52 protein-coding genes and 1 pseudogene are annotated in these 56115 nt (G+C 51.4%); 19 read left to right on the top strand and 34 right to left on the bottom strand.

The annotated features are described in order from the left end of the window. The 7 genes from BLV87_RS07310 to BLV87_RS07280 all read left to right on the top strand — a co-directional run. On the top strand, positions 1-644 hold a 644-nt coding region (locus tag BLV87_RS07310; protein ID WP_217629954.1), incomplete at its 5' end, for a hypothetical protein. A 102-nt stretch (positions 645-746) separates the two neighbouring features. Beyond that, entirely contained in the window at positions 747-1694 is a 948-nt protein-coding gene (locus tag BLV87_RS07305; protein ID WP_139282135.1) for a hypothetical protein, read from the top strand. Position 1695: 1 nt separating this feature from the next. Then, entirely contained in the window at positions 1696-2871 is a 1176-nt protein-coding gene (locus BLV87_RS07300) for a nuclease-related domain-containing protein (RefSeq protein ID WP_093066940.1), read from the top strand. A gap of 13 nt (positions 2872-2884) precedes the next feature. Continuing rightward, positions 2885-3229: a hypothetical protein gene (locus BLV87_RS07295; protein WP_093066938.1), complete on the top strand. Its 345-nt coding sequence runs from the start codon at positions 2885-2887 to the stop codon at positions 3227-3229. Between the two features lie 66 nt (positions 3230-3295). Next, a complete protein-coding gene (locus BLV87_RS07290; protein ID WP_093066936.1) occupies positions 3296-4453 on the top strand; it encodes a YbfB/YjiJ family MFS transporter in 1158 nt (385 codons plus the stop codon). Then, positions 4450-5340 carry an ABC transporter ATP-binding protein gene (locus tag BLV87_RS07285; protein ID WP_175517872.1) on the top strand — a complete coding sequence of 297 codons (891 nt, stop codon included), beginning with the start codon at positions 4450-4452 and terminating at the stop codon, positions 5338-5340. The genes BLV87_RS07290 and BLV87_RS07285 overlap by 4 nt, the downstream gene beginning before the upstream one ends. Beyond that, on the top strand, positions 5337-6347 hold the full coding sequence (locus BLV87_RS07280; RefSeq protein ID WP_093066934.1) for an ABC transporter permease: 1011 nt from the start codon (positions 5337-5339) through the stop codon (positions 6345-6347). Before BLV87_RS07285 ends, BLV87_RS07280 begins: the two co-directional genes overlap by 4 nt. 29 nt (positions 6348-6376) lie before the next feature. Here the strand turns inward: BLV87_RS07280 and BLV87_RS07275 are convergent, their stop codons facing one another. The 6 genes from BLV87_RS07275 to BLV87_RS07250 all read right to left on the bottom strand — a co-directional run bounded on the left by BLV87_RS07275 (position 6377) and on the right by BLV87_RS07250 (position 11387). Next, a complete protein-coding gene (locus BLV87_RS07275) occupies positions 6377-6823 on the bottom strand; it encodes a hypothetical protein (protein ID WP_093066932.1) in 447 nt (148 codons plus the stop codon). Between the two features lie 130 nt (positions 6824-6953). After that, positions 6954-8078: an aspartate-semialdehyde dehydrogenase gene (gene asd / locus BLV87_RS07270; RefSeq protein ID WP_093066930.1), complete on the bottom strand. Its 1125-nt coding sequence runs from the start codon at positions 8076-8078 to the stop codon at positions 6954-6956. Between the two features lie 181 nt (positions 8079-8259). After that, the gene (locus BLV87_RS07265; RefSeq protein ID WP_093066928.1) at positions 8260-8796 is read right to left on the bottom strand and encodes a M23 family metallopeptidase; all 537 of its coding nucleotides are present in this window, start codon (positions 8794-8796) and stop codon (positions 8260-8262) included. Between the two features lie 133 nt (positions 8797-8929). After that, complete coding sequence (locus BLV87_RS07260; protein ID WP_093066926.1) at positions 8930-9763, bottom strand: hypothetical protein; 834 nt, start codon at positions 9761-9763, stop codon at positions 8930-8932. 295 nt (positions 9764-10058) lie between these two features. After that, positions 10059-10676: a MalM family protein gene (locus tag BLV87_RS07255; RefSeq protein ID WP_093066924.1), complete on the bottom strand. Its 618-nt coding sequence runs from the start codon at positions 10674-10676 to the stop codon at positions 10059-10061. Between the two features lie 12 nt (positions 10677-10688). Beyond that, a complete protein-coding gene (locus tag BLV87_RS07250; RefSeq protein ID WP_093066922.1) occupies positions 10689-11387 on the bottom strand; it encodes a hypothetical protein in 699 nt (232 codons plus the stop codon). 273 nt (positions 11388-11660) lie between these two features. On the opposite strand from BLV87_RS07250, the pseudogene BLV87_RS20025 reads away from it, so the two are divergent. The 4 genes and pseudogenes from BLV87_RS20025 to BLV87_RS07235 form a co-directional block, all read left to right on the top strand. After that, positions 11661-11996: pseudogene (locus BLV87_RS20025) on the top strand (leucine-rich repeat domain-containing protein); the annotation flags it as partial. A 276-nt stretch (positions 11997-12272) separates the two neighbouring features. Beyond that, positions 12273-14210, top strand: coding sequence for a COR domain-containing protein (locus tag BLV87_RS07245; RefSeq protein ID WP_245706954.1), 1938 nt, complete (start codon positions 12273-12275; stop codon positions 14208-14210). Next, on the top strand, positions 14207-14728 hold the full coding sequence (locus BLV87_RS07240; RefSeq protein ID WP_093066918.1) for a hypothetical protein: 522 nt from the start codon (positions 14207-14209) through the stop codon (positions 14726-14728). The genes BLV87_RS07245 and BLV87_RS07240 overlap by 4 nt, the downstream gene beginning before the upstream one ends. Before the next feature lie 72 nt (positions 14729-14800). Continuing rightward, positions 14801-14989 carry a hypothetical protein gene (locus BLV87_RS07235; protein WP_093066916.1) on the top strand — a complete coding sequence of 63 codons (189 nt, stop codon included), beginning with the start codon at positions 14801-14803 and terminating at the stop codon, positions 14987-14989. A 22-nt stretch (positions 14990-15011) separates the two neighbouring features. Here BLV87_RS07235 and trxA read toward each other — a convergent pair whose 3' ends face one another. Further along, the gene (gene trxA, locus BLV87_RS07230; RefSeq protein WP_175517871.1) at positions 15012-15470 is read right to left on the bottom strand and encodes a thioredoxin; all 459 of its coding nucleotides are present in this window, start codon (positions 15468-15470) and stop codon (positions 15012-15014) included. 111 nt (positions 15471-15581) lie between these two features. On the opposite strand from trxA, the gene ybaK reads away from it, so the two are divergent. Then, positions 15582-16058: a Cys-tRNA(Pro) deacylase gene (gene ybaK / locus BLV87_RS07225; protein ID WP_093066912.1), complete on the top strand. Its 477-nt coding sequence runs from the start codon at positions 15582-15584 to the stop codon at positions 16056-16058. 114 nt (positions 16059-16172) lie between these two features. On the opposite strand, the gene BLV87_RS07220 is transcribed toward ybaK, so the two are convergent. Next, positions 16173-16580 (bottom strand): DUF4424 family protein, encoded by a 408-nt coding sequence (locus BLV87_RS07220; RefSeq protein ID WP_093066910.1) that lies wholly within the window; start codon positions 16578-16580, stop codon positions 16173-16175. Between the two features lie 11 nt (positions 16581-16591). Continuing rightward, positions 16592-16963 (bottom strand): DUF4424 family protein, encoded by a 372-nt coding sequence (locus tag BLV87_RS07215; protein WP_175517870.1) that lies wholly within the window; start codon positions 16961-16963, stop codon positions 16592-16594. 171 nt (positions 16964-17134) lie between these two features. On the opposite strand from BLV87_RS07215, the gene BLV87_RS19945 reads away from it, so the two are divergent. Beyond that, a complete protein-coding gene (locus tag BLV87_RS19945) occupies positions 17135-17260 on the top strand; it encodes a hypothetical protein (protein WP_281241308.1) in 126 nt (41 codons plus the stop codon). Positions 17261-17420: 160 nt separating this feature from the next. On the opposite strand, the gene BLV87_RS07210 is transcribed toward BLV87_RS19945, so the two are convergent. Next, positions 17421-19049, bottom strand: coding sequence for a sensor histidine kinase (locus tag BLV87_RS07210; RefSeq protein ID WP_093066906.1), 1629 nt, complete (start codon positions 19047-19049; stop codon positions 17421-17423). After that, positions 19040-19741: a response regulator transcription factor gene (locus BLV87_RS07205; protein WP_093066904.1), complete on the bottom strand. Its 702-nt coding sequence runs from the start codon at positions 19739-19741 to the stop codon at positions 19040-19042. Before BLV87_RS07205 ends, BLV87_RS07210 begins: the two co-directional genes overlap by 10 nt. 400 nt (positions 19742-20141) lie before the next feature. Here BLV87_RS07205 and fusA point away from each other — a divergent pair, with 400 nt between their 5' ends. The 4 genes from fusA (at position 20142) to BLV87_RS07185 (ending at position 26470) form a co-directional block, all read left to right on the top strand. Continuing rightward, on the top strand, positions 20142-22238 hold the full coding sequence (gene fusA / locus BLV87_RS07200; protein ID WP_093066902.1) for an elongation factor G: 2097 nt from the start codon (positions 20142-20144) through the stop codon (positions 22236-22238). 259 nt (positions 22239-22497) lie between these two features. Next, entirely contained in the window at positions 22498-23283 is a 786-nt protein-coding gene (locus BLV87_RS07195; RefSeq protein ID WP_093066900.1) for a helix-turn-helix domain-containing protein, read from the top strand. Positions 23284-23708: 425 nt separating this feature from the next. After that, a complete protein-coding gene (locus BLV87_RS07190) occupies positions 23709-24644 on the top strand; it encodes an SUMF1/EgtB/PvdO family nonheme iron enzyme (protein WP_217629953.1) in 936 nt (311 codons plus the stop codon). Between the two features lie 50 nt (positions 24645-24694). Continuing rightward, on the top strand, positions 24695-26470 hold the full coding sequence (locus BLV87_RS07185) for a hypothetical protein (protein WP_093066898.1): 1776 nt from the start codon (positions 24695-24697) through the stop codon (positions 26468-26470). 11 nt (positions 26471-26481) lie between these two features. Here the strand turns inward: BLV87_RS07185 and BLV87_RS07180 are convergent, their stop codons facing one another. After that, complete coding sequence (locus tag BLV87_RS07180) at positions 26482-27366, bottom strand: FecR family protein (protein WP_093066896.1); 885 nt, start codon at positions 27364-27366, stop codon at positions 26482-26484. Positions 27367-27606: 240 nt separating this feature from the next. Between BLV87_RS07180 and BLV87_RS07175 the strand changes: the two genes are divergently transcribed. After that, on the top strand, positions 27607-28524 hold the full coding sequence (locus BLV87_RS07175) for a hypothetical protein (RefSeq protein ID WP_093066894.1): 918 nt from the start codon (positions 27607-27609) through the stop codon (positions 28522-28524). Between the two features lie 433 nt (positions 28525-28957). Here BLV87_RS07175 and BLV87_RS07170 read toward each other — a convergent pair whose 3' ends face one another. From BLV87_RS07170 to BLV87_RS07065, 22 genes are all read right to left on the bottom strand, one after another. Beyond that, positions 28958-29761 (bottom strand): hypothetical protein, encoded by an 804-nt coding sequence (locus BLV87_RS07170; RefSeq protein ID WP_093066892.1) that lies wholly within the window; start codon positions 29759-29761, stop codon positions 28958-28960. Next, positions 29758-31908, bottom strand: a complete 2151-nt coding sequence (locus BLV87_RS07165) for an nSTAND1 domain-containing NTPase (RefSeq protein ID WP_139282134.1) — start codon at positions 31906-31908, stop codon at positions 29758-29760. The genes BLV87_RS07170 and BLV87_RS07165 overlap by 4 nt, the downstream gene beginning before the upstream one ends. 96 nt (positions 31909-32004) lie before the next feature. After that, positions 32005-33237 carry an RNA-guided endonuclease InsQ/TnpB family protein gene (locus BLV87_RS07160; RefSeq protein WP_093066888.1) on the bottom strand — a complete coding sequence of 411 codons (1233 nt, stop codon included), beginning with the start codon at positions 33235-33237 and terminating at the stop codon, positions 32005-32007. Between the two features lie 275 nt (positions 33238-33512). Then, positions 33513-33725 (bottom strand): hypothetical protein, encoded by a 213-nt coding sequence (locus tag BLV87_RS07155; RefSeq protein ID WP_093066886.1) that lies wholly within the window; start codon positions 33723-33725, stop codon positions 33513-33515. Between the two features lie 28 nt (positions 33726-33753). Further along, positions 33754-37377: a hypothetical protein gene (locus BLV87_RS07150; protein ID WP_093066884.1), complete on the bottom strand. Its 3624-nt coding sequence runs from the start codon at positions 37375-37377 to the stop codon at positions 33754-33756. Positions 37378-37385: 8 nt separating this feature from the next. Further along, positions 37386-38900, bottom strand: a complete 1515-nt coding sequence (locus BLV87_RS07145; RefSeq protein ID WP_139282133.1) for a collagen-like domain-containing protein — start codon at positions 38898-38900, stop codon at positions 37386-37388. Positions 38901-38956: 56 nt separating this feature from the next. Next, on the bottom strand, positions 38957-40558 hold the full coding sequence (locus tag BLV87_RS07140) for a hypothetical protein (RefSeq protein WP_093066882.1): 1602 nt from the start codon (positions 40556-40558) through the stop codon (positions 38957-38959). A 33-nt stretch (positions 40559-40591) separates the two neighbouring features. Then, entirely contained in the window at positions 40592-41152 is a 561-nt protein-coding gene (locus tag BLV87_RS07135; protein ID WP_093066880.1) for a hypothetical protein, read from the bottom strand. A gap of 3 nt (positions 41153-41155) precedes the next feature. Continuing rightward, complete coding sequence (locus BLV87_RS07130) at positions 41156-41917, bottom strand: carboxypeptidase-like regulatory domain-containing protein (protein WP_093066878.1); 762 nt, start codon at positions 41915-41917, stop codon at positions 41156-41158. A 45-nt stretch (positions 41918-41962) separates the two neighbouring features. After that, on the bottom strand, positions 41963-43717 hold the full coding sequence (locus BLV87_RS07125; RefSeq protein ID WP_093066876.1) for a hypothetical protein: 1755 nt from the start codon (positions 43715-43717) through the stop codon (positions 41963-41965). Further along, positions 43714-45567 (bottom strand): baseplate J/gp47 family protein, encoded by a 1854-nt coding sequence (locus BLV87_RS07120; protein ID WP_093066874.1) that lies wholly within the window; start codon positions 45565-45567, stop codon positions 43714-43716. Before BLV87_RS07120 ends, BLV87_RS07125 begins: the two co-directional genes overlap by 4 nt. Positions 45568-45631: 64 nt before the next feature. Then, positions 45632-46111, bottom strand: a complete 480-nt coding sequence (locus BLV87_RS07115) for a GPW/gp25 family protein (protein ID WP_093066872.1) — start codon at positions 46109-46111, stop codon at positions 45632-45634. 61 nt (positions 46112-46172) lie between these two features. After that, positions 46173-46508 carry a hypothetical protein gene (locus BLV87_RS07110; RefSeq protein WP_093066870.1) on the bottom strand — a complete coding sequence of 112 codons (336 nt, stop codon included), beginning with the start codon at positions 46506-46508 and terminating at the stop codon, positions 46173-46175. A 10-nt stretch (positions 46509-46518) separates the two neighbouring features. Then, positions 46519-47181: a phage baseplate assembly protein V gene (locus tag BLV87_RS07105; RefSeq protein WP_093066868.1), complete on the bottom strand. Its 663-nt coding sequence runs from the start codon at positions 47179-47181 to the stop codon at positions 46519-46521. Beyond that, on the bottom strand, positions 47178-48203 hold the full coding sequence (locus BLV87_RS07100; RefSeq protein ID WP_093066866.1) for a hypothetical protein: 1026 nt from the start codon (positions 48201-48203) through the stop codon (positions 47178-47180). Before BLV87_RS07100 ends, BLV87_RS07105 begins: the two co-directional genes overlap by 4 nt. Beyond that, the gene (locus BLV87_RS07095; RefSeq protein WP_093066864.1) at positions 48200-49402 is read right to left on the bottom strand and encodes a hypothetical protein; all 1203 of its coding nucleotides are present in this window, start codon (positions 49400-49402) and stop codon (positions 48200-48202) included. The genes BLV87_RS07100 and BLV87_RS07095 overlap by 4 nt, the downstream gene beginning before the upstream one ends. Further along, positions 49399-49890: a hypothetical protein gene (locus BLV87_RS07090; RefSeq protein WP_093066862.1), complete on the bottom strand. Its 492-nt coding sequence runs from the start codon at positions 49888-49890 to the stop codon at positions 49399-49401. The genes BLV87_RS07095 and BLV87_RS07090 overlap by 4 nt, the downstream gene beginning before the upstream one ends. A 6-nt stretch (positions 49891-49896) precedes the next feature. Further along, on the bottom strand, positions 49897-50394 hold the full coding sequence (locus tag BLV87_RS07085) for a hypothetical protein (RefSeq protein WP_093066860.1): 498 nt from the start codon (positions 50392-50394) through the stop codon (positions 49897-49899). A gap of 10 nt (positions 50395-50404) precedes the next feature. After that, positions 50405-51841: a phage tail sheath subtilisin-like domain-containing protein gene (locus BLV87_RS07080; protein WP_093066858.1), complete on the bottom strand. Its 1437-nt coding sequence runs from the start codon at positions 51839-51841 to the stop codon at positions 50405-50407. Between the two features lie 96 nt (positions 51842-51937). Next, positions 51938-52768, bottom strand: a complete 831-nt coding sequence (locus BLV87_RS07075; protein ID WP_093066856.1) for a hypothetical protein — start codon at positions 52766-52768, stop codon at positions 51938-51940. Between the two features lie 13 nt (positions 52769-52781). Next, the gene (locus BLV87_RS07070) at positions 52782-55538 is read right to left on the bottom strand and encodes a zinc dependent phospholipase C family protein (protein ID WP_093066854.1); all 2757 of its coding nucleotides are present in this window, start codon (positions 55536-55538) and stop codon (positions 52782-52784) included. A 10-nt stretch (positions 55539-55548) separates the two neighbouring features. Beyond that, complete coding sequence (locus BLV87_RS07065; RefSeq protein ID WP_093066852.1) at positions 55549-55809, bottom strand: hypothetical protein; 261 nt, start codon at positions 55807-55809, stop codon at positions 55549-55551. Positions 55810-55901: 92 nt separating this feature from the next. On the opposite strand from BLV87_RS07065, the gene BLV87_RS19285 reads away from it, so the two are divergent. Continuing rightward, positions 55902-56060: a hypothetical protein gene (locus BLV87_RS19285; RefSeq protein ID WP_175517813.1), complete on the top strand. Its 159-nt coding sequence runs from the start codon at positions 55902-55904 to the stop codon at positions 56058-56060. Positions 56061-56115 lie beyond the last annotated feature (55 nt).

The following is a 56115-nucleotide window of genomic DNA, read 5'->3' as shown; positions in this document are numbered from 1 at the left end:
AGTCCAGTCCAGTCCAGTCCAGTCCAGTCCAGTCCAGTCCAGAGGACAATATTGATTTAACTAACTTTGATGAAGAATATTTTCCAGATGAGCCAAATGAACCAGAAGATTTAGGTGTCATTATTGATGATAGCGCTCTCAAGGAAAAAGAAGACTGGTTTCAATCTGAGATCAGAAACGTCGAAAACCTTAAAGCTGAATGCCACGCCCTTTACAAAGCTTGTCATCAAAAAAAGCAAGAAATAAAAGCAATAAAAAATAATATTGCTTTTAGTCATGACTGTAAAAATGATATAGAAACCATTTACACCAATATTGAAACCGATACTTGTGAGAATATTAAGGCTCATGCTGCTGACATCGGAAAAAATATTCGCACCAACAAAAACATTGCTGAAATGTACCTGCGAAACCTCAAACGCGATGCTGATTTATTATCTTTACAATTTGATTATACCAATATCATTGAAAAATTCTCCATCACCTGTTCCGAATGGAATAAACGCCAAAAAGTTGCAGAAGACGTTAGAGTTAGAATTTCAGGCTTTGAGGAGATTAGAGAAAGAATGCGTCAACGTGCACTTAGTGAACAAGAAGATCGCAGAAGAATCATGGAAATTGAAGAAATTATCAATCAGCGATAATTTTCTGTCTTGTTGAAAATACAATCTGCCATCGTTAAGCAGATCATATTGTTAACTTCAACCTAAGGTCATATTCCCCAGTATGGCTTTAGGTTTATAAAAATGAGTGTCACCCCAATGATCTATTATAAGCATAATGGTTTTATCCATTCTATTCATAAGCTTTACCAAAAAGATGGCGATTACCGTCGTGCTGCAATGGTTGCCTTAGCCATTATGGCAAAATCACAAGAAAGTGATGTTTTTAATGATGCACTTATTATTGATAAGTTAAACACCGTCACTATTCAAGGCATCTCAGGAAAATTATACAATGTGTATGATTTACCAAAGTCATGCCGTCTTGTGGTCGCCATCCAAGACCAAGAGAAAATACTCTTATTTGTCGGCAATCATGACACATTCCAAACTTGGAAAGCCGATACGCTGAAGGCTAAATTTGCTTTTAGCGAACTTAAAAAGAACTCGAAACAGTTATCTAAAATAGCGCAAGAAGAAACTTCAAACGAAGAAACACTAAGTGAAGAAGCAGTAGAGTTCAACTTCGATGATTTCATTAAACAAAACCCGGACAGCGTTGAAGCAAAAATAAAACAAGCCATTGATACACTGATTAGCCAATCATCTGAAAATAAAGTATCCAGAAAAAACCTAAGAAACGCAATAAAGCAATACCGTCAAGACATCAAGGAATATTACAGCCTTTTAGAGCATCAAAATCCAACCAGTTATGATAATGATATACCTGATGAAATGACTGTTAATGCTGAAGTAGATAAGGTTATCACGACCATTGATACCAAACATCATGCTATTGTGACTCATAAAGTTGAAGATGCATTTTCACTGATAAAAGCTCATCAGTTAGAAAATGGGCTTGTCGCTACTAAAACATTGAAAGACGAAGTTGATTTCATTGAAATAAAAGTTAAATATGCAATAGCACTTGAGAGCCTTGTTGAAAATATAAAGGCAGGCATTTCTCTTGAAGAAAAAACCAAACTCATCAATGACGTTATCAATGAAAACCTAATCGACAAGGAGGTTTAATATGCCAGTTTTTATACCAGAATCCCCTTGCTTTAACGGAAATTACGGGGAAGAGAAAATCTTTAACTTACTTAAAAAACTACCTGATGATTGTATTGTATGCCATGAACTTGATGTTCAAGACAGACGACCAGATTTCATTGTTTTTTCGCCAAGGCTGGGAATATTGATTATCGAGGTCAAATCTTGGAATATCTCCACTATTATCAATGGAGATCAGAATATTCTCAATATAAAAAACAGGCATGAACACTTAGGTGAATCAAAACCAGTAACGCATCCAATTAAGCAAAGTAATAACTACCTTTATCGGTTACGAGATAAGCTGCTTAATGATTTAAACGTTAGAGAACTGGTTAATCCTGACAATAGTCCATATCGAGGAAGACTTGTTTTTCCTCTAGCGGGAGCTATTGCACTTACAAACATTACTAAGCAGCAGTTGCATGAGCATAGCATTCAGAAAAGCAATGGATATATTTCCGAGCTGCACACTTTATTTAAAGATGAGTTAGACCTACTTAATGATGTTAATGATATGGATCTTGAGAGCAAACTAAAACGTTTTTTTAAACCTTCATGGCAATTTTCACTCTCTGACCGACAACAAGCCTTAGTCAGAGCTATGCTAAGCCGTGAACCTGTCGCTGTAACTGAACTTGTTGTAGTAGCTGAACCTGTCGCTGTAACTGAACTTGTTGCAGTAGCTGAACCTATCGCTGTAACTGAACTTGTTGCAGTAGCTGAACCTTTCGCTGTAACTGAACTTGTTGCAGTAGCTGAACCTGATGAAGCTAAAATTAAAAATGTAGTCGATTCCATTTTGCAGCATTATTTTTCGCTTGAGACTGAAAAATGTAAAAAATCACAGGACGTGAGTTCTTTACAAAATGAAATCAGCTTGATTAATGAGCAAATCTCCCCAGAAATTGATAATAATGATTTTATTAATCAACATCGTGAAGTGATTAGCCGCCTAGTATCAAACTTAGGTCAAGGCATTAATAACAATACTGCACATGATGCAGACGAACTCTATAGTCGCTCTAAAGCCATAAAGCTAAAGGCAGAAGAAGAAATGCTCAGAAGCTCTCTTCACAATATCGAAAGAAATCAGCAAGTATTGAAATCAAAACTGGCAAGACTTGCTTCTATTCTTGAGGTAGAAATAGCATAAAGGAAGCAATAAAATGAGTGCTTTTTTTCAATGGCTTTATAGATTGATTTTTTCTCGAAAAAAATCAATCCAGCGTGGGTCAGATGTAATTGTTCAGATTCCTCCTCAAGAAGCAGAAACAGGAACTGAACAATTACCGTCAGATAATGTTCCTGAAAAACCACCTGTTATCTCTATCGACAATTCTTCTCAAGAAATTGAATTAATCTGCCATCAGATAGAGCAAGCTATTGAAAAGATCCGTGCAAATATCCGCGCCAATAAAGGTCAGGCTGCACGACAAACCTTGCAATGCCAGCGCCTTATCACAAAACTCGATCACTTGATGGCCTGCCCTCAACATTTGGACAGCAAATAATAGCGCACTGCAACAATATTTTGTGCCATTATCCGCGCTGGCCAATCACAATGATCAGGTGCGGGTATGCTGCGTTCGACAGACACAAGAAAAGTATTACTGGCAGGCATTTGCAGCCTGATCCTCACCGTGGGATTAGCGCGGTTTGCCTACACCCCATTGCTACCGGTAATGCGGGCAGAAACCTGGCTCACCGAAGTCGCAGGCGGCTGGCTTGCCACCTTCAATTACATGGGCTATATGAGTGGCGCATTACTCGCCGCCTCCATCAGCAGCTTGCACACCAAATACCAGTTATACCGCGCAGGCTTGGTCATTGGCGTATTGAGCATTGCAGGCATGGCGCTGACGCAAGACATGGTGCTGTGGTCGATTTTGCGCTACATCGCGGGTTTGAGCAGTGCCGCAGGCTTGCTGATCGGTTCGGGCTTAATGCTGAACTGGTTAATGCGTAACGGACATCGCCCCGAACTTGGCATCCATTTCGGCGGCTTGGGCGGTGGTATTCTGGTGTCCGGGTTAGTGGCGGTTGCCATGAGTGCCTTGGCGCTGGATTGGGCGCAGCAATGGTGGACGCTCAGTCTGCTGGCGGCTCTGCTGTTTATTCCCGCTTGGTTATGGTTGCCCGAACCGCTTCCAACAACGGCGCAAGCCACCCACACCCAAACGCCGCCTTCACGCCGCTGGTTACTGCTGATGGTGGCGATGTATTTTTGCGCAGGTGTGGGCTTTGTGGTCAGTGCCACCTTCACCGTGGCAATGGTGGAAAAAATTCCGGCATTAACGGGCTGGGGAAACTGGACATGGGTATTGGTGGGGCTTGCCGCCACGCCTGCCTGTTTTGTGTGGGATCGGGTGGCGCGGCGGGTGGGTGACATGCGAGCTTTGCAATTGGCCTTTGCGGGGCAAATCGTGTCGATTTTATTGCCCGCATTATCCCAGCATCCGTTACTAGCGGTATTGAGTGCCGCGCTGTATGGTGCAACCTTTATCGGCATTGTCAGCCTAACCTTGACGGTCATCGGGCGTTATTACCCCGCCAACCCTGCCAAAGCGATGGCACGGCTGACCTTGAGTTACGGCGTGGCGCAAATCGTCGCCCCCGCGATTACCGGCTACATTGCCGAAGCGACCGGCAGTTACCAAGGCGGTTTGTTAATGGCAGCCGCCTTTATGGTGGTCGGCATGGGCTTGTTGTGGAAAATGGAGTTATCAAGCAAATGACGCAAGCGATTCTGGAAGTGCGCGATCTGCACAAACACTACCCCGGCGTAAATGCCGTGAATGGCATCGACTTCGCGGTGCGCCCCGGCATTTGCTTTGGCTTGCTAGGGCCAAACGGCGCGGGTAAAACCACCACTATCGAAATGCTCGAAGGCATTACCAAACCCACTGCGGGCGAAATTCGTTACAAAGGCGAGATACAAGGCGCACGCTTTCGCCAAGAAGCAGGGATTCAGTTTCAGTCCACCGCCTTGCAAGACTTCCTCACGGTACGTGAAAACCTCAAATTTTTTAGCAGCTTATACCCGCACAGTTTACCGCTGGACGAATTGGTGGCGATTTGCCGCTTGGAAGATTACCTCGACCGTGATGCCAGCAAACTTTCTGGCGGGCAACGCCAACGCATGTTGCTGGCCTTAGCGCTGGTGAATGACCCCGATGTGGTATTCCTCGACGAACCCACCACCGGACTCGACCCGCAAGCCCGCCTCAACTTCTGGGAGCTGGTCAACAAGATTAAAGCCCGTCACAAAACGGTGTTGCTGACCACGCATTACATGGAAGAGGCGTACAACCTGTGTGACGAAATCGTGATCATGGATCACGGCAAAATCATTGCCCACGGTTCGCCCGATACCTTGCTGGCAACGCATTTCCAAGACGTGATTATCGAATTGCCCGAACGCGATTTCCCGGAGGCGGCGAAAATCATTCCGCACCGTTATCTGGATAAAGTGACCGGCACGGTGGAAATAATCACCCAAGACGTGAATGCCACCTTGGGATTGCTGATCCATCACGGCGCATCCTTGGCGGGTTTGCAAGTACGCCCCCGCACCTTGGAAGACCTGTTTTTGGCGCTTACCGGCAAGGAGTTACGCGCATGATCAAGCGTATTTGGGCAACGTTTTACGCTCGCTCTCTGGAATTTTTGCGCGATCGTTCCACCCTCGGCTGGAATTTCATTTTGCCAATCGCGCTGGTATTTGGCTTGGCGTTTGTGTTTTCGGGGGATGGGCAGCCACTGTTCAAAGTCGCGGTGGTCGCTCAAAGTGCTGAACACCCGTTTCTGCACACCGAACACGTTGAGTTTTATGAGGTGACGCCGGATGCGGTGGATGCCACCGTGCGCAAAGTCGGGCGGCATCAGGTCGATATGCTGCTGGATTTACGTGACGAATCCGCCCGGTATTGGATCAATAGCGATTCGCAAAACGGTTATTTTCTGGAAAAGCTGTTGCAACACAGCGGCGGTACAGCGTTGCAGCCACAAAGTGTGCAGGGTGCAGAAATCCGCTACGTCGATTGGGTGGTTCCCGGCATTTTGGGGATGAACCTGATGTTCAGTTGCTTGTTTGGCGTGGGCTTTGTGATCGTGCGCTACCGCAAAAGCGGTTATTTGAAACGCCTGAATGCCACGCCTTTGAGTGCCACTGAATTCCTATTGGCGCAAATTGCTTCACGTTTGGCACTGGTCGTCGTCGTGACCACGATTGTGTTTACCGGCACTAACCTGTTCATGCATTTCACGATGGAAGGCAGTTATTGGAATTTGTTATTGGTGCTGGTATTGGGGGCGTTTACCCTGATTGCGCTGAGCTTGGTGGTCGCCGCACGGGTGAGCAGCGAGGAATTGGCGGGCGGTTTACTCAACCTGCTGACTTGGCCAATGATGGTGTTGTCGGGGGTATGGTTTTCGATGGAAGGCACTAACCCAGTGATGCAATGGGTGAGTCAACTGTCACCATTGACCCACATCCTCAGTGCAGCGCGGGCGATTATGCTGGATGGGGCGGGCTTGGCGGACATTGGTGTGCAATTACTGGTATTGGTAGCAATGGCAGCGCTGTTTCTGGTGATTGGCACGTTATCATTTAAATGGACAACCGAGTGAGGGGAAAGCCCCCTCACCGACACCTATCATTAAGCCGCTTGCGCCTTCATCGGCAAATACCCGTTGTGCAATAACGTCGGGTATAAATGCACGATTTCGTCGTCAATGCGGCGAATCACCAGCGCAAAAATCTCGCGGGTATCGCGGATAAACGCTTCATGATCGCGAATGCGCAGTTCTTTGCCTTTGCACCAGCGTTTCAAATATTGCCCGAAGACCCGCTTGATTTCGCCCGAACCGGACAGGAATTTGCGCCCGGTATTGCGGGCATCGTTGTCGCTGTCCATTAATAACAACTGGTATAACTCGCGCTCTTCGGTTTCCAAGTGCTCTTTTACCAGCTCAACATAACGGAAAAACAACTCACAGGATACTTCGGTATCACACATGGAACGTTCGTTAATCAGGTAACTTAACACATTGGACAGTTCAGTAATTTTGTGGTTTTGCTCATTGAGCTCCATGTATGAAATCATGGGGACAGCCTCCTGTAGTGATACTTTGCTTGGTGTTTAATCTCCTGTAAATCATAGGTGATTAAGCCTAGATAAATCATGACATTACTCATAAGAACTAACAGGAGATGCTTAGGGTTTCCACTAGTTATTAAGCGTTGCTCATGTGTTCCAGTGCAATTTTCAGCATCCGGCGCACCGGTTCAGCCGCACCCCATAGCAATTGGTCACCGACGGTGAAGGCAGTGAGGTATTCCGGCCCTAGGTTCATTTTGCGGATACGCCCGACCGGAATGGTCAACGTGCCAGAGGCTTGTACTGGTGTCAGACCGTGTAAGGTGGCTTCTTTGTCATTCGGAATGACCTTAACCCACTCGTTATGGCTGGCGATAATGCTTTCAATTTCAGCCAGTGGCAAATCTTGCGTAAGCTTGATGGTGAAACCTTGCGAATGGCAACGCATTGCGCCGATTCGTACACACTGACCATCCACGGGGATGAGGTTCGCAGCGGTTTTGCCGAGGATTTTGTTGGTTTCGGCAATGCCTTTCCACTCTTCCTTGGTTTGACCATTTTCCCACAGCTTGTCGATCCAGGGGATCAGGCTGCCTGCCAGCGGTGCGCCAAAGTTCGCGGTGGAAAGCGTGCCGTCATTCAATTTCGCGGTGACTTTGGTGTCAATGTCGAGAATCGCAGAGGCTGGGTCTGCCAGCAAATCGCCGACTTCGCCATTCAATTCACCCATTTGCGTGAGCAATTCGCGCATGTTTTTCGCGCCCGCACCGGAAGCAGCTTGATAAGTCATGGAACTAATCCATTCGACCAGCCCTTTTTCAAACAAGCCACCCAAGGCCATCAGCATCAGAGAAACGGTGCAGTTGCCGCCGATGTAATTCTTGACGCCGCTTTGCAAGCCCGCGTCGATCACGTTACGGTTTACCGGGTCGAGCACAATGATCGCGTCATCTGCCATGCGCAGGGTGGAAGCTGCGTCAATCCAGTAGCCGTTCCAGCGAGCGCGAAGGGGGGTGTACACCGCATTGGTGTAATCACCGCCTTGGCAGGAGAGGATAATGTCCATTTCCGCCAGTTTGTCGATATTCATCGCGTCTTCAAGCGGTTTTGCACCCATGCCGACATCAGGGCCGGGCTTGCCGGACTGCGAGGTGGTGAAAAATACCGGCTCAAAGCCCTGAAAATCGTTTTCCGCACGCATCCGTTCCATCAGTACCGAACCGACCATACCGCGCCAACCGACAAAACCAACCTTTACCATCACAAACTCCGTCAAACAAGGAATACGGGTCGCCCCACGGCTGCACCCGCGAATAGGGGAAAGATTGTAGCACCCTCGTAGGTAGAGCAAAACACCACACTACTGTCACCTAAGCCCATCAAGGCGACTGTCGATGATCAAAACCCGTTTGGCTCAGCAGATGGAGAGAGAAAACACATTTTTATTGGGTTGGTTTTAAGTCGTTTTGGTAGTCTGTTAAAAATTCGTGGGGATTGACGTAAAAGACTTGATCCAAACCTAATGGTTGTTCGGCTTTCCAGCCAGTTACTAATGGTGGCAGACTGCGGATAGAGTAATACAAGTTAGCAGCAGATTTAGCTTGTTTGGCAGCACCCAACGAGCCTATTTTCTCGCCTGTTTTAACCCAAGAAGCCGGTTTCACCGCAACCGTACCCAAGTTGGCATAGTGATGTAAGCGCCATTTTGCACCCAAAACCCACACAGAATTATCACCTCGCGTTGTATCTTCACTGTAGATGACTAACCCGCTGGTCACAGCTTCTACGGGAGCACCTTGGTCAGCAAAAATATTAATGCCTTTGTGCGCATCAAACCCACCCACTTTATAGGCGTAAACCGTTGGGTTGCCCTTATAAGACTTGGCGCTTGCTACCGGCACATGACGGTCTTCCGGTATCCAGTAACCGATCATAAAAATGGTAATTGCTAATAAAAGCAACAGAGGTTTCTTGTTCATCGCGTACACCCTATATATCCCTATCCACTGTTATTGCTATTTATGACGGACAGAGTATTTGAAAGTTCAGATTTTTATATAGGATATAATACAATTATTCTATGGGTCAAAAAACCTTTTTCCGAAGAAAGGTTTATTGTGCAGGCTTTATGAGTATTTGCTGAATTTCTTCAACAGTTGGCTGCCACTTGGATGGGAGGTTATTTTCCCAATCTGTCAGGTACTTACGCAATGACTTATCATCACTGTCATCGCCCAGATTTAAATAATTGAGCGTTGTCCATGCTTCCGGTTGTTCTGTAAAAATAGGTAATAACTGGTTGGCAACCAGTTCGTTGAGATCACGCCCTTGGGCATAAGGGTCGGCGCTCAGCGTTTTGGCATACGCCTGATACCACTTGGGCAACTTCATGCTTTTAGGAAGCTGGCGATGTGCTTGCTTGAACATATCTTGCTGGTATTCGGTAAACTTGGAAGCATATTCCTGCCAATGCGGGTAAGGCGGGTCGGTTGCCCACTGTTGTGCCATTTTTTCCAAAGCAAATAAGCTAAAGGCTTCGCAGAGTGATTCTTCAAGCCATTGCTGGCGGGTAATGTTATTGGGAGCAAGGTCATAGTTTGACATTAAGTGGCACATTTCATGGGAAAACTGGTAAGCGAGTTGCGCCCAGTAACGCCCATTAACATTTAACAAGACGATGTATTCGTCGTTAGGGCTTTTTTCGTACAGGGAAATAGGGCCGCTCTTGTCGTTTCTGACAATGATATTGCCAAAGGTACGCCCTGCCATATAGGGTGAAATAGCTTCGACTACGGAGTTTAAGACCGCTTTGACATCATCTGGATTGGCATCCCCCCACTCGCTTTCGACTTGTACTTGTGCCGGAGCCACAAAGGCTTGTAAGCGCATGGGGCTAAGCAGTAACAACAATGACAGCAGTAACAAGCAAGTTTTTAGATAACGCATGGCATCACTCAGCAGTTACGGAGATTTAGTGGATTATCGGAATGTTTATTTTGGCCTGCTATCCACGCTTGAAAAGACTGTATCATGTCAATCGGTAGTGGAAATACGATAGCCGCACTCATCCTAATAGCTTATTTCATGCGTCATGATCTGCCCCATCAAAAATGGAGACCAAGAGCGGTGGTGGGGCTGCTGGCTGCATTGGCGGCGATGTGATTGCGGTGTTGGGGCAAAATATTCTTTGTTGCCCCCAATAACTTCCTTGGCGTGTCACGTTAGCGGTTCCCGTTCCGCCTTACTTGGCATCCCGCAATTGGTATGTCACCGCTTTCAGGGTCAATTTGCCCCCTTCCGCTGAGGTGATTTTGTTTTGCACATCATTTCCTACACTGTAATGGAAGGTATAAGCCCCAGCGACTATTGGGCTGGTGGTGACTGCGGCATGACGCTGCTCACGCGCTTTACCGACCTCCTCCTGTGCTGCATACAAAACCACGTAGCGTAACCCTTCATCCCGATTCAGGAAAAACTTATGGCTGAGCCAACCATTGCTGTACTGGAACGCAGAAGCCGGAATTTTGCGCACTACTTGATGGTTAGCATTCAGCAATAAGCCTTGGGGCGCAAATAATTGTGTTCCCACTGGTTCACTGGTTATTTGTACTTCATAAGGTGCGGTAAATGCCGGTAATTGCGCAGCGAGGAAGAAACTTTTACTGCCATCAAATAAGCGGACGGGCGTTTCCTTACTGCCAACAGCAGCTTCCAGCGGTTTGTCATAACTCAGCGGCAAATATTGAATATCCGCAAGCTGGTTACAACAGACGCTCGCTTGCTGCAAATTGGCTTTGTAATCGACATTCGCACAACCGGATAGCAGCGCCACAGCGGCAAACACCTCAATGATTTTCATGGCATTCCCTTGTTATTTTTTCAAATCGCTGGCGATACGCTGTGCCATTTGCTGGATACCCTGTTTCAGGGCAGCGGTGCTTTCCTGTGCATGGGCGGTTAGCTCGGCAATATCCTTGTAGCCTTGTGGGTTGGCGGGAGACAAACTGATCGTCTGATTGCTGGCATCACTGGATAAGCCTGATACCAGCGCCTCTTCGTACAGAATTTTTTGGTTTTTGGCATCCACCAAACGTACTTTCATCGAAGTTGTTGGGATGTAATTCGAGGTTGGCCCCGCTGCTAATTGGGTAACACGTAATTGATAATCCAAAAATGCATCGGCCATCGTGCTGGGGTAGCTAGATAAGTAATCCGTGTCGGTTTTTTTACGAATATCAACGGTTTCAACCTCATAGCCCTTTTTTTTCAGTTCGTCAGCCACCTGTTGTTGGGAGAAACTTTTCCAGTCGGTTTTCGCGCTACCCAGCGCATTGTTGTAACTGCTTGTTTTGGCGTGCATATCCGCAGCAGCCACTAAACCGCCCACCAAACCAAACGATGTACCGGGGTGCGATACCATATCAACAGCAATGTTCTCCACTGACTGTGGGGCGATAACGGCAACTTTTTTCACGTGGGTATTTGCCGCTGCGTTAAACGATTGTTTGGGCACAGTAGCACAGCCAGACAAAACCACACCAATTAACACTGGTAAAACTAAACGTTTCATTCAGAAAACCTCAGATTCTAACAAAAATAAATTTAGCTAATCTTGTTAAGATTAATGTTATGAATAATATGTATTCTATGGTGTGGGAAGTATACATGACAGATTAAATGATTGTCAGATAACAATGCACTTAATCAACAATTGCTACCCTGATGAAGAAACCCCTCCCAGCTTCCCTTTGTCAGGGGCGGAGCAAGAGGAGCGTGCCACTTGTTTGAACGCCCTTGCTGTTCCGGTTACTATCCAGTCATCATCTCTTATGCCTGACCCGCCATGTCTATGACTCCGTTGGAAATTGCCCTCGAACGCATCGAAGAATGCCGCCGTACCCGTGCGCCCGTGCTCGATTTGAGCGGGCTTGGTTTGGAAGAAATACCGGAACAGGTGTTTGAGCTGACGTGGCTGGAAAAACTGGATATTTCATTTTCTTGGATACATCAGATAATGGAGTGGGGGAAGATTGAAAAGATTTCTGAAAAAATTACTCGCCTAAAATACTTGACTCACTTCTACTGTAATAAAAATAAAATCAATGACTTGTCTATATTGGGGAGCTTGGAAAATTTACAGGAGCTGGATTGTAGTGGTAACAATGTTAGCGACCTCTCGTTTCTGAATAACTTTTCTCGCTTAGAAAGGCTTTACTGTTGGTATAATTCGTTACAAAAACTATCTCTGATGAATTTAAACAGTTTATTAATATTAGATTGTAGCTTTAATAATATTGATGAGTTGACTTTGGTAAACTTACCAGATCTATTAAATCTTCGCTGTTGCAGCAATAACATCAGTGAACTGTCATCAATATATCCTTTTATTATGGAGTATCAGCTTGAGGAGTTGACTTTATATGATAATCCAGTTGTTGGGATACCAACAGTGCTCTTGGGTGATCATAAATCTGATGACTGTGCGGACAACCTCAGAAACTATTGGCAAGACCTCACCAACGGCGCTGAGAAACAACAGCAACTCAAAGTCCAGCTAGTCGGCAACGGTCGGGTCGGCAAAACCACGCTGGCTGACGCACTGGAATACAAACGCGCTCCCAGCGAACCGTTCAAATCCACCCACGGCATTGTCATCAAGGAAATCCAGCAAGCACTGGATGGTGAAGATGAACCCATTACCTTGCAGCTTTGGGATTTCGGCGGGCAGGAGATATATCACGCCACCCACCGCTTGTTCCTATCTGACGATTGCCTCTACCTGTTGCTGTGGGCAGAAGAAACCGAAGAACACTCAGATGAAACCCGCCATCCCGTCAGCTATTGGCTAGAGTTGATCCACGATTTAGCTCCAAATAGCCAAGTTATTGTCGTCAAAAACCAGATTGACCAATTTAACAAACTACCACTCGAACCTCTTGACCTTGCCTCTGATGTTCCCGGTTACGGACAAATACGCGAATTTGTCAAAATTTCTGCTCTGAAATATCAAGGCATGTATATGTTGGAGGGTGCAATTAAGGAAGTTCTGCAAGATCCCAAACTACAAGCTTGCGTGGAGCTACCAATCTCATGGCTACAAGTACAACGTGAGCTAAAGCAACTCGATCAGAAAACCATCCCCTTTGCCCACTTCAAACAACTTTGTATCAAGGCAGGCGTCGGTCATGCCGAATGGTTCGCAGGCTATCTACACAAAACTGGCGTACTGTTTTATCAGAGAGGCGCATTTCAGGATCAGATCATCCTCGATCAAAACTGGGTAATTGAAGCGGCGTACCGAGTCTTTGACCCAAAAGACCAGCGCAGCTTTATTGAAGACGATCTAAAAGGACGTTTCAAAAGCAGACATGCGAAGACAGTTTGGCCTGAAGTGGATGAAACAGAGCGGGAAATTTATCTCGACTTTATGCGTAATTGCGGAATCTGCTACGAACCCAACCGCAAACATGACACGCCATTTGCCGAACGCACCTTCATCATCCCCGCGCTGTTACCCGAAGACATCCCAACCCGTTCTGCATGGCAGAAAAACGCTACGGATTGGCAACTCGACATCGAATACCCATTCCTCCACCGCAGCATCATCGAACGCATCATCCTGAGTTTAGGCGAAACCTATCAGGGCGAACCGTGGCGCACCGGCATTTTCTGCAACACCGAATACGGGCAGGTATTACTCGAATGCGCGTACCGCGACAAAAAACAATCCACCCAAGGGCAACTCAGCTTCCACTTGCGCGGCAATCAGCTTGCCCCCTTGGTGTACGCCTTACGCAAACTGGTGAGTGAAATCAGCCCGCACCACCGCTATCAAGAGTTCCTGCGGAAGGGCAGCGAAGAACGCGCCCAACCACCTGAATGCGAGGAAAACCCACAAATGCCCACACTACTAGATGAAATCAAACCCACAAGCAAAACCGTCAAGCTATTCATTTCCTACGCCCATGAAGATGAAAAGCCCTACCGCGAAGAGCTGGACAAGCGTCTGAAAGCCATCAAGCGGCAATACCCGATGTTAGAGCCGTGGCACGACCGCAACCTGCTGGCAGGCGAACAAGTACACGACAAAATCCTGCAACAACTGGAAGTCGCTGATATTGTGGTGCTGCTGATCAGCCCGGATTTTGTCGATTCTGACTACTGTTTCAGCCATGAAATGGAAATCGCCCTGAAACAATACGAACAAAACCAGAATATTGTCATCCCCATCATCATCCGCGACACTGCCGACTGGCACACCTATCAGATTGGCAACCACGTTGCCCTGCCCACCGACGGCAAACCGCTGTGTGACTGGAGCAGCCCCGATAAATTTTGGGCAGACGTACAACAAGGCATCCGCAAACAAGTCGAAAATCTGCTAAAAACATGAACCATCCCGCCCCCAAAACCCTCACATGGCTACGCTGGCTGACCCTGTTGCTGGCACTCACGCTGCTGGTGGTAATAAAGTTGCCCCCCATGCCATCTACCAGCGAAGTCATGAGCTTGCAGTTGGCATCCACCCCCGATGCTTTCTGTTGCATCCTTAACCAATGGGAAAAAGATCAACAAGATGCCTTCGCCGACCATTTCCCGCTCGACTTTCTGTTCATTGCTGCGTATGCCCTATCCGGTTATCTGTGGGCGGGATCAAGTTTGTTCGCCGGTTGGCCAGACGCACTGGTTGCGCTGGCCCGCTGGGCATTGCCCGTAGCAGGCGTGCTGGATGTCGGTGAAAATGTGCTGGAAATGTACTTGCTGTACCTACTGAAGCAACTGCCAGACTTACCCGCAACCGTGGTCATGCTGGCGGCAAGCTGCGCCCGCTTGAAGTGGGTGTTGACTGGCGTGTTTGCGCTAGTATTGATGTATGCGCTGGGGCGGCAATGCCTGCGGAGTCCTGAGTGAGTCTGATGTCAAACTTGCCAGTGGCCTGAAACCGATCCAGCAACACTAATCCATCCACCGGAGGAAACCACCATGAAATATCTGTTCCCAGCCGCGCTGTTGTTCGCGCTTGCCGCTCTGACAGGCTGTTACCATGAAGTTGCCAAGCCGCTTGCCGATGATCAGGTCATGTGCACTATGGAAGCCAAACTCTGCCCGGATGGCAGTGCGGTAGGCCGGGTCGGCCCACATTGCGAATTTGCCCCCTGCCCTGGGAAATAACGCCTGTGTAGTCTGTAGCAACTCAGCTTTGCATGGCTTTCGGTTCATGAATCCCGTGTTTCGTCAGGATGTACTGGATGCTATGCGGCAGTTTTGCCCCCGTAAAACGTTCCACGCATTCCCCATCCCGGAACAGCAGCACCGTCGGCATGGCACGGATACCGAAGCGCTGGCTCAGTTGCTCATTTTTATCCACATCCACTTTCGCCAGCAGAAAAGCGCCTTGGTAATCATCGGCAAATCTAGCCAATAGTGGAGTTAGATTCCGGCAAGGGCCACACCATTCGGCATAGAAATCGACCATGACCGGCGTTTTGTGGGAGGTTTCCAGCACCATTGCGTCGAATTCATCGGCATTGACGAAGGCTTCATGGTTACTACGGTTATCGGGAAGCTCTACCTGCTTTGAGCGACGCAGCGACCTGACAATCAGGAAAGTAAAGGTGGCAACCACAATAGCGGTGAGAATGGCGAGGTGCATAGCGTGTTCCTTAATTATTCTGGGCGGGATGGGAGTTCCTGCTAATTGTAGAATAAACCTTATAGCCTGTACCATTCTGCCAATGGACATTATAGCGAAGGACATTAACCCATGACCCCTGCCATCAACCTCGCCAAAAAAGCCAACATAGCCTTCAAGGTACACGAATACACCCACGACCCCGCCAGCGAATCCTACGGGTTGGAAGCCGCCGAAAAACTCGGCCTGCCACCCACCCAAGTTTTCAAAACGCTAGTCGTGAGCTTGGATGGCAAAGAACTCGCCGTCGGTATCGTGCCAGTCGCCGCTATGCTCAGCATGAAGCACATTGCCAAAGCTGCCCACGCCAAAAAAGCCGACATGGCAGACAAAGCATGGGTTGCTCGTACTACTGGCTACGTGCTCGGCGGCGTCAGCCCACTGGGGCAAAAGAAACTGCTGAAAACCTTTATCGACGCATCTGCCCTGTCATTTCCTGCTATTTACGTCAGTGCGGGGCGGCGTGGGCTAGAAATCGAGCTTGCCCCGCAAGACTTGCAAAGTCTGACTCGTGCGGTGTTCACCCCCTTGATACAAACCGAAACCTAATGACCACTGCTAATTTTAGACAGGCGTGCAACCAGCCCGCCACAAGCAGGCCAAACAGGTTAAACCACCATCACGTGCAGAAAATACCATGAGTCTGTGGGCTTCTGCTCATGCTCACAGTGAGTTCTGCTGCAAAAATAAAATGCGTAAATCGCTCTGCGGCGCAAAATTGGTCTTTTCCATCACGAACGTTTTCGCATCCACTTTCTTCAAACCCTCTCCACAAAAAGTCACGCGGTCATTGACAGCTTGCTTTTGCAGCGTGAGGCGAAATTTACCGATTGCACCTTGCCAATTCGCGCCCGTGGTGAGGATGTAATCCACAAAATGCGGTGACAGGCTTTTGCCGTTATCAGGTTGATGGTTTTTCTCAATCCATTTCAGCAAATCAGGCTCGATACAGTAGTTTTTGATGCGGGAGGTACGTTCGTCCCCCTCAAACCAAAAACCAGCTTCGCCACCCACCACGGGGCGGTATTGGTGACTAACAACCAAGGTTTTGCCAGCCGGAAAGGTTTGCATCCAATGGTGTGTCAGCTTGATCTGTCCAGCATTTTTTTCACTTCGGTTTCAAAAGTTTTCGGCTGATCATCGACTTGCACCGCAAATAGCAGCGGGTTATCCGAGTGCGTGTCCATCGCAATATCACCGTCGGGGTTTTCGGGGAATTCAGGTACGGGAAACGCGACCCGCGTAGTGATGTCTTGCGCACTGTTATTGCGAAAAATGTACTTCACCCGAATCTGTTCGGTGCTGATGAACAAGTCTTCCTGTTCCATCGCAATCGACGCATTTTTCGTGAATTCAATTCCACCTGCTCCCAGTGTGGCAGTGGAATCGTTAGCAACGGCGGCAGTGGTACACCCGCACAACAGTAGGCTGAAAACAGCGTGTTTAGTGGTCATTATGGAAAGCCCTCGTGAGTTTTTCTGATTCAACAGGATCAGGCAGCTCAGCATAACCCGCAGCCATCAAGCGCAGCAAATCCTAAGCATCTGCACCATTCCTGCAAACACTTGTCATATTCTAGAAGCCTTGATGGCATTCTTGCGGCTCGTGACGGAGACGAACCCGACATGAAGATCCAACGTTCACCGAAAATCCTGTTGTTCCTGCTGGCACTGACGTTGCCGGGTGGAGCGTTATTGTTGCTGTTTCCGCTGGTGAATCGCATGAAAGCTAGAATCCGACGCACTTACTAAGATGCAACACGCCCCTACGAAAAATCATCCGCTGTAGAGGTGTATTGTATACGTCCTCTTCGGAATTATCCCTAAAGGAGTTGTTATGCATTTGAATTTTCCACCGAAGCGATTGCATTGCTGCAACGTTGTTAAACAATGGGCACTAAGCCTATAGTCTTTAGCTTAACGGTAGCTCAATAATAAACTCCGCCCCCTGTGCAGCATCTCCCAGCCGAATACTGCCGCCATACGCTTTAAGGATAGAAGCCACGATTTCTAGTCCTAAACCCGTTCCCCCTTTAGTGCGTTTAGTGGTGAAAAAGGGAGTAAATATTTTGTCACGATTAGCAGGGGAAATGCCTTCGCCATTGTCATGTAGCCGCAAACATAACGTGTCACCTGTACCATGGGTATACACATCCATGCGACTCGCACCGTGCTGCAAGCTGTTATCGAACAGGTTGATAACGATGGTTTCTAAGGCATCGGGGGCAATCGCCAGTGGGGTATTCAATAAGGTATTGTGGATCTGCACCAACAACCCCCGCTCTCGATAACGGTTGCTCAATGCCTTGAACAGAGCAGGCAAGGTACTGATTTCTTTACGAGTCTCCAATGCATCAGCACGTGCCAAATCCAACAGACGGTTGACCAATTGTTTGAGACGCTGCGTATCGGCCAACAGATTCTGGATGAATTTTTCACGGCGTTCTGGCGGCATGGTATCCATGTGATCATGCAGCAACTCCAAAGCGCCTTGCATCGCGGTCAGGGGAGTTTTGAACTCGTGTGATACATGGGTAGCAAAACGGCGAATATAATCGGAGCGTTCCGCTAAGGCGTGCGACATTCCCGCAAAACTTTCTGACAATTGCGCCACTTCCTTCGTAACCGGATTTTGGATGGGTTCCACTTCGCGTTGCTCGCCTTGGCGTACCCGTTCTGTTTGCTTCAACAGTTCACGAATGGGGCGCGAAATAGTGGAAGACACCAACAAAATCAGTAAAACTGCCAATACCAACAAGCTGAAGGTGGCAATGAAAACAATCCCCTTGTTGGCATACAGGTGTTTGATAATGTTAGTTGGGGTACGCGAGAGCAGTAGAACCCCTTGCAACCGCTCATTTTCAATAATCGGAAAGGCGGTAAACACCCGAATTTGGCTACCCCGACTGATAGAATACAACGGTGGCGGCGGTTCGTCAGAAATGCGTTGGCGAATCAGGCTCGCGTATTTGCCTTGTAAGGCTTGTTTCACCTCTGCAACATGCGCCAGTGACAACCCCACCTCTTCGCGCCCGGCAATGACCGTGCCATTGGCATCCAAAAGACGAATACCAGAGAGTGTCACTTGCTGCGTATCACGCAAAATCTGATTCATTTTTTCGCCAATTTTACGCGCTAGAGGGTCAACCGCTTGAGTGCTGGGACGAGCTTCGGGGCGAGGCGGTGCAATAGGCGCAATCAAGTCAACACTCGGCGTTACGGGCGTATAGAAAGTATCATTGCTAGGCTGTTCTTCGGTATAAGGCGGGTCTGGCAGTGTCAGTGAATGAGAAAATTGAATGTAACCGTAATGGTTTTCATGCTGCTGTTCACGCACTAATTGCCGAAAGGTAGCAGCTAATGCGGCAGATTGTGAAATCAGTTCCAGCTCAGTTTGTTGTACCAATTCATTTTCGTAAATACGGAAAAAATATAATCCACCCAGTGGCAATGCTAACACCGCTAACATCACCAAGAGCAAAATACTCCGTAACCTGAATAAGGTTTTGCGTGGCAGAGGCAAACGAGCATTTATTGGCATGTGGCAAGTTTATAACCCACTCCGTGTACTGTTTCAATCACATTATCACACCCAACATCGGCAAATTTCTGACGTATGTGACGGATATGGCTGTCGATGGTACGATCACTCACATACACATTGCCATCGTAAGCATTACCCATGATGCTATCGCGACTAAATACACGGGTTGGCTGACGGGCAAACAGTTGCAACATAGCAAACTCAGTGGCGGTTAGGCTTAAGGATGCTCCACCCCAACTGGCAGTATGCTGCTCTGGTTGAATACTGAGTTTACCGTAACGGATGCTGCTGCCATGCTCTGGTTCAGTCACGGGTTTGCTGTGCTGTTGTGTACGCTTCAGGATGACATTAATCCGCGCCACTAATTCGCGCGGGCTAAAAGGCTTGGTAACGTAATCATCCCCACCAATCTCTAACCCTAGAATCCGATCAATCTCATCATCACGGGAGGAAAGGAATAAAATTGGCACATCCGAAAATTTGCGGATCTCGCGACACACTTCCAAGCCATCCAGTTCAGGCATATTAATATCGAGCACCAACAAATCACCCGGCTGCTGGCGGAAGGTATCCAAGGCTTGACGCCCGTCTTCAGCTTGGGTGACTTGCATCCCCGCTTTTTCCAGCGCAAAGCTAATCACATCGCGGATGTGGGGGTCGTCGTCGGCAATGAGGATATGTTTATTCATACAGATATTGTAGCAAAAAATAGAAAACCCCAAACGGCGGGTGTCGTACCGCCGGTCGGGATCCAGGAGTCTCAGGGTTGCTAAAACCCCGCCGGGAAAACTGGTCGTAAGCAAAGATTATTGTTGTCATCGCCAGTACCCGTTCGGTGAGTAGTGTCAGGAGTGTATGTTACGGGGAGAATGTGCAGGTATTATCCCAATAATGTGGAGATACATCGGAAATAATTTGCAGATTGCGTGCAGAAGCGAGCCTGCGGGGGAATCCTCAGTACCGTCGTCATAGAAAAATCATGGATTTCTGCAATTCACGCTTGAAATTCCCCTTACTCCATGCTCCAAGATGCATTACAATCGCCCCCTTATCCGCAGTTCCTGCGTTTCTTCTTTGAGATTTGGACAAATGACTGACTTAACACTTTACCGGAATATCGGCATTTTCGCCCACGTTGACGCGGGCAAAACCACCACGACCGAACGTATCCTGAAACTCACTGGCAAAATCCATAAGCTGGGTGAAGTTCATGATGGCGCAGCCACCACAGACTTCATGGTGCAGGAGCAGGAACGCGGAATCACCATCCAGTCGGCTGCGACCACGTGTTTCTGGAAAGGTCATCGCTTCAACGTTATCGACACCCCAGGGCACGTTGACTTCACCATCGAAGTTTATCGCTCACTGAAAGTTCTCGATGGCGGCATCGGCGTATTCTGTGGTTCCGGTGGTGTTGAACCTCAATCAGAAACCAACTGGCGCTATGCGAACGACTCCAAAGTTGCGCGTATTATTTACATCAACAAACTCGACCGTATTGGTGCTGACTACTACCGCGTTGTGAAACAGGTAGAAGACGTATTGGGCGCACGCCCTATGCCGATGACGCTGCCTATCGGTATTGAAGACAATTTCATCGGTGTGGTTGACCTGCTGACCCGTAAAGCATGGGTGTGGGATAACTCTGGCGATCCAATGAACTACACCATTCAAGACGTTCCTGCCGATATGGAAGGTTTGGTAGAAGAATGGCGTGAAAAGTTGATCGAAATGGCGGTCGAACAAGATGACGACATGATGGAAATGTACCTCGGTGGCGAAGAGCCAGCGTTGGAAGACATCAAACGTTGCATCCGCAAAGGCACAATCAACTTGGACTTTTTCCCAACTTTTGCTGGTTCTTCCTTCAAAAACAAGGGTGTGCAATTGGTGCTAGACGGCGTAGTTGATTACCTGCCAAACCCAATGGAAGTTAAGCCACAGCCTGAAACTGACTTGGAAGGCAATCCGACTGGCGAATTTGCTATCGTGGATGCTAACCGCCCATTACGTGCCTTGGCGTTCAAAATCATGGACGACAAATACGGCGCGTTGACCTTTACCCGTATCTATTCCGGTACAATGAAGACGGGTGATACCATCCTCAACACCTTCACCGGCAAAACCGAACGGGTAGGCCGCATGGTGGAAATGCACGCTGACGACGCAAACGCGATTGATTTCGCACAAGCGGGCGACATCATTGCATTGGTTGGTCTGAAAAACGTGCAGACTGGTCATACCCTGTGTGATCCGAAAGCACCTGCTACGCTTGAACCAATGGTATTCCCAGAGCCGGTTATCTCCTTGGCTATCTCACCGAAAAACAAAGCCGGTGCAGAAAAAATGGGGGTTGCCCTTAACAAGATGGTTAAAGAAGACCCGTCTTTCCGCGTTGAAACTGACCAAGAAACCGGCGAAACCATCCTCAAAGGCATGGGCGAGTTGCACTTGGATATCAAGGTTGACATCTTGTTGCGTACCCACGGTGTTGAAGTCAACATCGGTAAACCACAAGTTGCCTACCGCGAATCCATCACCAACCGCGTTGAAGACAGCTACACCCACAAGAAGCAGTCCGGTGGTTCTGGTCAATACGGTAAAATCGACTACACCATCGAACCCAACGAAGTGGGTGCAGGTTACGCGTTTGAATCCGTGGTTGTCGGTGGTTCTGTACCACGCGAGTTCTGGCCTGCAATCGACAAAGGCTTCAAGGAAAGCATGGTAAAAGGCCCATTGGCTGGCTACCCGGTGGTTGATGTGAAAGTAACCCTGCGCGAAGGTGGTTTCCACGCGGTTGACTCCTCTGCTATCGCGTTTGAAATTGCGGCGAAAGGCGGCTACCGTCAAACCATGCCCAAAGCGGGCCCGCAAATCCTTGAGCCGATCATGAAGGTTGACGTGTTTGCACCAGACTCTCACGTAGGTGACGTTATCGGTGACTTGAACCGTCGCCGTGCGATGATCAAATCCCAGGATACCGCGCCTATTGGTGCACGTATCAAGGCTGACGTACCGCTTTCCGAAATGTTTGGTTACATCGGTGACTTGCGTACTATGACCTCTGGTCGTGGTCAGTTCTCGATGGAATTCTCACATTATGCGGCTTGCCCGAAATCGGTTTCCGAGCAGGTTATCAAGGAAGCGCAAGAGCGTAAGAAAGCGTTGGACGCTGAAAAGTAAGAAGTCCTAAAGGACGAAGAAAAAGCCCCGCTGGGTAACTGGCGGGGCTTTTTTTGTTATAGCAGAAAAATCCATTAATACTATAAAAATAAATTATGAATAATTTTAATCTATTAAATTCGGGTTTCGTAATAAAAACTATGATTTTTGTAAGGGATTTGTAAGTCAGCCTGAGCATAATACATACAAGAAGAATAACAATTGAGCAAGAGAGGCTGTTGAGGGCAGCCTTAAGAGTGGCAAGTCGAGGGCTGATCTCATGTGTCCAGAAAGCATCGTGTGGGCTGATTTACGTTTTAACCGCAATGCACCGAGTAATCGTCGCCTAATCCCCAATGGCTGGCGGGTTGAGAAGGTGGAAACCCCTGATTATGTTAGCAATGTGACGGCGCGTGAGTCGCCGGGGTTGCTGGTGTTTGAATTTGACCGCCCAGACATTCCTTCCCTATCCAGCCTGAGCAGCATTCGGCGGCGGTTTGCGGCTATCCCGGTGCTGATGCTGACCGAATACCATTCGGAGGCGCTGGCAATCTGGGCATTGCGCAACCATGTGTCAAATTATCTGGTGGTTCCCATCTCCCAGCATGAACTGGTGGGGAGTGTGGAAGAGGCCATGACCGCCTCTAATACACAAGGGGGGAACCCGATCCCGAATGAATTGCGGTTTCGCTCGATTGCTTGCCACAAAACGGCGGCGGCAGTGAGTTATGTGAAATCGCATTATCACGAAGCGGTGCGGGAAGAGACACTGGCAGAGGTTTGCAACATGGGCGTCAGTGCTTTCAGCCGGATTTTCAGGAAGGAACAGGGGAAAACATTCCGGGATTATCTACTGGATTACCGGATTGGCAAGGCATGTGAGTTGCTGCGCACGCCGGGGGTGAATGTGACGGATGTGGCGTTTACGGTAGGGTTTAATGATGGGTCGCATTTTTCGCGGACGTTTAAGCGGCTGGTGGGGCAGACCCCGACGGGGTTCCAGTTTATTGAAAGTCAGAAAACTACCAATAACGTGCAAAATAGTACCAGTCACCACACCCATTAAAGCTTACCCTTAAACCTTATCGAAAGATAAGTTTTAAGGAATTTTGACAACCTGAAAGGAGAATCTTTATGGCTACTCATAGAATTGCTTCAGGAAGAACCACACCTGGAGCTACAGATTGGCGAGTTTATACCACTGCCCCTGGTGGTATCGTTGTTGATGTTAATACCAGTTCCGGTCATTTTTCCACCACCCCTGTATACATCACATCGCTAGGCGGTGATAGCAGTCACTGGGCGACCACCGGGGCTACATCTGTCTACGTACCAACTGCAACGGGTTTCCGGGTATACGTTCGGTGGTCAGATGGACGTCCTATCACTCCGGCAGAAGCCAATGGATTTAAATGGCATATAAATTGGATTGGCATGGAAGCCTGACTAGTGGGCTAAATTAAGTGTAAACCGTCAGGCTGTCAGTTAACCATGGACGCCATAACCTACACCAAACTCGAAAATCTGCAAGCCCGCTGGAAGAGAATATTCGAACGCCTACAAGCCGTTCAGGCCAAATATGACCTTGAGACCCGTGCTGAAGAGCGGATCAGGCTAGAACCCGTCCTAGAACAGGATCGGAAAAAGTTGGCTGACATTGAGCGGGAAATAGATGCACTCAGGGAACAACCGGATAGGTCAGGTTCAAGCTGGCAGCCGGATGGCGCGATGGTGGATGCGTATGGGCGTTATGCTGATTTGACGGTAAACGGCGTTACCCAACGCTTGCGCTGGATTGAGCCGGGGACTTTCCTGATGGGTTCACCACCGGGTGAAGCGGGGCGTAGTGACAACGAGCTTCAGCATGAGGTGACGCTGACACAGGGTTTCTGGCTGGCGGATACGGCATGTACCCAGGCATTATGGCAAGCAGTGATGGGTAAAAACCCTTCCGGTTTCAATGCCATGGAACATCCGGTCGGGCATGTGGATTGGAATAAGGTACAGGACTTTCTGGACAAGCTGAACGCCTTGGTGGGTGGGCTGAAGGCACGGCTGCCAACAGAGGCGGAATGGGAATACGCCTGCCGGGCGGGAACGACGACCGCATTTGCCTTTGGCGACACCGTAACGGCGGAACAGACGCATGTGAGAGGCAAGCAGGCCGTCGCGGTGAAAGCACTGCCAGCCAACCCGTGGGGGTTGTACGGGATGCACGGCAATGTGTGGGAATGGTGTCAGGATGATTACGGTAAATACCCGGCAGGAGCAGTCATTGACCCGTTGGGAGATTTCACTACCGATTTGCGCGTGTTGCGCGGTGGCTCTTGGGATAGCGGGTACAAATATGCGCGTTCGGCAGCGCGGGGACATAGTTTGGCGGGCAATGCCGCCAGTATTTTCGGTTTCCGCTTTGCGGCAACTTAGGCATTTTGTATTTACTTTTAATCATTGCTGATTTTTATAGCTAATTTTTTATGCATACAGCCGCTGGATTTTCTGCTCTGCTTTGGCTATTGCCGCCGTTTGCCCTCATGGTGCTGGTGTGGGGCTGGATCAATTATAAAACCCTCAATGACCGTAAAACCCACCCTGACTCATTCCAGCAGGCTATCGACTGGTTGCGGGAAGACAATTTCAGCCAGCTTTACCTGCAAACTCTGGGCTGGTTGCTGGATAAAATCAGCGGACTGATTGACGACGCTCATAAGTTCGATCAGGTTTATGTCACCTCGGAGCATCCCAAGGGTTTTATCCGCAAGACCTTCGGTTTCAACCCGTTCACGGCGGAATCCTATGGCAACTACTTGTGGCTTGCCCACTTGTATCCGGTGACGGCGTTTCTGCTGGCGTGGGCGGCGGGTAGTGACGGGCAGGTTGGGAGGGTGGACTGGCTGAAGCTGGGGGCAGGACGTTTGGATCTGGAGCTTTGGCAGCGCTGGCTGGTGATCGCTGGTCTGGTACTGGCAGTGGCGGGCAGTTTGTGGTTGGTACACAGGTGGGCAGGGTGGCGGCAGTGGCTGGTGCTGAATGTCCCGTTTCTGGTGTTGGCGATGGTAGCGGCGGCCTTTGGCAAACATCATGATCATGATTTTCTCAGTGTTTTTATTTCGGGGTGGGGCATGTTCCTGTTAGCCTTGATCCCCGCCTACGGGGGTGGCTGGCTGGTGGGTTTGCCCATATACCGTTCCTACCAACGCACGCATGAGGCATTTTATGGGGTCGTTTTTACCGTAGCTGCCGCTTTTGCTGTCGTTAGCGCTTTCGCCGCCACTTTTTGCGCGATTCTTGCGAACACAGCGAGTGCTTTTGTGGTTGCCGTTGGGGGCGCTATCGCTGTCGGCATCAGTTTCGCCATGGTTGGGGGCGGCGTTGTCGCTTTTGCCCTTGCGTTTAGTTTTGCCCTTCCCCTCGCAGGTTTTCAACCCAATGTCGCCACTACCAGCAACAGCGAGCTTATGGCTGCTACGGCGGCGGTAGCGGCTGCACTGGTTGGTGCTGGCATCATTATTGTAGTGCTGGGCGCGTTGCAACGCTGGTCTGAACGGCAGGACAAGGCTGGCTGGTTCTGGTTGTTGTATAGCGTGGTCTTTTTTGTGGTGGGGTATTACCTGCTGTCATTGACTAAAGAATCCGGCGATATTGTTTTTTTGTTGTTCTGGGTGTTGTTGCCCTTGGTGTGTGCACCGCTGGACTGGGTGGCACTGGGGGTGACGCGCGGTTTGTTGCAGGCGGTGCGCGCAGGGCAGCATTCTGGCAGGGTGGCGTTGGGCTGGGCCATGGTGGATTTACTGCTGGCACTGGTGTTCCTGTTCCTGAATGCAGCGGTGTTGGTGGGGGTGACCGCGTTGGGGAATGCGATAGCAGGCGATACGCTGGTGAACATCAACGGCATTCTGGCGGGGATGAGGGATGACACAAGGGATAGCAACTACTGGTGGATTTATTTTATGCTGCTGTTCACCTTGCTGCCGACCTTGATTCACTTTGCACTGGCAGGCGGGGCGATAGCCCTGTGGCTGCCACGCAAGGCACGTTTGTGGCTGGCAAATGGGCTGGAGCGCAACCACTACAAGACGTTCATGGCCTGGCTCTACCTGACCTTTACGCCGGTGGTGGGTTTTGTGCTGGCTCCGGCGGGCTTGCTGTATGGCCTGTGGTGGCTGGTGAACGCCAACGGTGGCTGGTTGGGTGGACATCTGCTGGCTTGGGCGGGGATGCTGGCGAGGTTTGCAAACCCGACCATGCCCTAACAGCAATGTTGTCAAAACAGACCCGCCACTCCCGGTGCAATTCCTGCTGCCATTGATCCCCCCGGTGCCGTATCCGGGTTATCTGACTCTTTCATAACGGCAGTAATGGCAATGGAGATGGCTACAGCTTTAACAACGGTATCAAGAGTTATATGGCTGCCCGCATTTGTCAAAATGGCCTGTTGCAGCAAACGGTCAGTCAAATCCCTTGCCCGTTCAAGTTCTTTGCTGTCAGCAGACCCTAGCTGACCATATTCCAAGTCATTGGTACGCACTACCTGATTCAGGGCGGGGATAATGAATGAGGTGGTCGGATTGGCACGCGATGTCAAGCGAACCCTGCCACGGTAAACCGAAACGGTAAAACGATGACTCTGCGCTTTCGCCAGATATTCTGTCCCTTTTGGTGTTACGATGCTGTCGCCACTGACCAGCACGGGTTTATGGGTGTCATTGAAGTCATCATCCATAAATAAAAGCCCAATGAGCAGATCGATAATGGTGGTCGGGTTAACCAGACGGATGCTTGTGTCACTGTCCAGCATGACAACATTACAGCCTTTCAATAATAGTAATGTTTGTATACCCTTATCCGTGCGGATCAGGTCTGCCTGTTGCAGGGGCAGGTTTTTTATGCCCGGATAGGTTTGACCCTTACGCTCAATCTGGATGCGCTGGAAATTGCTTGAGGGTTGTTCCTTTTCCAGCATAGACACCAACATGGCTTCTGGAAAGTTTTCAGTTTTACAGCCCAGCAGACCGTCCCCAATATCCGGTCTAGTTTCAGGCCAAGAAGTGCAAGCCGACAAGGTGAATAGGCCTAAAACAAAAATAGATAACTTGCGGAATAGGCTTGTCTTTGGGGGAGAAAATGAAAAAACGCCCTGATGTTTCATTGGTAGCCTTCAGTCACTCAATACAATAACACCGATTTAACCGAGATTTATCAAAAAAATACACCATAATATATTTACCCGGTTAGGATTATTTTGCTAAAGATTTGTGTTTTTTTGCACTTTGTTTAATGTTGTTTATTTTGATCAACTTTTTTCAAAATTCGCGAAATACATATTGAAAGCCATCTGATATTGATTTACTTTTGACATGTATTCTTAAATAGCGGCGTGGGGGGCTTTATGATTTACGGTAAATTCATCCCGTTAGTTTTGGCATCAAGCCTGCTGGTCGCGTGTGGTGATGGGGATAATGGCATCGGCAGTAGTAGCGCCTACACAGGTAAACGTGAGTTGGCGGCATTGAATACCAGCAACCAAAATACTTTTGTCGCCGGTTTGATCTTCTCTCTGAGAGACATAGCAGCAACTGGTAGTAGGGTTGACGAAAATGCTGTTATTGATGTACCAAGCATGATGCAGCGCCCTGAATACCTGTCCCGATTGATTAAACGGCAGGTAAACAATCGTTATCAGGCACGTGAGGTTAACCTTCCTGAGGCGTGTTCTGGCGGTGGTTTTCAAACAACGACAGGCAATCTGGATGAGGGAACCAATACAGGGATTTTACGGATCACAAGCAGCCAGTGCAGCGAGAATGACATGGTAATTGATGGTGTTGTTGATTTGATAATTAATGAATATGACAATTACATAAAGGAGCCGACCGATTTCATTGTGATTACCAGCGACTTATCGGAAACAATCAATGGTGTGAGTTATAGTGTCAGCGGAAATATCCATTTCACCAATGGAGCCGTTGGTGACGCTGGCATTTATGGCTGGGAAGTGAAGGTTATTTCCAACCTCGCACGTAAGGCTTCCACTGGAGTCCAACAACTAGACAACAATCTGCAAGTAGAGAAAGATTATAATAGTAGCGTTTCTATTTCGGGCGGTTTCTGTGATGGGTCAAATGGGTGTGTCAGCATAATAACCAAAGTCCCATTTTATATTCCTACCCAAGGTGAGATCGTTATGACGGGTGCAAATAACAGCCGTATCAGGATCTATCCGCTAGACAGCCAAACCTGGGTAGGGGTGGATGCAGACGGTGATGGTACATATGAAACCAATACCCCTTACACCGATCCATTTTAATGGCACATAAAAGTGCAAGAGGCAGGCTTTAACACTTACCATTTATCCCGTTATGATAGGTTCTATAAACTTTATTGTTCTCGTGGGGCATCCTGCAATTCCCCCAACATTTTGTACCGCCGCAAATAGGTAGGCTTTCAATATAACTGAGAGATGTAGTACCTGCCCCAGCACGCGGGGGTGCAGGTTGAGCAACCTCTGGTGAAGGTGGGGTTTGTTGGATAATATGCCGTATACACGAACACCCTGATAACATGACTAACATCAACCCCATCGTAACTATTGATTTCATGCCCACGCTTATATTCCTCTTAATCAGTCTTTACCGAAAAACTACATCAGAATGTGTTTGCCATGTTAGGATTATTCTGTTGAACATTTGTGTTTTTTTGCACATTATCAAAAACACACAAAGAAACCACCAGTTTAATTATCATTCTGGCAAACAGGATAATGCCACATAGGTTATATCCTGATACTCCTCAAATCGGCTCATATATTCTTCTTTTGAAATTTTGCAAGTGATCATAATTGTCTTGTTGTCAATGACAGAAGAAATGATGATTTCTGTGGTTTTTTGATTTTGCCCTTTTAGTTTTTTGATTAGCGCCCCCCAAGTTATATTTTCACTCATGTCAGAGAACTGGGTATCATGCCGAAACTTCTCCCCCGGTTTTATTTCCCTTAAGGCTATGTCTGTTGGACTGGCTACGATATTCCCTTCCATTAAATCCACATGCCGCCACCACTCAAAGGTTATTGGTTTGTCTTCAAAGTAAATGGTGAGACTTTCCTTGTTCAAGGTTGCTGGCTTTAAAGTATTGTGCTTGCCAGTGTATTGCATGGTAAAAATGATGCCTGCTGGCACATCAAATATTTCAGACAGCGACACACTGCCTGTTGGCATCGCCCCCATATAAATGGTTTTTTGAGGGTGCAATGTTATATCAAGATTGGGGTATTGCTTGGGGGTCTGTAATGCAAGTACAAACACCATCATGGAAAACATTATTTTCAATGCCCAATTAATACCACTTCCGCCTTTAAATGCCTTGCCGGGGAGCAGAAATGCAACCGCAGCCAATACCATGCAGAGAATTAATCTTATGGCATTATGAAACAGATAATCAGGCGTTGATTTTTCGTAAACAAATTGCAACACCATTGTCATTACGATAATAACCGCAGATGAAAATATAATAAGGTGCCGTTCCCTTGTGCGGCTCATGGCCTTCATAGGAGTTTTACCCCGTGGCCTGTCAAAAAAGAAATGCTTATATAAAAGGATGCAATAAATACGATAACCGTCATGGCTTCTTCCATAATATTTCTAACCCTGTTATTTTTTTTGCTTGCTTGTATGAAACTTTCCTCCTCCGCTGTCAGCCGGTATTTGCCGACCACGCCTTTTTCACATATTTCCAGTTCATAATCGTCCAAAAATGAGGCTTGCCTATGATTATTCAGCCAATCGGTGTAACGGTGAGTGAGTATTCGCTGCATCCTTTGCCCCGGCAGTTCCGAGGCATTGAAACTGGTCTTGACCAATTGCGCGAGCGTGTCATGGGCAAGCCGCGTCTGGGATTTGCTAGGCTGATTTTCATTGGTTTGCGGTTCAATAATCAGGTAACGGTCTTTCAATGCCTTGAGCAAGGCAGCACGGTAAGGGATATGGGGGTAGAGCGTTTCATACGCCGCTGCGGTAACGGTTTTGGCAGTGCCTTGCGGGGTGGTATGGGTATGCAATACATCCAGTAGCAGGCCGCTGTCTTTGGCTTCCATACCCCAGCTTGCCTTTGCCGCGATGTCTTGCAGTTGTTGGTCAAGGTAATCTTCCAGCAACAAGCCTGTGCGTTGTTCGTCCAAGTACAGATCTTCATCCCAAACCCGTTCTTGCTGGTGTTCGACCCGCTCCCACAGGCGGGAGAGGATAATCTGCAAGGTGGGCGCAATATTGGATTGCTTGTCGGTGAGCAGGTCGTCGGCAATCTGTTCCGCCAGCCGCCCATCTGCTGTGTTGGTGATGCGCAGGTGGTAGTGCTGTTGCAGGTGAAGCGTTGCTGCCGGGGTTTCGATGACTTCGAGGATGGCTGGTTTGTCGAGCGGTTTGAGCAAATAGTCGTGCTGGTTGACCTGATGTGCGCGGCAGGCGTCGTGGAGTTCGGCAAACCATTCCTTGCGCAGGCTAAGGATCAGTTTGGCATCGGGTCGGCCGGAACCATCCGGTGGGTAGAAAACGCTGTGCAGGGCGGTCAGCAGGGTGTCCAGTGCGGGCGGGATACTGGTTTTGGCATCTTGGGTACGTTCATGGGCGAAGAAAATTTCTTCCATCTGGTCGATGATCCAGATCGCGGGCAGCCCGGTAGGTGTGGGGGTGTCGAGCCGGGCGCGGATCGCGGCGGAGTCGCTGGAGCCAAACAGTTGTGTCAGCGGGTCTTGCTGCGGGTTGAGTTCGTTGTAGCGCAGGTAGTGGACGGGTTGCTGGCGGCTGGGGGCTTTGAGGCGCGGGATCAGCCCGGCGAGTAGGAAAGAGGATTTGCCCACCCCCGTGCCACCGTGCAGCAGCAGGACGGGTTCCTTGGCTTCGTCCAGCAACTGCAACACTTCCAGGATTGCCCGGCAGCGCCCGAAGAAGATTTCGGCGTCGGCGGCGGTGTAGTAGTACAGGTTCTTGAACGGTTTGGCGGGCAGTTCGCCACGCGGCAGGGCAGGCAGGCGGTTGCAGGGGTTGGCGGCATCGGCAAGCTGCCAGTCCGGGGTGTTGCTTGCCATGAACCATGCCCATTCCTGCATGGCGGCGGGGAGACTGAGGTCGAGCGAGCGGTAATGCTGCCCTGCCAGGGTTTGCACATCGGCTTGGGCTTGCGCGAAAGCGGCGGCAACGCTGCGTTTTTGCTCTGCCAACGCCTTGAAAAAGCCTTGGCTGAAGTGCTTGGCGGCATCGTCCGCAATCGGCTGGCGCGTGCCGATCACGCTGGGGATGCCTGCGTCGGCAATCGCCTTGACCAGTGCGGCGTTGTTGCAGCCGTTGAGGAACACTAGTTTGAGGTTGGGGCATTCCGCCAGCTTTGCCGCCAGCCCGCTGGCGTGGGCGTCGCCTTCGTCCAGCCGCAGCAAATTAGTGCCGGAATGCCCGGCAAAATGCAGCACCGCCAGCCGTTCGCGCTGGAGGTTCAGCAGGTCAATCACGCCTTCGACGGTGCTGTAGTCGATGTCCTTCAGCTCCAGGCCAAGGGCGTCCGCCGCTGGTTGCAGCAGGCTGATCAGGTGCTGGCGTTCCTTGCGGATGCTGTCCAGATAAGCCGTGCGGTCGTTGGCGAAGATCAGCAGGATTAGGGGGGAGGAGGGGGAGGTATTCATGGGGGAGGGCAACGTGCTGTTCACGCTTTACTCACAGGAATGCTTAATAATTAGATAGCTTTGTTATTCATCTTTCATGACAAAAGCCGTTATTTCAAACCTACCCAAATCTACCGATAGCTAACTAAACGTAGTCATGGTGTTGAATTCCTGCTTCATGGGGGCTGGTTTCACTTGTCGCTTGCGCGTCAAGCCAGTGCCATCCCCTCCACAGGCAGACACCGTGTAACTCACGGCGTGGTTGCTGAGCGCAGCCGAAGCATATTCTTGCAAATTCTTGGCTGCGTTTACGTCACGGTCATGAATTGCGCCACATGCGGGGCAAGCCCATTCACGTACCGACAGTGGCAGTTTGTCCACTTTATGCCCACAGCCGGGGGCAGAACAGGTTTTGCTGGAGGCAAAAAAACGATCAGCCACGACCACCACACTGCCCCGCATTGCCGCTTTGTATTCCAGTTGCCGCCGGAACTCGAAAAAACCCATATCACTGATAGCACGGGATAAATGGCGATTTTTCACCATGCCCGACACGTTCAAATCTTCAATGCCGATGGTGTGGAAACGGCGGGTCAAATCCGTGGTGAGTTGGTGCAAACTGTCTTGGCGGATGTTGGCGATACGCGCATGAAGTTTTGCCAACTTCTGTTTTGCCTTGTGGCGGTTAGCACTGCCTTTGACCTTGCGGGACAAACTGCGGGATAGCCGTTGCAGGCGCGAAAGCAAGGCGTTATGCGGTTTCGCCCCTGCCACTTTCCCCCCCGTTGAGAGCGTTGCCAGTGCGGATATGCCCAAATCCACGCCTACCACGCCTTGGTTTTCAGCGGGGAGTAAGTGGTTTGAATCGGTATCCACGGTGATGCTGGCGAACCACTGGTCAGCGGTGCGGGAAACCGTGGCAGAGAGAATTTTGCCGGAAAAGCGTAACGTTTCCCGCATCCGCACTAACCCAAGGTTGGGAATGCGGATGCGGGATGCGTCAAGGCTAAATTGGTCGTTGGTGAGGGTGAAGCTGTCACGGCTTTTGCCTTTCTTTTTGAATTGGGGGTACTTGGCTCGCCCTGCAAAGAAGTTTTTGAAGGCTGCACCGAGTTGGATAATCGCCATTTGTGGGGCGTTTTTGGTGACTTCAAGCATCCACGGGAATTGTTCGCGTTTTACCGCGTTTAGCTGGCGGCGTAGCGACATCTGGTTAGGTTTGGGCTGGGTGTTGTCGTCCTTCCATGCCGCGTATTGGGTTTGCCATTCTGCCAATGCCCAATTGTAGGCAAACCGCGCCGTACCGGCTGCTTTGGCGAAGTACGTGGCTTGCTGGTTGTTGGGGTCAAGGCGGATTTTATGGCTGATGATCATGGATTAAAGAATGCAATACAACGTGATAGTTGTCGAGTCAACGGTGTTTTTGCTGCTACTATTCACGGATAAACGGTAACGGATTATTTTGAAGTCTATTTAAAATGAGCAATATTGGATAGGTTTGAGTGGGTTTTATAGTAACTGTTTTAAACCCCACCTACCGCTTCTTCAAGGGAGTCGTATACTTCTGATCCCACTATGCCTGCTTTTATGAACGTGTAAGTTGCCATCATTCACCTTCCTTATTCAATCTTGCCCAGTCTGGAATCAACTCAAGTGCTAGAGTGTTTATCAGGTTTCACGAGATAACGGATGAATTGAATCACGGCATCTATTGCAAACCAAGTTGCCAGAAAAGCAAACAGTTCAAGCCCGAAACTGCCAAATTTATAAAAGGACTCGGCAATCAGGAAAGCACTTGAAAAAGATACCGTTTGTTCAAGTAATAAACGGTGTGTATAAATCTCCCGTACTAATGTAAACATGTGATTACTCCTTTTTTGAATATGGGTATTAGGCTTGCCAGCGGATACCGCGTAGCGCAGCATTGCCACTGTCCACGCTTTCGAGAAACAACTGCCAGAAACTCTTGATACTGTCCACCCGATCTTGATAGTCAGGCCGGGGATCGTCATCAGCCTGAACTAAGGCTGCAAGCAGATAGGCTGAGAGGGGAGCTGGGTTTGGTGGATTAGCCCAGACAATGGGCAGGGCAAAACCTGTTGACCTAGCCGCCACGCTGGTCAGATTGCTGGTTCCCTTAGAGACCCAGCTATTGGGGTCATGGACTGAAGCCAAAGGGATTTGGAACAGCTCTACCTGAATGTTGTTAAGTGGTCGTTCGCCCCGATTGTTGATACGCACATAAATATGGTTGGTTTCATTGCCATCCAACCGATCAGCCTGACGAAGGTCATCAACATCAGCAAAAGCCGTATTAGGATCGGCGACTGCTGCCTGAACCACGATAATATCGTGACTACGTGCAGCCCACGCTGTTTCACCTAACCGACCCTGGTCGTCAAAACCGTCCCGTAGCAAAGCATCGGCTGGACTCGATATGCAAGTAGTTATACGCAGGGCAGCACGCCGTTCGTTAGCGATCAGGTTATTGATATCATTAGGAGGTTTAGGCGCAGGGTCAAGGGGAACTAGCCGATCCCGTGCATTGTCGGTCACCAAGGCCAGCAGAGCCACATTTTCTGGAATATCTCCTGGAACATCCCACTGAAAACAAATGACTGCTGGCTCACCAGAGGCAACTTCATGAACCTCAATTTTACCGATCAGGAACCATGGAGGAGCGTTATCCTTAGGGAGTCCAGTCCAGAAATCATCAGGTAAATCCGGTGGGATGGGGGGAGAACCTATAGCTTTAGCCCAATAGAGATATACCTCTACCCTCTCTCCAACTTGACTACCCACGTTATGTACTTGCACATAGATTAAGTGCAGTTTCCCAGCCATCAAGTTCTCACTGCGCAATTGTTGGTCAAACTCCACACTATCCGCAACCAAACCAAAAGAAAGATAAGGTGGCGCATCAACCCGAATATCAATGGACTGACTATCAATCAGGGGGACTCCCGGTACAAGGCGGGGATCTTCAGTAAAAGTATTGGCAACGGGCAGGTTAAGGCCATTATCTACGATGTTGCGTCTGATCAAGAGCCTCGTGCTGGAGTTCACCAATAAATCCACCTCATAAATCCCCCTGCCGAATGTGGCAATACGTAATTTATTGTGAGTATTGCCACCGGCATCTTGGAACTGGATCGGCTCTATTTCATAAACCAGCACTAATGGCAGATTACCGTTAAAAGTACGCCAAACGGGTTGGAAGTTAGGCGTGGGGATAGTGCTGGTAGGAGCCAAAACGTTACGGATTACATAAACCCCCGTCAGCGTTCCCACATAGAGTGTCTGAGCACTACCTACAGCACTTGGGCTACCCGGATCAAATGCTATCGCAGTGGCAGGACTCGGACTAAGCTGATCACCGATATTATGGGTCTGCCGAGGTTGCCAGTTAGCCCCACCATTACCCGCTCGTCCAGAGATTTCAAGCCAGCTCTGCCCTCCATCACCTGTGATGTAGACTGTCCCAGGACTAGACGCTACTGCAATGACCGCAATATTTGAGTTGGCTGGATGGGTGGCAATCGCAGATATCCAGTTACCTCGTGATCCTAGAGGCTCGGTGGCATTACGCCAAGTTACTCCAGCATTGAAAGTAACGAAAACTTCTCCTCTGGATGTACCCACCCACCAGTCATTATTGGGAGATGCGCCATAGGCTAGCGCACTGACCTCAACATTTCCTGTCCCGTAGGGATTGAAAGCGGCATGACCCATGACGCTAAAATTAGTCCCGTTGACGGTACGGTAGGCATTGTTGCGTCGCCCTATCAGGGCTTCGTTGTTGTTAAACGGGTGATGCACCAATACTGCGTAGAACAGTGGCTCATCTGCCGTTGCAAATCCATTGGCATCTTTCCCCACAAACTGTCCATGAAACTGTACAATACCCTCGACATTCACCGTAATAGGAATATCGGGGGCTGGATTAGGAAGGGAAAAATCCGAGAGAGAAGAAGTGGCGATTTGTCCCCGCCAGACGCCCTGTTGGGCGGTGACATGAAATAAGCGCGGATTACCGGGTTCAAACCCTATGTCCCCGCCATCACTGTGACCAATGTAGTACCAGCTCATACCACCATAAGTAATCCAACTGCCATTATCCTGTAGCCCCCCACCCATCATAAAAGGATAAGTTGGATGGGTAGATATATCATTGAATTGGGTAGCCAGAATTCCATTGCTCCGTTTACGCCAACTATAGGTTAGATTATCAGTGAATGAGACTCCGCCATCATTGGCTACCCAAGCGTGGTAGGGTTGGTCGCGATCGAATACCACAGCATGTTGATCTGCATGTTGGGCGCGGTCTCCCAACCCATACTGTTGATGATCCAAACACGGGAGAAAGTTAGGGATGAATGGTTTCTTGGTATTTTTCCTCCCCCATGAGGCTCCCCCATCTGTTGTGAGCCACATATCCACTTGTCCGAGAAAAACCACATTGGGATCTGAAGGATTGCACTCTAAAACTAATGCGTACCAAGTAATAATACTGGCGGAATCTGGCTGGGTAGCAGTTGCAGCCCATGTTGCCCCCCCGTTTGTGGAGATAAAGACAGGGGAAAATTTATTGTCAGCCCTTCCCGCTACGCAATACATACGGTCAGGTCGGGTATCACACAGTGCTAGTTTGACACGGTGAAAACCAGGCAGTGCAGTCAACCCACTAATATTAACTTGGCTCCAGACCGTTGCACCGCTCCGGTCATAATCGTCATTGGCACGAATGAAGGTAGCCCGGTAGACTCCCGCACCCTTCAAGGCAACAAACACGGTAAAGCGTGCTGGTACGACCCCGCGCGGGTCGCCATGGTTAATGACCACATCTGTAGCCTGCTGATTAGCAGGGGCTGTCGGTGTACCAGCAGCGTCAATCACATCCTGAACAAAGTGAGGTGGATTGCCTGGACACCCACGCCATAGCCCTTTGTCAGTAGCACACCAAAGACGAGATGATTCCCAGGGATCTACTCGAATCCGCTCATAATGCTTAGCTTGAATGACCCCATTGTCTGGGTGGTCTATCTGGTCAAAATGTTTTCCACCGTTACGAGACCAGAATAATCCATTACCGCTGATATAACCGGCAACAGGTTCTCCGGTTCCAACATAGACGATTTGTGGATCGCTTTGGGCTACCGCCAAGGCTCCAATAGGCAATGCTTGCCGACCACCTTGGGAAGGGCGGAAGTCATCCAGTGATTGCCATGAGTCACCGGCATTGGTAGTTTTCCAAACCCCGCCCAAAGCACTGCCTGCGTAAAGGATACGTCCATCCTGTGGATGGATGGCAAGAGTTCGTATACGCCCGCCGATATTCCTTGGCCCTAGGTTGCGCCATTTCCGCGTGGTCACCAAACTATCTGCCTGCACTGTTTGGGTGGCATGTAACACTGCATCATCCATCAACGCGCTGAATGAGCCTTCGGGAATTTGTCCCAACCGGGCTGCATCAGCTACTGCCCGGAGGGTAGGCTTATCTTCTTTATGTATCATACTGTTACTCATCTCAATAGTGCTGACTTCACAAAATACCAGCTTTCAAATACCCCCCCCGGTGCATGTGGGGTGTGGGTGCCATGCAATACATCACTACTGGCGGAGAAAGGTCGGTTTGCTTCATCAATCATGGCTCCGCAATGAACCCGTATCCAGATTCTGCCCCCAGCCGAGATTCCTGAGAGGAGTTCTCTCGCCCCTACACCCAACGTCCAAACGACAAGATCCTGTTCCAGTTCCGTACTACCACCGATGGAAACTAACGGCATCAGTGCGGATGTACTGTCTACCCTTGAGGCATATTCAAACAATACCTGAACCACTTGTGGTTTTATCTCCCGTATCAGGGGCGATAATGGAGAGGAAAGTTGGATCTGTAATTGCTTTATCGTCTCGACAGCTTGTGCTGGTGAGACAGTCAAACCATGCCCCCAACTGATCTTGGTAATCGCGGGCCAATCTGGGTCAAGCCCTTGACCTGGCTGTCCAGGTGCGCCCGTGTCACCCTTATCACCTTTGGCTCCAGTCGCCCCTCTTGCCCCGGTGTCGCCTTTATCGCCTTTGGCTCCCGTTGCCCCGGTTGCACCCGCGTCGCCTTTATCGCCTTTGGCTCCGGTCGCCCCTGCCGCCCCGGTTGCGCCCGTGTCGCCTTTATCGCCTTTGGCTCCCGTTGCCCCGGTTGCACCCGCGTCGCCTTTATCACCTTTGGCCCCTGCCGCCCCTGCCGCCCCGGTTGCGCCCGTGTCGCCTTTATCGCCTTTGGCTCCCGTTGCCCCGGTTGCACCCGCGTCGCCTTTATCGCCTTTGGCTCCGGTCGCCCCTGCCGCCCCGGTTGCGCCCGTGTCGCCTTTATCGCCTTTGGCTCCCGTTGCCCCGGTTGCACCCGTGTCGCCTTTATCACCTTTGGCTCCGGTCGCCCCTGCTGCTCCGGTTGCGCCCGTGTCGCCCTTATCACCTTTGGCTCCGGCTGCCCCCTGTGGGCCGGGAGGGCCATCTAACGCCGGGCCATCGAAATGCCACCGCCCCATGTTGTCCTGCCGCCATTCGCCGGAGTGGCTGTGGTAACCCGTGGCGACAAAACGGTCTGGATTTTGGGTCAGCCCTGTACCATCAACAGTGGCGATAATGATGGTGCTGTTATCGACATCCCCATTGTCGCTTTCAATTGCGAGCTGTGTGGTCAGGGTAATGACGGTGGGAGCCTGATTATGGCGCAGATCTTCAATGTCGCCATTTTGCCCACGCAACACGACGCGCCATGGGCTACCATCCGCCGGAAGAGCTGCCTGGGCGATGTCATCCAGCGATAGCCGTACTCCGCTTTTGGCAAACGCCACACCGGGCAGGACACGAACTTGACCACCTTCCAAAGTAGCACGCAGTCCCCAAGCTATCTTGTCCAGCCCGATACTGCGGCGAATATCAGCAATAGCCTCGCGCAAGCGGTCTTGCAAGTGCTGAAGGTGCAGTGCTGAAACGCGCTGCCCGTCCATAAATTGGCTGTGTGCATCATCGCTCATGTGTATCGTCCTCTTGCTTTTGTCGGGGTTGTCCAACTGCTGACAGCATCCAATGCTCAGGCATTAGTAATAGCGTCAACTTCGCTCAATGTGACTGTGCCTGCGGTACGGCTGGTAATCACTAATTGGTTGGCATTGGCTGGTGCGGGGAGGAGTTCCAAGCGTAGACCTTTAGCCGTGGGAGTGACCGGCTGTCCAGCAGCATTATCCCAACCCACCAGCAACGGAGCCAGTGGCTGAGTATCCGCCGCCAAGCCTAGCAGGCGCAAACGCCCAGCCACTGCCCCCAATACCGCTGGCAGTTCCCTCCACGGCCCCTCTGGCGAGCCAATGCGTACCGGATAGCCTGTATTATCAGGTGCTGCCAATGACCAAATAACCTCGCCCCGGCTGACTATCAGTGCAGCCCAAGGAGGCTCCCCCGCATCAAAGGGTACGGGTTTGCTGAACAGGAAACTGACCCACTCTTCCTCATTGTTGCCCATGTTCACGGGTTCACTCGCCGCTTTGCCTAGCGCTTTAATCGGTGAGTCGTTTTTATTGTTTTGCCAAAGCATTACCCGTGCCTCTGCGCTACCTGCGACTACGCTTAGGGGTAAGCGCACCCCGGTTAATTCAACCAACCCTGCACCACCATCAAGGCGCACACAGGCCGCACGACCATTGCCAAGTACCAACTGACCAATATCACCATCCTCTGGCCCCTCCGGCGGTAACACACGGGAGAGGGGCATCTCCCCACCCAGAGTCAGGTGTAGACCCTGCAATGCTCCCCATGCTATTGGTATCCCGTCGAGTTTCAATTGCTGGCTGCCTTCTCTCAGGAATTCCAGTTCCACCGTATCGCTCTTGTTAAAGCTGAGCCGGTGCAACAATTGCAGTTCTTTGCCACTCTCCGCAATCGACAGCCTACCCGGTACACTACTGGTCAGCTCCAGCATAAGCTTCCGACCTTCGGGGCGCGTCGCATCACCACTGTAATCTGCCAAAGCTGATGCAATTGATACCAGTCGTTGCCCATCAGTAGTCCAACTGTCATAACGTAGAGCGTCAGTGCTGCCTAGCTGGACAGTGCCGGGGTGCTGCCATACCGGTGTCCCACCGTTGATCCGCAGGCTCAAATCGGCAGGCAGGTCGGGCAGTGACAGCTCCAGCTTTGCCATAAAAAGCTCGGCATCTGCCCCACCTAGTTCGATCAGTAAGCGCTCACTGCGGGTTTCCGGTATTGAGTAACAGTACAGACCAACTTCCAACTGAGGTGTCGACAACGTGACAGGTGTTGGATCGAACTTCATGCCCAGCCAAGCATAAACCTTGTAAGTACCCGTTTGGGGTAACAAGATTTTATTCACCGTCCGCAACTTGCCAAAATCCACGGTCACCGCCGCACTATTTGACGGGCTAATGGCCTCACGCAAATCAGCCACTTCAGCCGCCACTACCCGATCAGCACGGGTAGCGGTGATCACCAAGTCATAGGTCTTGACAATGGCATTGGCTGGCAACTCAATTTCTGTTGTCACACGACTGTGACCATCGGCTGGGGTATGCCCAAACAGGGTTCCTACTGCGTGGGCAGCGACACTGTAGGTAGGCTGGAGACTGGCTATACCCGTGACCTGACTGCTTTTACCACCAACTTGAATGCCTTGTTTCATGACTATGGTTGCCTGTTACCGGTGGGTGAGCATTTATTTGAAAGCCAACACGGTACGAAGGGCATTAAAGCCCTTGTCGAAGCTGGTTGCCGAATCCGCATCATTAATTGGCATACCCAATGCCGTCATTTTTTCGCGTATAGCCGCTTGTTCAGATGCCGGTATAGCGTCCGCACGGTCGTACTTCAATATCTGTTTTGTCAATAGCTGATCCTGTTCCGCTTTGGCAAGCAGAGCCGCCACACTAGTCTCCTGGACAGCACTGTGAATGTCAGAAAATATACCTAATGGCACATCCTGCTTAGGAGCCAAGACCAAATCGACTACCGTGCCAAGACCCACTCGGATACCGGCGGTGATGCTTTGATTGATCACACGCGGTGATTCGGTTGGTTTTTGAGTGTCTAGGCCGCTGAGAAACTGCTCAATGATCGTCGGGTTGGTCTTAACCGATGGCACCTGATAACCGTCACGGACAACTTGGGCTTGGGCAGGCTTGTCAGTGAGGTCAACAAAGACGGTCTTGTCCTGTAGTGCTGATGCAGCCGTAAAACTGGCGAAACTGGAATCAACAAGGTTTTTGGAACTTGCCATGACTTATCCTCCACGTGAATCGGTTAGTATGGTCGTTGCCTTGGCCTGCCGTGTTTCCACCTTGCCGAGTTTGAGGCCAATGGCTTCCAGCGCTTTGCGTGCCTCGGTCAGGGTCAGGCCAGTGAGTGGTGGTATTTCTACAGATTCCTCCACTTGCAGCGCCGCCGCCACGACCAGTTGCACCTTGCCAGCAGGCGGCACGGCTACGTCAGGGTCTGGCAGTTGCATCAATACCGGCTGATTGAGATATTCCGCAGCCGGATTGGCGGGGGGTAGATCGCGCCCAACGACATCCAGTAAACGCCCAACCGTAATGCCAACATCGCTGAGTTCCTTCAACGCCCCCTCCAATTTTTTGCCAATCAGGTTGGGCATGAAGGCACCATCCTGCTGCATTGTCAGGCTTAGCGGGGGGGCTGCGGGTTCGGTGGGTATGGTGATATTGGCAGTGGCTGGTTTGAAACCCGGTGCTTCGGCCCGTACCGTAAAGGCACCTTGTGGCAGGGCTGCGAATACGAACTGACCATCCCCATTTACCGGGGCAATGGCTTCAGCCAGCCAGCCATCACTATCACGACGTGCAGTGACACGAAGGGTCTCTAACCGGATGTTGGTATTGACAAGTGTCACCCGTAACGAGGCCGATTGGCTATTGCGGATGAATTCATTCAGGACACTAATGCCATTGACCAGTGTATTCCAGGCGTCAGCCGTAATCGGCTCACCAGGGGTAACAGTTTTGGCGTCAAAAGGTTCTAGCGACATGGTGTAACTCCTTGGATGGGATTAATAACAGCTTCATGCGTTGCATTATTGGAGCTCCTCATGAGTCGCCGGGCTAGGCCATAACAGAGTGCTGGACTGAACCTGGCTGATGGCATCTGTATCTGTTGCGTCTTTGCTGGGCAGAGCCGCCTTGCCCAGTACCCACTGGTCTTCGGCAAAATCCACCTGTACCTCCACCCCGGCGGGGCGAAAACGCTGAATAGCATGTTTTACCTGCTCCCTGACCTCCCCCCCGTCCGCATGACCCAACGCACGGAAGCGATTGGGGATCAGTACCCGTACATGGTAGGCTTGCCGCTCAAACCAGTGCAGCGAAACCTGTGCAGCCGCATCATGTTTTTTATCGCCTGCAACTTGCGCAAAAAGTGCTGCACCAGCAAATCCCACGGCGTAGCGGGGTGTCACCAACTGGATGCGGTTGAGCAACGCCACCGGGGTTGAACCGAACGGATCTGAGCCTTGTGGCAAACTTGTTGACGGGATTTCTGCATCGGACATCGGCACAAGATGTCGGGCGGATGAGAAACAGCCGTGTTGGACAAAGAAAGCAAAGCGTGTTTTGCCGACACCGATAGCGGGTACGGGTAGGCTATCCCCGGCATGTGGTAGCCGTGCTTCGGGGGTGAGACTGCCAGTTGGGGTAATCACAGCGAAGCGGCTGGTGCGCAGGTTAGCGGCATGTTGTGCCTGACTCAAGGCGGCATCAGCAAAGACAAAATCCCGGCTGTTTTGCACTGGGTTGCCATTACCGCCACTGTTTTCGGCAAAACAAGCACCTTGCCATGCCCAAGCGCGGCTGGTGATGTCTGCACCATCCAGCAATACCCGCCCTTGCTGGTTAAATATCAGATCTTTACCATCCGGCACATGGACGAATGCCCCCACACCATGACCTGCATCACGATTGACGAACATCGGGCTGATGGTACGGTTGCCCACACCCCGCACACGGATCTCCAATAACGCATCATCAAAACCTTTACGGATGTACTCAAACAACTCGGCGTGCTGACGCGGGTGAGGGCCGCGTTCGGCGGGTACTAGGGGATTTTCCTCCAGCCCAAGGTATTCTGTTTGGGGTTCGATTTCGTCACCGGGTACGAAGTTATCGGACGGTGGTAGCCGCAGGCGTAGGCGATCCCAAACCGGGGCTGCGTGCCAGTAGCGGTCAGGACTGGGAATAATCTTCCCCAAATCCAGATCAAGGGCATTGGCGGCTCCGGTCAGTAATGCCCGCACAGTGCCATTGCCCCCCGCATGGATACGGGCAGTGGTAGCGATACGCTGGCGTACACCGTCCAGCAGCACGGGTAAACCGCAGGCAGCCGTAGCTTGAGGCAGCAAGCGGCTAATGCTGGCGTGGGTAGTGGGTGGATTATCATCAGCAAACCGTTGCAGCAGATTGTTGCCAGACAATGACCAGAGTGCCAGCAGGTCATTAGCCAGTTGTACCCGTGCGGCGGAATCACCACCTGTCTCCACGTTGGCACGTAATGCCGCCAGACGTTTTTGTAATTCGGCATGACGTGCAAACAGCACAGCCATCTCGGAGCGCCGCAGGCCATGCAGCCCTGCCAGTAACAGCAGATCGTGCAGTTCCTGTGCCTCATGCAGGCGGTGTGCCTGACGGATAGCCTGCAAGTTGGCTGCCAGTACATCCTGATCACACACCAATGCCTGTACCACCACCCCTAACAGTTTGCCCGGCGCATCGGCCTCAAGATGTCTGGGAAACCGCCCCAACACCTTCAACGCCCGTCCGCTCAAGAGTGTACTCATGTGGTACTCCCTTTTCCTTCGTCTTTGACATTGACGTGCCGCACCCAAAAGCGTTCCAACCCGGTATAAGGTAACGTCGGGTTCATTTGATTAACACGCACACCCGCATCGACATATTCGACGCGATACTCCAGCTTCGTGACTTGATAGCTTTCGGAAGCACCTGCCAGACTCTGCAATGTGGTCTGGTCGATTTTTCCACCAGCAAAACTGTCCAGCGCCTGTTGCAGGTCACTACCAATCTCGAGGGCAGCATTGCTGGCATTGTCATCGGAATTGCCGGTAGTCCCAGCACCAGTAAAACGGACAGTGACGGTCACATCCAGTGCTACCAAGGCATTACCAACCCGAACATCAATAGTGCCCACTATCGGTCTGGCTCCGGTCTGATTGGGCATGATGTTGCGGGTATCCCACAGTGTGGATTGGGTAGGACGCCATTCAAGCCCCACGTCCAGCACCCCATCAATGCCTATTAGCAAGCTGACCAATCGGTTGTAGACCAACGTTTCACCCAAGCCTGCGTCTGCGATAAAGTCTTCGACCACTTGTTTGCCAAGGCGTGCCAGCCGTTCACGTTCTTCCGGTATGAGTGCTAGCGTGACGGGTTGCAGCGTAACATTGACATTCACAGGCATGTGCAGACTATCACCAGAACCGTTGCCGAGTGTGACGGGATCCCCAACAACTCTGGCATACCCACTGCCCGGATTGGCCTCCCCGGGGGGCAAGGATGCCTTGATATTATGGCGGATACGGACACCGACGGGGCGGCTTTCTTCCAGCAGATCAATGGCACGCTGCTCGTAACTCTTGGCCTGCTCGGAGGGCATCTTCGGCAAGGCCAGATCGAGGTTAACAATGCCGGGATGCTCGATAGGGTCTTCTGAAAAACGGATGTCCTTCTCCCGCACCCCCGGCAAGCTGGTTAAGGCACCTACCAACGCACCAACGGTAGCCTTACCTGCATGATCAAGGGAACGCCGCGCCCGCATCCGTAAGGCAGCATCACCTTCTTCCTGCCCCGCAAACCGGGTCGCTTCGGTATTCGTGACTGTATCAATACCGAGGACTGGACGGTTGACGGCAACAATGCTACCAGCCAGCACGACCCCGCTACTGCCACCAACTAGAGCCTGAACCGGGACATCGACACTTAGGCGGCCACGTTGCAGTGTGGCGGTTGCAGTCGTCTCGAAAGTGGCTGCCGGAACATCATGGGTAGACAGCCGAGTACCCACAGCGATAGTAATGTCTGCCGGTGCTGGTGTGCGGCGGCTGAACGTCACCGTACCTCCCGCAACGCTGCGGCTTTTTCTGGTCAGCCCGACCAAGGCAACCAGATTATCCAAGTCACGCCCAGTTGCCGTGTCCAGAAAACCGGCCTGATAAACCTTCTCAAGCTGACCGGATAACACTGCGTATTCACGCCCGATGCTTTCCGCCAGTAGCCGCGTGACACTGCCTGGGCTGCGGTCAGTCAACAGTGGGGCAGCGCCTGCCGGTCGGTTGGCTTCGTAATTAACGTAAAAGACGGAACCTTCAACCGGCCACAGCGCATCTGCCGAGGGACTGTCAGGATGACCGGGGTCGGCTTGCCAGGTAATATCACGCCCATTGCTCAGGGTAAAATCCGTTTTCAGTGTGAACCGGCGAAACTCACGGCCTCCATTAGCGGCTTCCACTTGACCGAAAACCCGCACACTGTTGGGCAAGATACCGCTATCAGCACTCAACCGGAACGGCTTTTCTGCTTCCAGCATACGGAAAGATTCCCGGATGTACCCACCCGTCAGACCTGTCAGCAGATCATCAACAAACTGGGCATAAGGTTCGGCAACGTAACTCATGCGTTAGCTCCAGTATAAGGTTTAATCAGGAATGCAGATTTCGTCACCACTACCACTGAACCTGTCATGCTGTATCTCCCGACAGGTTGAATGGCACGATGATTTCCAGTGGCAGGTGCTGACCGATAACTTGTACGCTCAGCTCGATGCGCACCGTGTCCCGTGCCGGTACGTGCGTGGCCTGTACACTTGCCTGCAATACACGTTCAATGCGCCGTTCCTGTTTTAGCGCCTGTAGCACGTAAAGTTTAATCAAGTTGCGGGTGCGTTCCACATTGGGTTCGCCAATCAGTTCGTGGTGACGTGAGCCGTAATCCGGGTGCCCTAGGGGTGTCAGTTCACCCCGCCGGGTCTTGAGCCTATTGGCAATGGCTTGCCGCAGTGTGTCTACGCCACCGGCTACAGCGAGGTCGCGCTGACCAAGGCCAGCATTCAGCGTATCGCGTAACTCGGCATTTTCGTAAAAACCCGGACTGGAGCGGTAATCCAGACGAAGATCACGACCAAGTAAGGCTTCCAGCGCGGCTGGGTCACGGGCGGTCATCAATAGCCTCCGCCATTATCAAGCATTGCCATCAGTGAAAACCTCGCAAACAAATTGTTCATTACGGGGGGCCTCCATCGGTAAACGCGGGGGTGGCGGGTGGCCCAAGAATGCTTAGTACCCCCGCACCAGCAATGATCTGATCCCCCATGCGCACCAGCCCTTGGTTGTTAATCATCAAGGAACCGGAAACACCGACTGAACCGATGCTCAGTGGGTAGGGGGCACCGCTGAGTGAGTTGACCATCTGGCACATTGAACCAGCCACCGCCAGCGGCATTCCATTTGCCGTGACAAATTGCTGCGGGATCATCACGATAACCCCACTGTCCGGTGGGCCAGCAGCACCGGGTGTTAGCACTACCGCACAACCCAAGGTAACAGGTAACTTTGCCATTGATCCCACCTCATCCGGGGCTGAACTGAGCCATACCGGTCAGTTTCAACATGGGTGACTTGAATTCTGTCTGGGCACTGCCTTGTAGCTTGATATTCATGCCCTGAACCTCGGCATCGCTGGTTGCCTTGAGCGTCAGCTTGCCACCGGCTTCCAGTGTAATGTCACCGTCGGCCTTCAACTCAAGGTTGCCTGCTGCCATGATCTGCACGTTGCCATCCTGCTCCAGAGTAATACTGGTATTGCCCGCCACGATTTTTATGGCACCATCATCCACCGTAAAGGTAACGCCAGAGGGGGTTTCCAACTGTATATGCCGTTCACCCCCTTCATCTGGAATCTTGTAAATCAACTCACCGGGCGCGGCTTCAGGCGGTTGGGTATGCTCGTCGTAGACACAGCCGATCACCATTGGCGCGTTCAGCTCCCCGCCCACAAACATCAGCAGCACCAAGTCATCCACACAGGGCAACATCGACATGCCATAACGTGGCACGGTGACAGGTACCCGCTGCAATTCAACCCCACTGGCACGCAGACGTACATCCACTTGATGGTTATTGCCGTCGGCATCATTGGCGTAGACTGCCAGCACAATGCCCAGTTCTGGCGGCTGCATACGCGCCAGTTCGTCGCGGATGATGGCTCGCAAGGTGTCGATCAACCCGCTCATAGCAATCCCCCGCTACCATGGCTGCCCGCCGCCTCGACGGACAATGCAGTGATAAAACTGTTTTCCCCGTCCAGTTGGTGTGTGACTGACCGTACCCGCAGGGAACCGCTATCACCTTCCGGCAGTGCCTTCAGTTCTAACAGCATCCCAGGGCGCAGTTCCGGGCGTCCACCGATCCAAACCATTCCCCGTAGGGCAGCACGGGCAGCACGCGCCTCGGTTGCCCGGTTAAATTGCCCCGCTGCTGCACGGGTACGCAATGCGGCGGGAATGATGGCACTTTGACCGCTTCCCACAGGGTCATGTGCCAGCCAATGCCACTTGTCACTACCAGCCGAGCTGGCGGCAGCATACTCGGCTGCGTTGACAGTAGAGGGGGGCAAACGACGTGACAGTTGCCAGTCGATCAGGTCGATGCCGTAAACCAATTCTGTAACGGCAGTTTCTTTGTCAGCGCGAATAAAACGCAGCCCCCCCTTGGCGGCACAACTCAATTCTGCACCCGCCAGCCGCGCCAATTCACGGAGATGGTTCCAAACCGGGCTGCGGTTATCGACACTGAAGTTAGGCAAGTCCAGCTCAGCCTCGATTTCACTGTCCAGCTCACCAGCCAGATCACGTACAATATCCGCAACCGTCTGCTCAACCCACGTGGCAGACCGGCGCATCTGGCTGAGTGAAACCGTATCAGCCAAGCCGTTGATAACAAGCTGCCCGGCACAGGTTTGGGCGCTGTCAACGACCCCTGTCCATACAGTACCGTCATCGTCGCCGCCACTGCTGAGCAACCCCGCCGCCGCATTGAGCAGGCCACCGCCACTAGCAGTTTTGGTGCTGAGGCCAATCTGTAGGGTCATGCCCGGTTCGGCAGTCGCCAGTTTTGAGCGCGACCACAGCCATAGCTTTGCGTTGTCGTGTGAATTGAAGGCGAGATCCAAGCGTAGCCTTGCCAACCCAGCCTCCGCCGACGTGAGGCGTTGACCGTTCAGGGTAATGGTTGCAGTAGGGCGGGGCAGGCTCATGATCCTACCTCATCCAGATCAATACCGGCTCGCCTAGCTTCCTCATTCAGTACCTTGGCAAGTTCAGTGGCCAAGGTGCTATGCGAACCAAGCGCTGAAGTGACCATATTATCAAAGCGTGTTTGCGCCGGTGCTGTGACCGCTGATCCTTGCCTGCTGGGTGACTCCGGGTCTATTGGGCCTACTGCCTGAGCTGCTAGACCCCGTAAGCCATATATACCACCTGCTGGTTTAACGTATGCGTCGTTCGGTGAGTGTGCTGGCGATGACGATGCCGTTTGTCTTGCCGTTTGTCTTGCACTCTGATGTACCAGCGGTTTTTCAAACCTGCCTGATGTTGGAGACTCAGGTATCCCCCAATCGTTGTTCTTGAATTGTTCCGGCGGCTGTTGTCTGGATGGGATGCCCCGGCGTGACGCGAGTCCCCCTAAGCACGCGGCAAGCTGACGTTCGGCAGCCGCTATGCTTGCCAATGTATGGGGTTCCTTCTGGGGTTTCTGCTCAACTCGACTGGGGTTTGGCGATGCTGGAGGATTGATCGGTATATTCCATGCAGCCGTTGCACCGATCCGGCTGGCACGCATGGTCAACTGTCGTTGGGCAGCTTCCGCATCAAGCTTGGTTGGAAATGGCCTAGTGGTTTGTGAACGGTTTTTGTTTTGTTGGGGCGTCTTGCCAAATGGCTTCCTCCCTAACGTCACCGCTGACAAATCAGGTTTCTGGGGGGGCGATGCCAGAGCTTGCCGGGTAACTGGGTATTTGTCCGGCAAAGGCTGAGTCTTGGTACGGGAGAATGTAGTCAAATGCGGATTGGCCTGCGGGTGCTGGGTTCCCAGAGGGGAGAAGGGTTCAGGCATCAGTACCTTTCTGGCTGGGGTTGCAGCCGGAGGGGCGTGGAGCGCCATGCTGGCCTTACTGGCAAATATTGCTTCGGCAGGGGAGGCCAACGGCGGCTCAGATTGTTGACGCAATACCTGCTCCAAAGCATCACTGAAGGGGGCTGCCAGCAAAGCTTCCATGCCGGGTGCTGTAAATAGTGACGATGCCAACTCCCGCCCCAGACACATCAGCCGCAACTCACTCCCGCTTGCCAGCCGCTGAAAATGCTGCACTGCCGTGGCCTGATGCGTCAGCAGACGCTCTGCTGGGGTAGGTGTCAGCAGTGGGCTAAACAGTTCTGGCGGCGGTAGCGGGGTCATGCGGTATCCTCCCGTGTTGCGTCACGGCTGTCTCCAGCCAGCATTTCCAGATACAACAATACCTGCCCCACGGTCAGTTCGGCGCATTCGGCAGGTGTCCAGCCAAATTCCCGCGCCAGAATGAAGATGGCACGGGTCAGGGGAGCCTTGATGGCCTGTTGTAGGTTTTCTTCAGACAGGCTCAGCCCTGAAATACGGTTCACCTCCCCAAGCAGGAACTGGGCTAACCCAGCCGACAGCCGTGAGACCTGCTCCACACTCATGGGTGGTTCGACCAGCGCCTGCTGCACCATCAGCACGCTGGTCAATACCCCCTGATCCTTGGCGGCTTTGCCGATACGTTGTACATCGCCAACTGTTAGTGGGCGCAACAATACCTCCCCTCCCGCTGCTTGAGCGTCTTCTGGCAGCACATGCGCAGGAATCGTGACAGTGTGCTTCTGGCTACTGCCAGCCAGCAAATCATTGACGGAGAGTTTGGTAGCCATGATTTATCAACCCGCTGTTGCGTCTTCGACCTTTACCCACAATGCCCTGAAGCTGACCTGCTCCATCGCGAAGTCGTCTTCCGGCAAGTCGTAGTTCCACTCGTTCAGCTTCACCCCCATAACCGTCACAGTGGCGCTGTTGCCGGGTAATGACGGATTTTCCAAGCGTACATTCAGGTTAAACGCAGGGCTGGTAAAGGTGCCTGCCGGACGCGAGTCCGCTGCCCCCCCCAGCATCAGTTTCAGCAATGCGCCATTGATGTAGGCCCGCTCGATGGTACCGTAAACGTTGATATTGCCGGGGCGCAGTTCCGTCGCAAAACGCTGACCCAGTTCGTGGAAAGGTGTCACATCATTGGTGACCTTAATGGTCACGCCAGTGGCGCGGCCTATCGGGGTAAGTGCAAACGCATCAGTGACGGCGCGGGCAGCGTCGCCCTCTGCCCCTTGCTCTACAGCCACTGAAATAGTGCCATCTGACCCACGGTAAACATTTGTAGCCATAACCTGCTCCTTATTCGAGATTCATGATGACCTTGACGAAATCGATTGAGAATGTTGGTTTAAGGGTCATTGTCACCAAGGCAATGCCGTTAATCTCTTGGGCGCGGGTGGCGCTTACCTCCAAGGTGTATTCGGTCAGCATCTCGTCGACAACCATGCCAGCAAGAAAACCGTCCAGCGTGGCTTTTAATGCCGCCCGTACCCGTGCGTTATTGAGTTTGCCGATGTAGGGGTTAGAACCCTGCCGCACCCCGGCCTTGGCAAAATCGACGGTACGCCGCACCGAAACCTGCTTGAATGCGCCACTGTCGGTGCTGATCCCTTTCAGCACACGAGTACCGAAGTTCTTGTGCAGCACCATGACCCGGTTTTGCAGGAGGTTTTTCTGTTCTGCCCGTGTGTAGTCGGTGGTCAGCCCGTCAGCCGCCAAATCCTTGTTAGTCAGGCTAATATGCGGCGCGAGTGTGGCAAGCCTGCCTGCCACCAGTGCGGCGGCATAAGGCCCCGGTAAATCAACCTGTCGGCGGGAAGCAGCGTCAGTGGCCTTGATGCCCGGCGCAACCAGAATGACACGCTTGTTATCTATCGGGTTTGCCACTGTTCCATCCGCACTGACGCCAAGCACGGCTATCCGTTCCAGTCCGTCGTTTTCGGTGGCCTCCAGATGCGCTAGCATCGAGCTTGTTGGATCATTGGTACTGCTTGTACTGCCTACGGCAAAGCCGCCAGCCACCACGATATTCACCGGCTGGGTAGCCAGTTTAGCCAGCCCGACTGCCAGTTCGGTGGTAGTAGCGGCAGCACCATCATTGGAACCGGGTGTGGTTTCTACTATTGTGGTTGGAACCTTGTCTTTATTAGTACCTGTACTAGGGGTAATTAAATCACTCACAGTTACCCATTGGCTCCCCGTGGAAACAATGGCATCACGCAGCGTTTCAGCCGTAGCACCCTCAAACACTTCCTTGTTACCGGCATATTCCAATTCCAATTTGAGAGGTGTGGTAGCTGCGCCTGAAGGCGGCGGGAGCTTGATGCTATTTGCCCATGTGCCGGGAGACTTGGCTGTGAGCGTAAACAGGTCAACCGGGGGGTTAGCCCCATCCCTGACGGTCATGACACGGGCAACGGGTATGCCGTTGGCAATGCGCACAGCATAGACGGTAGACCCGCCCCCCTTGAATACCTGTTCCAGTGTGCGTGTCAGGCTCAACGGCGGCGGCGGTGGTGTTGCCCCCGCTGGAACCTGCCATTTGTCATATTGACCGAAGGTATCCAGTGCTTCGGAATAGGAGCCGAGGATCACGACTTCATCAACCTTCCCACGGTTGGCAGTACCCACAACACCGATATTGCCGGTGGAGATGCCGCCCACTCCGATCAGGCCCTCTGCCCGCACATCAATGTAGGTGCCTGGCAGGATCATTTCACCGATGCTTTCACTCATAAGAGTTCCTCCTTCAATATTGAGGCCGGTAATGGAAAGACTGCCAGCCACGGTGATCGGCGGCAGAAAATAAATGCTTGGGAGTCATGGCAAACCTCAACTGATCGTCTCCACTTCAAACGGTGCGTTGTCCAGGCGGCTGCGCAGGCGGATGCGCCGCAATACGCCACCGGAAGATTCGGGTTCGTCGAGGATGTGTTCATAGTCAAAGTGCCACCGCAGTAGCCGCTGCGACTGGTTGGCGGCGGACAGGATGACAGCCCCAGCCTCATTCAAGGCCAGTTGGCGTAACCCGCGTATTCCGGCAGGGGCATGTTTCAAGTTGTCCAGCACGCTATTGCTCAAGTCCCGGACATCCGTGCTGTTGTCCCCGATCACCACCAGTTTGAGCATACCGCTCAGCCGCTCAACCCGCCGTTCCCACTGACCGAGGAAATAGGTCACAGCCATAATCCCCGTAGCGGGTAGCGGAGTGCCGAAGGTAAGCTGACCGATAGCAGGCTTGACTGCAACTTCGCCACTGGCAGGGTTGGCTGCCACAACAGTGAAAGGGTTGCCGTCCAGTGTGGCCTGAAGGTCATCAGCACCAAAAGGTGTATTCTGCCCACCACTATCCACCAACCCGCCGTGCGGAAGGGTGAGGGTGCGGCGATCCAAGCTGAGCAAGTTGCCGCTCTCTTCCCTAGGCAATATGGGGTTAGCCAGATTAATGCGGCTAGTCCAGCGCAATGCGCCATTGTCAATGAGTTCAGCCCGTTCCCCCAAGCCGGTGAGCGGCTGGGTGAGGTCGGACAGTGACAAGACAATTGCCGGTAACTCGCTGCTGGCGAGTGCCTCAATGATGCCGACACTGACTGGAGCAGGCGACAGGCTGCTAGGCCGGAGCAAATAATCTTGTATGGCGTTGATGAAGCTGATAACGGCCATGCTTACCTTATCCTCATGGTGCTGGGGTGGGGTCGACTAAATCGAACAACCACGCCATGCCCCGGTTCAGAGCCTGATTACTGGGGTTTCCGGGGCGCATGGCATTGGTGTCGAGTGGATTCTGACCACTGGTACGGGTTACCTCCAGCCATTCACGCAGCAGTTTGACCCATCCCAATTGACGGGCAGTCTGCTCACCTTCGTCAAAGGCCGTTTGCCCAGCAGCTCCAGCACCCAGCAGACGCGAGCGCCACGCACTGGGATCTGTGGGGCCTTGATGCGCGGGCATCTTGCTGTCATAACCGCTACGGTTACTGCCTTTTTCATTGAGCGCCCCACCTGCCACGATCATGCGCCACTCATTGACCCGCCGCCTGTCGAGGCTCCAGTTACGGAATACTTGGTAGATTTTCTCGATATTGTTACCGCCGGAATCCTGCATGGGACTCATATGGGTAGTCGCACCAAGACACAGGATGGCGGCAAAGTCAGCGGCAACACTCATCAAAGCATCACTGGAGCTGCTCTTGGCAGGGTCGTGGATATACTCGTAGCCTTCCTGTTCCGGGTCGTGGGTGAGTGGCGTCCCCCCCAGATTACGTGCGGGAGGCACTGGCCCATTCCGACCATAACCCACGGCTTGGGCAAATTTAGGCGCGTGGTACAGGGTGTAATCTGTATCATCGGCACTGCTGCCGAGTTTTTTGAATATGGCGGCTTCTGCGTCGTGATCCTCAAGCGAGTCCTTAGCGTCACCATGATCGGCAAAGGTCGCGCCGCTGGGCAATTCGTAATCTGGGTTGCCTGGATTCTCTGGGTTGTCCGGGTGCACTATTTCCCCCTTGAGCAGCCCTGTAGTATTACCTCCTGGCTGTTTGACCGTGTTGCTGAGGAATTCGATAAATTCAGCCAAGGTCATGGGGGCAATGGGAGCGGGGACAATTTGCGGGTCGCTGCCATCTTCGCTGGCGGAGAACACCAGTTGGAAACGGTCTGAACGTACAAACAACTCGCCACTGCCAGTCCACCATAATTTCACCAGCGGGCGGTAACCACTTGGGTAAACTTCGGATAAGACAGCCCTATCGGATACGATCGGGCGCATGTCGTGGTGTAGGGTAGTATCATCGAACAGCCCCACAAACCGGCGTTTGACACTGTTGTCAGCCGGGTTGTTATTCTCAGAAGGCTGTTCATCGTCAGCAGGCGCGTTGTTTTCAGCAGGTTTTTCTGGAATAAATTCATCACGCAAACGACAAGACTGACTGAACCATAACCCCAGCATGACTAGTGCCCATTGTGCGAATGCAACCCAGAAAGCCATATCTTCAAATGCCGTGTGGGCGCTACTCTCTGGTTTCATGGTGACAGGAAATAACAACCCGAAAAAATAGAGGAACAGGGCAAACATAACCAATGGTGGCAAAGCAAACACCAACGCAAGACCCAACTGCCCCCCACGTTGACCATGCGCCCCGTCAATAGAAGCCAATAGAACCTGCAATGAAGCAATGCCTGCTGGTAGTGCGAACAAGACTGTCCAAGAAAAACCGGCAGGCAGATTGTCTGCCCCTAAAGTCGTAAACAGTACGGTTGCCAGTATCCCAGCAATAATCAAGCCCACCATACCGAGCCAGTAACGTCCCCCGATACCATGCGTACTCAGTGAGCCGATCAAAGCACCAAGTCCGATGGAAGCCGGTAGCCCAAACGCCAAGGGCGTAGCCAGATATTCCAGATAGCTCCGCCCAGTGCGCTTGCTACCATCCGCCAGAAAAATCTGCCCACCGCGTGGCATGGCAGCCACCACCAACGGCAACACCAAAGCCGGGACAAAAAATAATGCGAGCCAGCCCCACCAACTCCAAAAGCCGTAACCGTAGCCTATGGGCAATACGCCATGCCGGTACATGTGGTAGCCATCCTTGATAAAATCGGTGTTCATGGTGGGGGGATCAAGGGATGCCAAATTCTCTACGAAGGGCTGATAGCCGGGGCGGGAACCATCACCGGCCTTATACACCGCCTTCAGTGCTTCTTCCCAAGCGCTGAAAAACTGCCGTGGTACTTCGTCGCTTGTTGGCCACCACAGATCCCATGCCTGCCCACTCCGGGTGCTGCTGCGTCCCAGAACAGTACGGGCGATGTAGGCTTCCATGTTCCGCTCAGTGGGGGCATGAAACTTTTCAATGCCGTCTTCCACCGTTTGCCACTGAATGCCATTCACATAGGGGTGTGAAACCACATCGGCGGCAATATGACAGACATGCCCAAGGACAAAAGCACGCATGGTATCCAGTGTATGGTTACGCGCTGGCAGCGCCGCAACCTCCGCCGTAATGCGTTGTTTAACCTGCGCCCAGAACTCCAAAATCAGGTCACAGCTTTGGGCATTAACCAACTCACGGTTGGTATCCGGCGTGCCTTTGTGGACAGTATCAAATACCCACGCATGACCCGGACTTAGCAGCCCGGAAAAGCCCGTAATATCCGGCCCCATGGAACCCATCACCGCAAACTGTGATATGGGGTAACTCCGCAAGTCATTGCCCACTGGCGGGGCGAACAGTACACCCGGCAATTGGGTACGCGGACGCGGGTCACTGGAGAAGATGCGCGAAGCCTCTGTAGCGATAGCCAACAATTGCCGTTCCAGCGTGGTGACACTGGCTGCGCCGGTATCAATCCGATGTTGCAGGACGGCGCGGATTGTGTTGATCCGTTCACGCGCCAACAACATGATGGCTTTGTGGGTAAGAACAGCAGGCATGGTGATTCTCCTAAGTACTCACACTAACGGATACGCTGATGGTGGTGCTGCCGACCCGATCCGGCAACGCATCTTGCAAACGCTGGAAGGCTCCAGTTGTGTCTTCTAGCCCCTGATTAACACCCGCAGCCAATGCATCAAGCGTATCCAGCAAAGGTGCGAGCAGGCGTTGCAAATTGAGTTGTTCGAGCGCCCCGATAATGCCGTCATAAATCTCTAGGGGTGTAGCCAGAATGGCTTCCCCTATACGCATCAACTTTAAGCCCTCCATTCCCTAACTTGCTGTAATCTCATCCAATTATTAGGTTTTTTCCTCCGTTTGTTTTGTCGGCAAGCGGTTGAAGAAGCGAAGAGTTTTGCCAGTTGCTTGAGGCATTTTATCAAGCTGCGTCGCTCAGCGATGCAGGCGGCAAGATGGGAAGCCTGTTCCTGAATGGCTTGAACACCTTTGGTGAGGCTGCGCTGGGGTATTTCCCACAATCCGGTGAGCATGATCCAGTGTTGGATGAGGATAATCAGTAATTTGACGTAGATTTCACACAAAATTCGCCATACGTTGGCACTTCTGGAAACCGCG

Origin of the sequence: Thiothrix caldifontis (genome assembly GCF_900107695.1) — a bacterium.
GTDB lineage: Bacteria > Pseudomonadota > Gammaproteobacteria > Thiotrichales > Thiotrichaceae > Thiothrix > Thiothrix caldifontis.
The sequence above is the reverse complement of the archived record's forward strand: the minus strand, read 5'-3'. Positions and strand labels throughout refer to the sequence as shown.

What these genes read in the sequence shown, in the direction of transcription:
- BLV87_RS07305 (WP_139282135.1), top strand. Translation starts at nt 747, where the DNA reads ATGAGTGTCACCCCAATGATCTATTATAAGCATAATGGTTTTATCCAT.
- BLV87_RS07300 (WP_093066940.1), top strand. Translation starts at nt 1,696, where the DNA reads ATGCCAGTTTTTATACCAGAATCCCCTTGCTTTAACGGAAATTACGGG.
- BLV87_RS07295 (WP_093066938.1), top strand. Translation starts at nt 2,885, where the DNA reads ATGAGTGCTTTTTTTCAATGGCTTTATAGATTGATTTTTTCTCGAAAA.
- BLV87_RS07290 (WP_093066936.1), top strand. Translation starts at nt 3,296, where the DNA reads ATGCTGCGTTCGACAGACACAAGAAAAGTATTACTGGCAGGCATTTGC.
- BLV87_RS07285 (WP_175517872.1), top strand. Translation starts at nt 4,450, where the DNA reads ATGACGCAAGCGATTCTGGAAGTGCGCGATCTGCACAAACACTACCCC.
- BLV87_RS07280 (WP_093066934.1), top strand. Translation starts at nt 5,337, where the DNA reads ATGATCAAGCGTATTTGGGCAACGTTTTACGCTCGCTCTCTGGAATTT.
- BLV87_RS07275 (WP_093066932.1), bottom strand. Translation starts at nt 6,823, where the DNA reads ATGATTTCATACATGGAGCTCAATGAGCAAAACCACAAAATTACTGAA.
- asd (WP_093066930.1), bottom strand. Translation starts at nt 8,078, where the DNA reads ATGGTAAAGGTTGGTTTTGTCGGTTGGCGCGGTATGGTCGGTTCGGTA.
- BLV87_RS07265 (WP_093066928.1), bottom strand. Translation starts at nt 8,796, where the DNA reads ATGAACAAGAAACCTCTGTTGCTTTTATTAGCAATTACCATTTTTATG.
- BLV87_RS07260 (WP_093066926.1), bottom strand. Translation starts at nt 9,763, where the DNA reads ATGCGTTATCTAAAAACTTGCTTGTTACTGCTGTCATTGTTGTTACTG.
- BLV87_RS07255 (WP_093066924.1), bottom strand. Translation starts at nt 10,676, where the DNA reads ATGAAAATCATTGAGGTGTTTGCCGCTGTGGCGCTGCTATCCGGTTGT.
- BLV87_RS07250 (WP_093066922.1), bottom strand. Translation starts at nt 11,387, where the DNA reads ATGAAACGTTTAGTTTTACCAGTGTTAATTGGTGTGGTTTTGTCTGGC.
- BLV87_RS07240 (WP_093066918.1), top strand. Translation starts at nt 14,207, where the DNA reads ATGAACCATCCCGCCCCCAAAACCCTCACATGGCTACGCTGGCTGACC.
- BLV87_RS07235 (WP_093066916.1), top strand. Translation starts at nt 14,801, where the DNA reads ATGAAATATCTGTTCCCAGCCGCGCTGTTGTTCGCGCTTGCCGCTCTG.
- trxA (WP_175517871.1), bottom strand. Translation starts at nt 15,470, where the DNA reads ATGCACCTCGCCATTCTCACCGCTATTGTGGTTGCCACCTTTACTTTC.
- ybaK (WP_093066912.1), top strand. Translation starts at nt 15,582, where the DNA reads ATGACCCCTGCCATCAACCTCGCCAAAAAAGCCAACATAGCCTTCAAG.
- BLV87_RS07220 (WP_093066910.1), bottom strand. Translation starts at nt 16,580, where the DNA reads ATGCAAACCTTTCCGGCTGGCAAAACCTTGGTTGTTAGTCACCAATAC.
- BLV87_RS07215 (WP_175517870.1), bottom strand. Translation starts at nt 16,963, where the DNA reads ATGACCACTAAACACGCTGTTTTCAGCCTACTGTTGTGCGGGTGTACC.
- BLV87_RS19945 (WP_281241308.1), top strand. Translation starts at nt 17,135, where the DNA reads ATGAAGATCCAACGTTCACCGAAAATCCTGTTGTTCCTGCTGGCACTG.
- BLV87_RS07210 (WP_093066906.1), bottom strand. Translation starts at nt 19,049, where the DNA reads ATGCCAATAAATGCTCGTTTGCCTCTGCCACGCAAAACCTTATTCAGG.
- BLV87_RS07205 (WP_093066904.1), bottom strand. Translation starts at nt 19,741, where the DNA reads ATGAATAAACATATCCTCATTGCCGACGACGACCCCCACATCCGCGAT.
- fusA (WP_093066902.1), top strand. Translation starts at nt 20,142, where the DNA reads ATGACTGACTTAACACTTTACCGGAATATCGGCATTTTCGCCCACGTT.
- BLV87_RS07195 (WP_093066900.1), top strand. Translation starts at nt 22,498, where the DNA reads ATGTGTCCAGAAAGCATCGTGTGGGCTGATTTACGTTTTAACCGCAAT.
- BLV87_RS07190 (WP_217629953.1), top strand. Translation starts at nt 23,709, where the DNA reads ATGGACGCCATAACCTACACCAAACTCGAAAATCTGCAAGCCCGCTGG.
- BLV87_RS07185 (WP_093066898.1), top strand. Translation starts at nt 24,695, where the DNA reads ATGCATACAGCCGCTGGATTTTCTGCTCTGCTTTGGCTATTGCCGCCG.
- BLV87_RS07180 (WP_093066896.1), bottom strand. Translation starts at nt 27,366, where the DNA reads ATGAAACATCAGGGCGTTTTTTCATTTTCTCCCCCAAAGACAAGCCTA.
- BLV87_RS07175 (WP_093066894.1), top strand. Translation starts at nt 27,607, where the DNA reads ATGATTTACGGTAAATTCATCCCGTTAGTTTTGGCATCAAGCCTGCTG.
- BLV87_RS07170 (WP_093066892.1), bottom strand. Translation starts at nt 29,761, where the DNA reads ATGAAGGCCATGAGCCGCACAAGGGAACGGCACCTTATTATATTTTCA.
- BLV87_RS07160 (WP_093066888.1), bottom strand. Translation starts at nt 33,237, where the DNA reads ATGATCATCAGCCATAAAATCCGCCTTGACCCCAACAACCAGCAAGCC.
- BLV87_RS07155 (WP_093066886.1), bottom strand. Translation starts at nt 33,725, where the DNA reads ATGTTTACATTAGTACGGGAGATTTATACACACCGTTTATTACTTGAA.
- BLV87_RS07150 (WP_093066884.1), bottom strand. Translation starts at nt 37,377, where the DNA reads ATGATACATAAAGAAGATAAGCCTACCCTCCGGGCAGTAGCTGATGCA.
- BLV87_RS07145 (WP_139282133.1), bottom strand. Translation starts at nt 38,900, where the DNA reads ATGAGCGATGATGCACACAGCCAATTTATGGACGGGCAGCGCGTTTCA.
- BLV87_RS07140 (WP_093066882.1), bottom strand. Translation starts at nt 40,558, where the DNA reads ATGAAACAAGGCATTCAAGTTGGTGGTAAAAGCAGTCAGGTCACGGGT.
- BLV87_RS07135 (WP_093066880.1), bottom strand. Translation starts at nt 41,152, where the DNA reads ATGGCAAGTTCCAAAAACCTTGTTGATTCCAGTTTCGCCAGTTTTACG.
- BLV87_RS07130 (WP_093066878.1), bottom strand. Translation starts at nt 41,917, where the DNA reads ATGTCGCTAGAACCTTTTGACGCCAAAACTGTTACCCCTGGTGAGCCG.
- BLV87_RS07125 (WP_093066876.1), bottom strand. Translation starts at nt 43,717, where the DNA reads ATGAGTACACTCTTGAGCGGACGGGCGTTGAAGGTGTTGGGGCGGTTT.
- BLV87_RS07120 (WP_093066874.1), bottom strand. Translation starts at nt 45,567, where the DNA reads ATGAGTTACGTTGCCGAACCTTATGCCCAGTTTGTTGATGATCTGCTG.
- BLV87_RS07115 (WP_093066872.1), bottom strand. Translation starts at nt 46,111, where the DNA reads ATGACCGCCCGTGACCCAGCCGCGCTGGAAGCCTTACTTGGTCGTGAT.
- BLV87_RS07110 (WP_093066870.1), bottom strand. Translation starts at nt 46,508, where the DNA reads ATGGCAAAGTTACCTGTTACCTTGGGTTGTGCGGTAGTGCTAACACCC.
- BLV87_RS07105 (WP_093066868.1), bottom strand. Translation starts at nt 47,181, where the DNA reads ATGAGCGGGTTGATCGACACCTTGCGAGCCATCATCCGCGACGAACTG.
- BLV87_RS07100 (WP_093066866.1), bottom strand. Translation starts at nt 48,203, where the DNA reads ATGAGCCTGCCCCGCCCTACTGCAACCATTACCCTGAACGGTCAACGC.
- BLV87_RS07095 (WP_093066864.1), bottom strand. Translation starts at nt 49,402, where the DNA reads ATGACCCCGCTACCGCCGCCAGAACTGTTTAGCCCACTGCTGACACCT.
- BLV87_RS07090 (WP_093066862.1), bottom strand. Translation starts at nt 49,890, where the DNA reads ATGGCTACCAAACTCTCCGTCAATGATTTGCTGGCTGGCAGTAGCCAG.
- BLV87_RS07085 (WP_093066860.1), bottom strand. Translation starts at nt 50,394, where the DNA reads ATGGCTACAAATGTTTACCGTGGGTCAGATGGCACTATTTCAGTGGCT.
- BLV87_RS07080 (WP_093066858.1), bottom strand. Translation starts at nt 51,841, where the DNA reads ATGAGTGAAAGCATCGGTGAAATGATCCTGCCAGGCACCTACATTGAT.
- BLV87_RS07075 (WP_093066856.1), bottom strand. Translation starts at nt 52,768, where the DNA reads ATGGCCGTTATCAGCTTCATCAACGCCATACAAGATTATTTGCTCCGG.
- BLV87_RS07070 (WP_093066854.1), bottom strand. Translation starts at nt 55,538, where the DNA reads ATGCCTGCTGTTCTTACCCACAAAGCCATCATGTTGTTGGCGCGTGAA.
- BLV87_RS07065 (WP_093066852.1), bottom strand. Translation starts at nt 55,809, where the DNA reads ATGGAGGGCTTAAAGTTGATGCGTATAGGGGAAGCCATTCTGGCTACA.